General features: G+C 47.1%; 49 protein-coding genes (2 of these 49 only partly in view). 40 read left to right on the top strand and 9 right to left on the bottom strand.

All coding sequences use genetic code 11. From position 1 onward, the window contains the following. Positions 1-806: the 5' portion of a Gfo/Idh/MocA family oxidoreductase gene (locus tag BMW94_RS01680; protein WP_090993832.1), read on the bottom strand. 484 nt of this gene lie to the left of the window's left edge; the window shows 806 of its 1,290 coding nt (coding positions 1-806); the start codon lies at positions 804-806; the stop codon falls past the left edge of the window. Between the two features lie 125 nt (positions 807-931). Here BMW94_RS01680 and BMW94_RS01685 point away from each other — a divergent pair, with 125 nt between their 5' ends. Beyond that, the gene (locus BMW94_RS01685; RefSeq protein WP_090993834.1) at positions 932-1,816 is read left to right on the top strand and encodes an AraC family transcriptional regulator; all 885 of its coding nucleotides are present in this window, start codon (positions 932-934) and stop codon (positions 1,814-1,816) included. 7 nt (positions 1,817-1,823) lie between these two features. On the opposite strand, the gene BMW94_RS01690 is transcribed toward BMW94_RS01685, so the two are convergent. After that, entirely contained in the window at positions 1,824-2,258 is a 435-nt protein-coding gene (locus tag BMW94_RS01690; RefSeq protein WP_090993838.1) for a hypothetical protein, read from the bottom strand. 271 nt (positions 2,259-2,529) lie between these two features. Here BMW94_RS01690 and BMW94_RS01695 point away from each other — a divergent pair, with 271 nt between their 5' ends. The 3 genes from BMW94_RS01695 (at position 2,530) to BMW94_RS01705 (ending at position 4,151) form a co-directional block, all read left to right on the top strand. Then, entirely contained in the window at positions 2,530-2,955 is a 426-nt protein-coding gene (locus BMW94_RS01695; protein WP_254790071.1) for a GNAT family N-acetyltransferase, read from the top strand. Positions 2,956-3,108: 153 nt separating this feature from the next. Continuing rightward, positions 3,109-3,555 (top strand): RidA family protein, encoded by a 447-nt coding sequence (locus tag BMW94_RS01700; protein WP_090993839.1) that lies wholly within the window; start codon positions 3,109-3,111, stop codon positions 3,553-3,555. A 5-nt stretch (positions 3,556-3,560) separates the two neighbouring features. Continuing rightward, positions 3,561-4,151 carry a GNAT family N-acetyltransferase gene (locus BMW94_RS01705; RefSeq protein ID WP_175480545.1) on the top strand — a complete coding sequence of 197 codons (591 nt, stop codon included), beginning with the start codon at positions 3,561-3,563 and terminating at the stop codon, positions 4,149-4,151. A 191-nt stretch (positions 4,152-4,342) separates the two neighbouring features. On the opposite strand, the gene BMW94_RS01710 is transcribed toward BMW94_RS01705, so the two are convergent. Both BMW94_RS01710 and BMW94_RS01715 read right to left on the bottom strand, forming a co-directional pair. Then, entirely contained in the window at positions 4,343-6,187 is a 1,845-nt protein-coding gene (locus tag BMW94_RS01710) for an IucA/IucC family protein (RefSeq protein WP_090993841.1), read from the bottom strand. Between the two features lie 24 nt (positions 6,188-6,211). Further along, a complete protein-coding gene (locus BMW94_RS01715; RefSeq protein WP_090993842.1) occupies positions 6,212-7,513 on the bottom strand; it encodes an MFS transporter in 1,302 nt (433 codons plus the stop codon). A gap of 232 nt (positions 7,514-7,745) precedes the next feature. Here BMW94_RS01715 and sbnA point away from each other — a divergent pair, with 232 nt between their 5' ends. The 17 genes from sbnA (at position 7,746) to BMW94_RS01800 (ending at position 28,833) form a co-directional block, all read left to right on the top strand. Beyond that, positions 7,746-8,753 (top strand): 2,3-diaminopropionate biosynthesis protein SbnA, encoded by a 1,008-nt coding sequence (gene sbnA, locus BMW94_RS01720; protein WP_090993844.1) that lies wholly within the window; start codon positions 7,746-7,748, stop codon positions 8,751-8,753. 27 nt (positions 8,754-8,780) lie between these two features. Continuing rightward, complete coding sequence (gene sbnB, locus BMW94_RS01725; RefSeq protein ID WP_090993846.1) at positions 8,781-9,800, top strand: 2,3-diaminopropionate biosynthesis protein SbnB; 1,020 nt, start codon at positions 8,781-8,783, stop codon at positions 9,798-9,800. Then, on the top strand, positions 9,791-11,014 hold the full coding sequence (locus tag BMW94_RS01730; protein ID WP_175480546.1) for a type III PLP-dependent enzyme: 1,224 nt from the start codon (positions 9,791-9,793) through the stop codon (positions 11,012-11,014). Before sbnB ends, BMW94_RS01730 begins: the two co-directional genes overlap by 10 nt. Positions 11,015-11,056: 42 nt before the next feature. Further along, on the top strand, positions 11,057-12,931 hold the full coding sequence (locus BMW94_RS01735) for an IucA/IucC family protein (protein WP_090993848.1): 1,875 nt from the start codon (positions 11,057-11,059) through the stop codon (positions 12,929-12,931). 24 nt (positions 12,932-12,955) lie between these two features. Continuing rightward, on the top strand, positions 12,956-15,022 hold the full coding sequence (locus BMW94_RS01740) for an IucA/IucC family protein (RefSeq protein WP_175480547.1): 2,067 nt from the start codon (positions 12,956-12,958) through the stop codon (positions 15,020-15,022). Between the two features lie 134 nt (positions 15,023-15,156). Next, positions 15,157-16,128 (top strand): ABC transporter substrate-binding protein, encoded by a 972-nt coding sequence (locus BMW94_RS01745; protein ID WP_175480548.1) that lies wholly within the window; start codon positions 15,157-15,159, stop codon positions 16,126-16,128. Positions 16,129-16,416: 288 nt separating this feature from the next. Next, positions 16,417-17,418, top strand: coding sequence for a FecCD family ABC transporter permease (locus tag BMW94_RS01750; RefSeq protein WP_090993854.1), 1,002 nt, complete (start codon positions 16,417-16,419; stop codon positions 17,416-17,418). Beyond that, on the top strand, positions 17,415-18,422 hold the full coding sequence (locus BMW94_RS01755; RefSeq protein ID WP_090993856.1) for a FecCD family ABC transporter permease: 1,008 nt from the start codon (positions 17,415-17,417) through the stop codon (positions 18,420-18,422). The genes BMW94_RS01750 and BMW94_RS01755 overlap by 4 nt, the downstream gene beginning before the upstream one ends. A gap of 45 nt (positions 18,423-18,467) precedes the next feature. Continuing rightward, positions 18,468-20,066, top strand: a complete 1,599-nt coding sequence (locus tag BMW94_RS01760; RefSeq protein ID WP_175480549.1) for a helix-turn-helix domain-containing protein — start codon at positions 18,468-18,470, stop codon at positions 20,064-20,066. Positions 20,067-20,142: 76 nt separating this feature from the next. Next, positions 20,143-20,955 (top strand): phosphotransferase family protein, encoded by an 813-nt coding sequence (locus BMW94_RS01765; RefSeq protein WP_090993860.1) that lies wholly within the window; start codon positions 20,143-20,145, stop codon positions 20,953-20,955. Between the two features lie 43 nt (positions 20,956-20,998). After that, positions 20,999-23,242 carry a class I SAM-dependent methyltransferase gene (locus BMW94_RS01770; RefSeq protein ID WP_090993862.1) on the top strand — a complete coding sequence of 748 codons (2,244 nt, stop codon included), beginning with the start codon at positions 20,999-21,001 and terminating at the stop codon, positions 23,240-23,242. Next, on the top strand, positions 23,239-23,826 hold the full coding sequence (locus BMW94_RS01775) for a histidine phosphatase family protein (protein WP_090993865.1): 588 nt from the start codon (positions 23,239-23,241) through the stop codon (positions 23,824-23,826). Before BMW94_RS01770 ends, BMW94_RS01775 begins: the two co-directional genes overlap by 4 nt. A gap of 38 nt (positions 23,827-23,864) precedes the next feature. After that, complete coding sequence (locus BMW94_RS01780; RefSeq protein ID WP_090993867.1) at positions 23,865-24,818, top strand: class I SAM-dependent methyltransferase; 954 nt, start codon at positions 23,865-23,867, stop codon at positions 24,816-24,818. 20 nt (positions 24,819-24,838) lie between these two features. Then, positions 24,839-25,531 (top strand): 3'-5' exonuclease, encoded by a 693-nt coding sequence (locus BMW94_RS01785; protein WP_175480550.1) that lies wholly within the window; start codon positions 24,839-24,841, stop codon positions 25,529-25,531. Continuing rightward, positions 25,524-25,895: a hypothetical protein gene (locus tag BMW94_RS01790; RefSeq protein ID WP_090993871.1), complete on the top strand. Its 372-nt coding sequence runs from the start codon at positions 25,524-25,526 to the stop codon at positions 25,893-25,895. The genes BMW94_RS01785 and BMW94_RS01790 overlap by 8 nt, the downstream gene beginning before the upstream one ends. A gap of 180 nt (positions 25,896-26,075) precedes the next feature. Further along, positions 26,076-27,077, top strand: a complete 1,002-nt coding sequence (locus tag BMW94_RS01795; protein ID WP_090993873.1) for an ABC transporter substrate-binding protein — start codon at positions 26,076-26,078, stop codon at positions 27,075-27,077. Between the two features lie 211 nt (positions 27,078-27,288). Continuing rightward, the gene (locus BMW94_RS01800; protein WP_254790072.1) at positions 27,289-28,833 is read left to right on the top strand and encodes an AraC family transcriptional regulator; all 1,545 of its coding nucleotides are present in this window, start codon (positions 27,289-27,291) and stop codon (positions 28,831-28,833) included. A gap of 140 nt (positions 28,834-28,973) precedes the next feature. Here BMW94_RS01800 and BMW94_RS01805 read toward each other — a convergent pair whose 3' ends face one another. Then, positions 28,974-29,639, bottom strand: a complete 666-nt coding sequence (locus BMW94_RS01805) for a type 1 glutamine amidotransferase family protein (RefSeq protein WP_090993875.1) — start codon at positions 29,637-29,639, stop codon at positions 28,974-28,976. Positions 29,640-29,889: 250 nt separating this feature from the next. Further along, a complete protein-coding gene (locus BMW94_RS01810; RefSeq protein ID WP_053779906.1) occupies positions 29,890-30,267 on the bottom strand; it encodes a VOC family protein in 378 nt (125 codons plus the stop codon). Between the two features lie 251 nt (positions 30,268-30,518). Between BMW94_RS01810 and BMW94_RS01815 the strand changes: the two genes are divergently transcribed. The 6 genes from BMW94_RS01815 to infC all read left to right on the top strand — a co-directional run bounded on the left by BMW94_RS01815 (position 30,519) and on the right by infC (position 38,667). Beyond that, positions 30,519-32,723, top strand: coding sequence for a putative PEP-binding protein (locus tag BMW94_RS01815; protein WP_090993877.1), 2,205 nt, complete (start codon positions 30,519-30,521; stop codon positions 32,721-32,723). A 104-nt stretch (positions 32,724-32,827) separates the two neighbouring features. Continuing rightward, positions 32,828-34,765 carry an LTA synthase family protein gene (locus BMW94_RS01820; RefSeq protein ID WP_090993879.1) on the top strand — a complete coding sequence of 646 codons (1,938 nt, stop codon included), beginning with the start codon at positions 32,828-32,830 and terminating at the stop codon, positions 34,763-34,765. A 194-nt stretch (positions 34,766-34,959) separates the two neighbouring features. Then, on the top strand, positions 34,960-35,967 hold the full coding sequence (locus BMW94_RS01825; protein ID WP_090993881.1) for an LLM class flavin-dependent oxidoreductase: 1,008 nt from the start codon (positions 34,960-34,962) through the stop codon (positions 35,965-35,967). 113 nt (positions 35,968-36,080) lie between these two features. Then, the gene (locus tag BMW94_RS01830; protein ID WP_368086889.1) at positions 36,081-36,812 is read left to right on the top strand and encodes a metallophosphoesterase family protein; all 732 of its coding nucleotides are present in this window, start codon (positions 36,081-36,083) and stop codon (positions 36,810-36,812) included. A gap of 305 nt (positions 36,813-37,117) precedes the next feature. Further along, positions 37,118-38,050, top strand: a complete 933-nt coding sequence (locus BMW94_RS01835; RefSeq protein ID WP_076289717.1) for a manganese-dependent inorganic pyrophosphatase — start codon at positions 37,118-37,120, stop codon at positions 38,048-38,050. 125 nt (positions 38,051-38,175) lie between these two features. Then, positions 38,176-38,667, top strand: a complete 492-nt coding sequence (gene infC, locus BMW94_RS01840) for a translation initiation factor IF-3 (protein WP_090993886.1) — start codon at positions 38,176-38,178, stop codon at positions 38,665-38,667. A gap of 186 nt (positions 38,668-38,853) precedes the next feature. Here infC and BMW94_RS01845 read toward each other — a convergent pair whose 3' ends face one another. After that, on the bottom strand, positions 38,854-39,681 hold the full coding sequence (locus BMW94_RS01845; RefSeq protein ID WP_090993888.1) for a protein-glutamine gamma-glutamyltransferase: 828 nt from the start codon (positions 39,679-39,681) through the stop codon (positions 38,854-38,856). Positions 39,682-39,950: 269 nt separating this feature from the next. Between BMW94_RS01845 and BMW94_RS01850 the strand changes: the two genes are divergently transcribed. Beyond that, positions 39,951-42,698 carry a PAS domain S-box protein gene (locus tag BMW94_RS01850; protein WP_139209283.1) on the top strand — a complete coding sequence of 916 codons (2,748 nt, stop codon included), beginning with the start codon at positions 39,951-39,953 and terminating at the stop codon, positions 42,696-42,698. 99 nt (positions 42,699-42,797) lie between these two features. Here BMW94_RS01850 and BMW94_RS01855 read toward each other — a convergent pair whose 3' ends face one another. Continuing rightward, positions 42,798-43,010: a cation:proton antiporter regulatory subunit gene (locus BMW94_RS01855; RefSeq protein ID WP_053779896.1), complete on the bottom strand. Its 213-nt coding sequence runs from the start codon at positions 43,008-43,010 to the stop codon at positions 42,798-42,800. Positions 43,011-43,152: 142 nt separating this feature from the next. Continuing rightward, positions 43,153-43,893 (bottom strand): hypothetical protein, encoded by a 741-nt coding sequence (locus BMW94_RS01860; RefSeq protein WP_090993892.1) that lies wholly within the window; start codon positions 43,891-43,893, stop codon positions 43,153-43,155. 679 nt (positions 43,894-44,572) lie between these two features. Between BMW94_RS01860 and BMW94_RS01865 the strand changes: the two genes are divergently transcribed. From BMW94_RS01865 to BMW94_RS01920, 12 genes are all read left to right on the top strand, one after another. Further along, on the top strand, positions 44,573-45,379 hold the full coding sequence (locus BMW94_RS01865) for a glycoside hydrolase family 12 protein (RefSeq protein ID WP_254790073.1): 807 nt from the start codon (positions 44,573-44,575) through the stop codon (positions 45,377-45,379). 261 nt (positions 45,380-45,640) lie between these two features. Next, positions 45,641-47,335 carry a M3 family oligoendopeptidase gene (locus BMW94_RS01870; RefSeq protein WP_090993894.1) on the top strand — a complete coding sequence of 565 codons (1,695 nt, stop codon included), beginning with the start codon at positions 45,641-45,643 and terminating at the stop codon, positions 47,333-47,335. Between the two features lie 132 nt (positions 47,336-47,467). Beyond that, on the top strand, positions 47,468-48,325 hold the full coding sequence (locus BMW94_RS01875) for a GNAT family N-acetyltransferase (protein ID WP_175480551.1): 858 nt from the start codon (positions 47,468-47,470) through the stop codon (positions 48,323-48,325). Between the two features lie 285 nt (positions 48,326-48,610). Further along, positions 48,611-49,762, top strand: coding sequence for an iron-containing alcohol dehydrogenase (locus tag BMW94_RS01880; RefSeq protein ID WP_090993898.1), 1,152 nt, complete (start codon positions 48,611-48,613; stop codon positions 49,760-49,762). Positions 49,763-49,977: 215 nt separating this feature from the next. Continuing rightward, positions 49,978-51,597: an ABC transporter substrate-binding protein gene (locus BMW94_RS01885; protein ID WP_090993900.1), complete on the top strand. Its 1,620-nt coding sequence runs from the start codon at positions 49,978-49,980 to the stop codon at positions 51,595-51,597. After that, the gene (locus tag BMW94_RS01890) at positions 51,594-52,538 is read left to right on the top strand and encodes an ABC transporter permease (protein WP_302847974.1); all 945 of its coding nucleotides are present in this window, start codon (positions 51,594-51,596) and stop codon (positions 52,536-52,538) included. Before BMW94_RS01885 ends, BMW94_RS01890 begins: the two co-directional genes overlap by 4 nt. Continuing rightward, on the top strand, positions 52,535-53,401 hold the full coding sequence (locus BMW94_RS01895) for an ABC transporter permease (protein ID WP_090993904.1): 867 nt from the start codon (positions 52,535-52,537) through the stop codon (positions 53,399-53,401). The genes BMW94_RS01890 and BMW94_RS01895 overlap by 4 nt, the downstream gene beginning before the upstream one ends. After that, entirely contained in the window at positions 53,401-54,153 is a 753-nt protein-coding gene (locus tag BMW94_RS01900; protein ID WP_090993906.1) for an ABC transporter ATP-binding protein, read from the top strand. The genes BMW94_RS01895 and BMW94_RS01900 overlap by 1 nt, the downstream gene beginning before the upstream one ends. Positions 54,154-54,155: 2 nt before the next feature. Further along, positions 54,156-54,941, top strand: a complete 786-nt coding sequence (locus tag BMW94_RS01905) for an ABC transporter ATP-binding protein (protein WP_090993908.1) — start codon at positions 54,156-54,158, stop codon at positions 54,939-54,941. Then, positions 54,925-55,983: a pyridoxal-phosphate-dependent aminotransferase family protein gene (locus BMW94_RS01910; protein ID WP_090993909.1), complete on the top strand. Its 1,059-nt coding sequence runs from the start codon at positions 54,925-54,927 to the stop codon at positions 55,981-55,983. The genes BMW94_RS01905 and BMW94_RS01910 overlap by 17 nt, the downstream gene beginning before the upstream one ends. Positions 55,984-55,985: 2 nt before the next feature. Further along, positions 55,986-57,128 (top strand): amidohydrolase family protein, encoded by a 1,143-nt coding sequence (locus tag BMW94_RS01915; protein WP_090993911.1) that lies wholly within the window; start codon positions 55,986-55,988, stop codon positions 57,126-57,128. A 142-nt stretch (positions 57,129-57,270) separates the two neighbouring features. Further along, a protein-coding gene (locus BMW94_RS01920) for a tyrosine-type recombinase/integrase (RefSeq protein WP_090993913.1) crosses the window boundary here: on the top strand, positions 57,271-57,671 show its beginning. The gene runs 538 nt beyond the window's last position; 401 of the gene's 939 nt are visible here — the first part of the coding sequence; it begins with the start codon at positions 57,271-57,273; its stop codon lies beyond the right edge, outside the window.

Raw genomic sequence — 57,671 nt, forward strand, 5'->3', positions numbered from 1 at the left:
TCTTCCGGCTCAGCATCCAGATACATGGCTTTGAGATGTGCATCCGAATCCAGGTGCAGGGCAAAAGGATCTTCTTGCGCAAGCGGGTTGCCTGTTGCACGAGTGTAAAACTGGGTCACGCCTCGTTCCTCTGCGTTCTCTCTACCATAATACATGAGATCGCCGAATGCGAAGACGGTCTCAGGCTGCGAACCGATCCAAAAATTGACCAAGTCGAAGTGATGCGTGGATTTGTGTACGAGCAGTCCGCCACTATTACGCTTGTCCCGGTGCCAGCGGCGGAAGTAATCTGCGCCATGGCGCGTATTCAACAGCCATTCGAAGTGGACCGAAGTCACTTTTCCGATCGTGTCATTCTGAATCAATTCCCTTATTTTGGTATGGTGCGGCGCATAGCGGTAGTTAAAGGTGACGCGTATATTTTGTCCAGTCCGCTTGACGGCATCAAGAATATCCTGACATTTGTGCTCATCGATGGTCATGGGCTTCTCCGTCACAACATCACAGCCAAGCTCCATTGCGCGAATGATGTATTTGTGGTGGGTGCGGTCGATACTGGTTACAATGACGAAGTCCGGCTTCTCGTTCTCAATCATCTGATCGAACTGATCTGCAGGATAGGTTGGCACCTCATTGTATTTATATTTTTCCCTCAGCAGCTGATTGGCGTAATTCATGCGTGTCTGGTTAATATCGCAAAAAGCTGCAAGTTCGGATGTTTTCCTGAAATTTTGGGCTAATGCTCCATAGAAAAATTCAGCACGGCCGCCTGTTCCGACCAATACATAGCGTTTTTTGTTACTCATGTCTATCGCCTCCTTGAATATAGCTCTAGACTATAACAAGGAAGCACTTCTTTCGCCGCTTTTTATGCGTAATCGCTTTCAAATGCCGCTTATTTTGCTATAATTCAACTAAAGGGGGCAGCTGCATGATACAGACATTTGGAGCGGAGTACCATGATCCCACCGGATATTTGAATATCGAATATGATCGCCGCGTTGGATATTTTTCTATGACCGATGACCATCTGCATGACCATTATGAGCTGTACTACCTGCTATCGGGTGAGCGCATATACTTCATCAAGGATCGAACGTACCGGGTCCAAGCCGGAGATTTCGTATTCATTAACCGGAATACCGTTCATAAAACGATGGAGAGTGGAAGGCCAGATCATGATCGAATTGTTCTGTATATCAAGCCAGAACTGTTCACCGAATTGGCCATTTTACCCGAGCTGGCAGAGGGACTGAAGGAGCCATTCGGCTGGAATATTCCCATTCTGAGGCTTCCTTCACAGGTAAGTGAAACAGCGGACCGAATGGTCAGTGAAATGATTGATGAGATGGTCCATACCAGAGCTGGAAGCAGCCTGCTGCTGCGTCACCGATCCGTTGAACTGCTGTTGTTTGCTTACCGTAACAAACATTTGAGCACCGTGCACTCGGCCGACAGTGAGCCGGTTCTGCATCCCAAGGCACAAGCAGTGGTGCGTTATCTCAACGATAACTATCATCAGGATTTAGCGCTGCCGGAGGTTGCTGAATTATTTCGAATTAGTCCCCATTACCTCAGCCGTCTGTTCAAACAGACTACAGGTTTCACGTTCAGCGATTATCTCAATCTGCTTCGCGTGAAGGAGGCGCAGCGTTTGCTGCGTGAAAGCGAGGATTCCATAACGGAGATCGCTCTGCGAGCGGGATTCAGCAATTTTTCACATTTCGGGAAGATGTTCAAGCGCACGGTTCAGGTGTCACCGAGGACATATCGTCAGGAGTTTAGAGAAGTAGGTTCGACGAGAGTGCTGAAATAGGGTGGGTTTATTTCAAACGTTGGAGTCCCTTAATAATGATGTTTGTTTTATCACTTACCTTTTGTAATTCTTTCAATGAAAGCTTCACATAGTCTGGGGGAAACAAGTGCCAGTACTGATTATAAAGATCACTTCGCTCGATATATAATCTTTGAGTCGTTCCGTCGACCATATTAGTAATGAGCCCATAATAATCGAAAGCGTTCTTAATATTGTTCGTATAGATGCTCAGGTTTATTTCATCTGTTGTTTTGTTGCTTTTGATGTATCGATCCAGCTCTTTTTTATAATGTATACTTTCCAGAATAACACTGCGGTAAGCTGAGTCGGCAGAAGACTCGATACGATGTTTGAGTTCACGATACTTATGAAAAAAGATGGATGCAATAATCAGAATGATAGTGAATAAAATCAGAATAATATGTCGTGTTTTTGTACTCATAAATACGTCCTTGTTTATGTATTTAGTATTTTCCCATTTTGAAAATGGAGTTCTACATAATAACATGTAACGACACTTAAACCTATAGGTAAATACAGGAAGGGAATTCTTGACGACACGCGATCCGAAGTCGAACATGTAAAAAAAGAACCTGAGCTATCCTGCGTGCGCAGATAAAGCATGGGTGAATTTCTCCTTTTAGTGTAACGGAAATATGATAGAATGTGGAAAAATACTGCAAGTAATTCCTGATAAGATGGGAGTCGGAACGATGTATACATATAATGAAATGACAATTGATCATTATGATCAGGCCATTAAGTTGTGGGAACGAACGCCAGGAATGGGACTTAGTGAAGAAGTTGATTCAAGGAAAGCTATTTCGGCATATTTGCAGCGCAACCCGGGGCTAAGTTATGTATGTCTTGATGAGAATAAGAATCTTATTGGTACTGTATTATGTGGAAATGACGGCAGAAGAGGATTTATGTACCATGTAGCCGTAGATCCTGCTCATAGGGGGCGCTCCATTGCCAAAACGCTCATTCGGTTTAGTCTGGAGCAATTGAGACATGCCGGCATTATGAAATGTCATTTGATGGTGCTAGATGATAATGAAATCGGTAATCGTTTTTGGGCAAGCCAGGGGTGGCAGCGGAGAGACCATATTTTGTTGTACTCTTCGAGCACGCTGTAATTAATGACTTATATAGAAGGAAAATATTCCTTCAACCCATTTTACATCTTGCGATTCAAGAGCAACCGGCGTATATTGAGATTTAACTAAATTAGGAATAATTTGAAAGATTGATAGCTTGTAAAGACATTTTTGTACATAAAGGAGAAGCCGATGATACAGACCAGATTGGACGAATTGGGCATTGTATTGCCCCAAGCAAGTACGCCGGCAGCAAAGTATACCAATGCGGTGATTGTAAATGGAATCATGTATGTGTCCGGTAAAGGTCCGGATACGCGAGAGCGTGGTAAACTCGGGGAGCAGTTTACGACGGAGCAGGGATATGAATTTGCCCGAAATGCTGCCATCGAGCTGTTGGCTGTCGTGCAGGAAGTGCTTGGTTCGCTGGATCGGGTGAAACGGGTGGTTAAAGTGCAGGGGTTCATCAATGCCACTGCCTCGTATGAGGAGCACCATAAAGTGTTAAACGGGTTCTCGGATCTGATGCTGGATGTGTTCGGAGAACAGGGCGTGCACGCCCGTTCCGTATTTGGTGCTGTATCCGTAAGGGATAACTTGCCGCTGATCATTGACTCGATATTCCAGGTGGAGGAGTAGAGTTCATGACCAATCCCGCTTCGATTAATCCGTTAATGCTGTCTTTTCCCGAAAGTTTCGAAACACCACGTTTGACTATTCGTGCCCCGAGGTGGGGAGATGGAGCGGCAGTGAATGAGGCAATTCGTGAAAGTGCGGAGCAATTACGTTTGTGGCTACCTTTTGCCGAGAACATACCTTCACTGGAGGAATCGGAAGCAAATGCCCGCAAAGCCAGGCTGCAATTTCTGGAGCGTACCGACATGATGCTTCATTTACGTGACCGATTTACGGATGAATTCGTGGGCAGCAGCGGACTGCATCGAATCGACTGGAATGCACGTTGTTTCGAGATCGGTTACTGGATTAGAACTTCGCGTGCCGGTGAGGGTCTCATGACGGAAGCAGTCAGAGGCATTGAGCAGTTCGCAATATCTTATCTGGAGGCGAATCGGCTGGAAATCCGCTGTGATGCCCGCAATGTGCGAAGTGCCAAAGTGGCTGAACGCGCAGGCTATACGCTTGAAGGTGTACTGCGCAAGATGCGGCGTGACAGTACAGGTGTGCTAGTAGATATGATGGTGTATGCCAAAGTAAGAGGCGATGAGTTCGAATAGAATGTTTGAATTGAGATAAGAAATGAATCGGAAAATGATTTGAAAAAAAGAAAGAAAAAAAGAAAGAAACGGCTCCTGGAAGAACACGTTGTGTTGTTCTCCAGGGCCGTTTTTTGGTATGCAAATATTGGAGGTTGGGTGTAATACTTAATGGACTGCTGAATGAATTGGAGCAGATAAAAGAAATCGCCTTACCTCATTGGATTGGGAATGTTGACGTATAGCGGCGTCTCACCACGCTGATGGAACCGGCTGAGCAGATTGGCTTTGGCTGGTAAGGTCTCGGTGGTCAACAGATCACGAATGACCTCGTTGATGTGCGAGGACTCGGCTGTCTTTTTCCGAAGCTCCTCCAACGTATTTCTCACCACCCTCCAGTATGGCTGCTCCTGTTGACCAGTATAGTATGCCAGACGCTGCACCACATGACTGAGGTGATTGACAAAGAAATAATATTTCAATCGATGCCGTGATTCTTCCTCCGTATACAGGACAGGACTGTTGGCGTTGACTACCTGATCGATCCAACCTTGCTGTTCCGCTAAGGCTCGATTGACACTGATGCCCTCCAGATCCCTAACCACAAATGTAGCAGGCATGCCATTTTCAAGACGCAGCATGGAATTCTGTACATGAGCTTCCAGACTAATGCCTGTCTCGGCATACAGTTCCACAAGTGGAACCATGGACAACTCCAGATATTGACGAAGCCATTCATACCAGTCTGTCTGCACCCTCGCATCATGTACACGATCTGGCGACGAAGTTGATTGGAGACTTTCCCGGACAGCCCGGAACAACAGCGGTTCAGTTTCTCCGGGAAGCACCTCCATGAGAGAGGCCACAACATAAGGCGCCCCTGAAGCAGAGCGGCAAGACTCTGGTGCTTCACGCAGGATCATGGAGAATCCCGAGATGAGCGCATCCTGAGTAGACGAAGGTATCTCTGGAACCTTCAAGCTACGGTAGCCTTTTTCCAGCAAAATTTGAAATTTCTCTGACGTCCAGCGATCCTGAATCTGCTGTACTATTCTGGATGCATCAAGTGTGCGCAGCAACTGCTCTTCATTGTTCTCGCGAATAAAGTTTGTAATTCGAATATGAAGAGACAGCTTGTAGAAACAACCTTCCTTCGGATTCCAGACCGTGCGCACCGATGAGGTAGGATACACGGAAGGCCCGGTAGTGCCCAGATCAATCAAAGTACCTTGTTGTAATAAGGATTTTACAGGTTCAAGTGTCCGCAAATAGGCAGCCTGCCAAGGATGACAAGGGAGCAGGACATAACGTTTGCTTTCCAGAGAGAGGTGCTTCCAAGCGGCCTCGGCCATTTCTGCAGGAACCCATGGTGCTTCACTGCCATAGTCCACGGTATCCAGCCAATCCTCCAACACAAGTTCAGGTGCGACCGCAAAACAGCTGAGAGGAAAGCTAACTCCAAATTCAGGCGAATAGGCACGTGAATCCGAAGAACTGAAGCCCTCCAGACTTTTCGGCGTTGGATGAAATGGATGACCACATAGCAGCGCCTGTTCCAGATAGCGAAAGTCCAATGTTACAGGAGACCCTGCATTCAGGGCATGCTCCAGATAAGAGGTCATATGCTCCAAACTGTTGTAAACCATCTGCTCCAGCTCTCCCCGTTTCAACATTCGGGCTTCAGGATTGGGTTCTACAGATGATATTTCATCAAGCAACAGCGTCGTTATTTGTTCAAAAGAAACCTCTCTCCAACCATCGGGCTGTGCCTCGTCTGATTCTGCAATGTGAAACGTGTCGCCATAGACATGATGTCCGGCGGCGGAACGATGAAGCAGATTTCCATATATCCGCTGACCCGTACGTGGAAGCTCAATAACAAGCGAAAGGTCTGGCCGCGTGGCAATTCGAACATAAGGATCATGCTGCTCGGTTTCTCGAAGATAGGCGTTCATTATACGGCTTAGCATCTCCTGATGGGCAATTCCGCTCGGCGATACTAAAGAGGGATGAACAGTCTGCTGGAATGGATCGATGGTGACGTTATCCTTGGTCATGATTGATTATCATCCTTTCACAAATTATTGGAGTGGCAATTGTACGGGAGCTTTTGGCTCATGAACCGCTGGGCGGCGTACAGCAAGCGAAGCGGCAAGCATGACTGTCCCCATGACGAGAAATACAGCTGGAATTCCCCAGATACCTCCGATTAGAACCCCAATGGACGGACCGGCAATCTGACCAGCCATTAACATACTGTTGGTAGCTCCGATGCGCACGCCCCGATCCTGATCGGTGGAGGATTTCAGCACGTTGAGCATGACCGTCTGCAATAGGGCGCTGTAGAAGAATCCTTGCAGAAAACGTACAACCAGCAGCCAGGCCACCCCGAGTGGAAGCGTATGTGCAAGCAGGCACAAGCCGCATAACAAACCAGCCAGCCGGAGATTGCGTTCGGGTAAGTAACGATCGTTTCGCTTACCCCACCACGATGCGCCAACCAGTTCGCCAACCGATGACATCGCGAGCAGAACTCCGACCGTAAGCGCAGCTGCACCCGAGGAAGGGACGATTTCACGAATAAACGGGGTAAACATCGTAAACGTTGCGAAATCTGCAAGCTTGAAAATGATGCCTGCGATAACGAGTCTTCGGGCAATCGGATGTGTAATTAGAGAAACAAAGGCATGGTAAATTCCGCTCTTGTTTCTGTTTTTGCCATGATTGTTCAACATAGCGACCGAAGGCTGCTGCTGTTCCACAGGAGATACATGAGTATTGTTCTTGTTCGTATGCGTTCGATGCGTTGTTGCCCCCGTTAATACGATTGCGGCAAGCACAGCAAAGCTCAATGTCAACGAGGCCGTAATGAACAATAGCGGACGACTTCCCCATGTGTTTACACATATGCTTCCAAGCAGTGGTCCCACGAGCAGGCCTGCTGCCGATGCCCGCTCCAACTGTCCGAGCGCAGAACCCTGCTTTTGGTCAGGGGCATGGGTCCCCACGAACGCACTGCTCGCATCAGATATGCCACCGAAAGCCCCCTGGCAGAGACGGAACAAAAAGAATTGAAAGGGCGTCTGGGCAATGCCCATCAGAAACATGCTAAGGGCCAGTCCGACCAGCGCTCTGACAACCATCCATTTTCGACTCCAACGATCTCCGATCTTACCCCAAAAAGGGGTTAGCAGTGCGTAGGATAGAGCAGGTGCAGATACGGACAGACCTGTCCACATCAGCACTTCTTCCGGCGTTCCCGCGTTCAGATGCTCCATGTAGTACGGTATAAAAGGGCTGATTCCAGTCAGCCCGGCACTGGAAAGAAAGCGTCCACCCCACAAAATGCGGACGCTCTGTTTCCATGCCATTTGCGACATCATATGTCAACTTCACCACCTTGATTTTGGCAATTTGAAACCAATTGCTGATCAGATTATCAAGAATGATTCTCAATGTCAATCTTTAATTTTTCAAAAACTTTCCAAAAATTTTAGTGTTGACAGGAAAAAAAAGGATATGCATAATAGGCCCTGTGTCCAATTTTGAAAATGATAATCATTATCAATAAAGAGGTTTTGGACAACAATATGCCCAGAAAGCTGGTGTAAACACATGGAACAAAGTACCCTGCAAATCAAGGATCGCTCGCTTAAAGTTGCGGATTCCATTATCGATTGTATCGGTCAAACACCACTGGTTCGCTTGAATTCCCTGTTCGGATCTTCAGGAGCATCGGTGTATGCCAAGCTGGAAATGATGAACCCCGGAGGCAGCATGAAAGACCGACCTGCACGATACATTATCGAGCAGGGTCTGCGAGACGGAACGATCAAACCGGATACACATCTCATCGAGAGCACTTCAGGAAATCTGGGAATCGGTCTCGCATTAACCGCCAAACGATATGGCCTGAAATTCACCTGTGTGGTTGATCCAAAAATCACATCGACCAATCTGAGAATGATAACCTACCTCGGGGCACAGGTTGACATGGTGACTGAACCAGACGAACACGGAAGTTATTTGCAATCTCGTATTCGCAGGGTCAAGGAGTTAGCCAGTCAGGACCCGGCAGGTTACTGGATCAACCAGTATGCCAACCCTTTGAACTGGCAAGCTCACTATCATGGTGCAGGTCAGGAGATTGTGGAGCAAATGGATGGACAGATAGACGTACTAGTGTGTGCAGTGAGTACGACTGGAAGCATTCTGGGCATATCCCGCCGTGTGAAAGAGGCAAATCCGCATGCGCGGATCGTAGCCGTTGATGCAGTTGGTTCGATTATCTTTGGTACACCATCCCGTCAGCGTGAATTGCCGGGTATCGGCGCCAACCGTGTCCCTGAGTTATTCAGCCCGAACGAGATTGACCAAGTTATTCATGTGGATGATCGGGAATCCGTGCAGGGCTGCCAGAAGCTGCTGGAACGGGAAGGTATTTTTGCAGGGGGTTCGTCCGGATCACTGGTTGCTGCATTGGAAAAACTGGTTCCAACCCTGCGGCCTTCTGCCAAGGTGGTTACTGTCTTCGCAGATCGTGGAGAACGTTATCTGGACAGTGTGTATGACGAGCAATGGGTTAATCAATTACCGCCAAGCCAAACGATCAAGAGTATATAAAAAATTATCTCGGAGGAGAGATCAGATATGAGTACCGTTCAGGATCATAGCCTTTTGTATATGAGTAAACAGGATATTATAGATCTGGGAGGGCTGTATTCAGGGCCATATGTCAAAGCAGTAACCCGTGCACTGGAGCTTCATGCCAAGCGGGATATCGTGCAACCGTTGAAGCCTTATCTGCGGGTTAACGAGGAGAGCGGTCATATTGCCGATCGCATTATTGCGATGCCTGCGTATGTGGGTGGCGATGTAGCGATCAGTGGTCTCAAGTGGATTGGGAGCAAACATGATAATCCGGCCAAGCGTCATAAGGAACGTGCGAGCGCTCTTATTATCCTCAATGATCCGGAAAGCAACTATCCGGTGGCGGTGATGGAAGGCAGCGTGATCAGCGGGATGCGTACGGCGGCAGTTACAGCTATAGGGGCAAGGTATTTAGCCAGAGAAGGTTTCCGCACAGTGAGCGTGATTGGCTGCGGGGTGATCGCCAGAATGCAGATCACCTCGCTGCTTGAACAATTTGACTCCATTCGGACCATCCATTTGTATGACCTGAATGCCGATACGGCCCGCAAGCTTGCCGATGAAATTGGTTCGCGTTTTGATCAGGTTGAAGTACGGGTGGAAGATTCGTCAGAACAAGCGGTACGACAAGCGGAAGTACTCATAACGGCTACGGTAGCGTCATCGCCGCATATTCCGTATGAATGGATTGCCAAAGGTACCTTTGTCAGCAACATCTCGATTATGGATTTGCACAAGGATGTATTTACGCAGGCAGACAAAGTGGTCGTGGACGACTGGGATCAGTCCAACCGGGAGAAAAAGATTATTAATCAGCTGGTGCTGGAAGGAAAATTTTCCCGTGAGCAGCTTCACGCTGAACTCGGTGAGATCCTGATAGGGGCAAAGTCAGGACGAGAACATGAGGATGAGATTATTGTGCTGAACCCGATGGGGATGGCGATTGAGGATATTTCCAGTGCGGCAGAGATGTATGCAAGAGCCGTTGAACAAGGAAAGGGAACACGTTTATGGCTATAGAGCTGAAGACAGGACGTATGCCTCAGGTTGAAAGAGTTCGTGAGCACCTATTGGCACTGAAAGAACAGCAGACCGAACCGGTATGTGCCTACATCCGGGATGTAACAGCACTCGTCGCTCATGTGCATCAACGTGTACAATCCATGCCGGAATCTAGTCAGCTCTTCTATGCCATTAAAGCCAACTCGGAAGAAGAGGTGCTTCGAGCGCTGGCCCCTGTAGTTCATGGCTTTGAAGTGGCATCTTTGGGCGAGATCGTGAAGGTGAGACAAGTCTCAGCGGATATTCCGATTCTGTTTGGTGGACCAGGCAAGACAGAAGCAGAGCTTCGGGGAGCGATAGAGCATAAAGTGCAGCTTATTCATGTGGAAAGTATGCATGAGATAAACAAGCTGAACGAGATTGCGAGTCAAAATGACATTCGGGTATCCGTTTTGCTGCGGATTAACCTAAAAGGTCCAATGCCGCAGGCGACACTGGCGATGGGCGGTCGTCCGACCCAGTTCGGAATCGACGAGGTCATGCTGCCACAAGTCATGAACCAGCTCCGGCACTTGCCACATATTCAGGTGGAAGGGTTTCATTTTCACTCCCTTTCGAACAATCTAGATGCGGAGCAGCATGTGAAACTGATTGAGTATTACTGCACCATCGCGCGGGATTGGGCGAGGCAATATGGTTTCACGCTTCGGTATTTGAATGCCGGGGGTGGAATTGGTGTGAACTATGCGCATCTGGAGCAACAGTTCGACTGGAACACATTTGTGAATGGTATTGCACCGGTATTGCAAAAGGAACTGCCTTCGGAAACGACTTTGTTGTTCGAATGTGGGCGTTACCTTACGGCATCGAGCGGGTATTATGCAACCGAGGTGCTGGACGTTAAAGTCAACCACGGCAAAACATATGTCATCGTGCGTGGCGGTACACATCATTTTCGCCTACCCGTTTCTTGGCAGCACAGTCATCCGTTCGAGGTGATTGCGGTGGAGAACTGGACGCATCCGTATGACAGACCCGAGGTGAAGGAAACCGCTTTTACAGTGGCAGGCCAGCTATGTACTCCGAAAGATATTTTGGCAAGTGATATTACGTCAAGCAGGGTTCGGGCAGGAGACATTTTGCTGTTCCAATATGCGGGTGCTTATGGCTGGGCGATCTCGCATCATGACTTTTTGAGTCATCCACACCCGCAGCACATTTATTTGCATTAACACGTAAACGGTTTGAGGCAGTGCAATCATGGGAGGTGTCATATGAACGGTCTAACAGCAGCATTGGTAAGGTCCGATGAGTGGATCATGGTGCGGCGACGTATTTTCAGGCAATTGGTGGAGTCGTTTCTGTATGAGCAAATCTTGAATGAACCGGTGATCGGGCCTTATGCGGAGGCAGAGTATACACTGCGAGGGGAGACGGAGACAGGAGAGAAGGTGGAATACACCTTTTGGGCTGTACGAAAAGAGAGCTTTGACCGCATTCGGTTGTCAGATAAACCAATTATGCGGGTAACATCGAAAGATCGAGCGGAAGCGGATTCCATTCCTCGTTTTTTACTGGAGATGGCTGCGCATATTCCCACATCCGAAGCTCAGCTGGGGCAATTCATGGATGAGCTTCAGCAAACCCATCTGAAGGACACGCTGTCTGTGCGATGGCGTGTTGGTCAGCCCGAACCTCGGGTATCGGAATATGACGAGTGGGAATCTGCCCTGATTGAAGGGCATCCGTATCATCCTTGTTACAAATCCAGAGTTGGATTCACGCTCTCTGACAATGAAGCCTATGGACCGGAGTTCGGACCGGAATTCAAGCTGGTCTGGATTGCGATTAAACAGGATGCAGCCCAAATATCTATTTCGTCTTCACTGGACATGTATGCTGAGTTTATCCATAACGAGCTGGGGCAGGAGCTACAGACATTCAAGTTGATTTTGCAGGAAGTTATATCATCTGCGAACTTGAAATTGAACTCGGCTGCTGATGCCGAGGTGAAGTTGAATACGGATGGGGCTGCACGTGTGGATAAATATGTATTTGTTCCTGTGCATCCCTGGCAGTGGGAGCGAATCATATCGGTGGCGTGTGCGGAGCAACTCCGAACAGGGGAGTTTATATATCTGGGCCAAGCAGGTGACACGTACCGTCCCCAACAATCCATTCGAACATTGACGAATGTGAGTCATCGCGATAAACCGTATGTCAAACTGCCGCTGAATATGGTGAATACGTCATCCGGCCGAATTCTCGCACAGCACACGATCATGAATGCGGCTCGCATCTCGGACTGGCTTGGTCGTGTGGTGGCAGAGGATTCGTTTTTAAAGGATGAGCTTGGTCTGATTGTGCTGAAGGAGATTGCGGGGGTATCGTACCATCACCAGAAACTGCCCAATATGCTGGAGCAAAAAATATACGGATCACTCGGGGCTATCTGGCGGGAAAGTCTGCATCCGCGCTTAATGGCAGGAGAAGAGGCTTTGCCATTCAATGCGCTGTGTCATCTCGATCAGCAGGGCACTCCGGTCATTAAACCGTGGATAAACGAATATGGGCTGGATCGCTGGGCCCGGCAATTGCTGAATGTTGCGGTGGTACCGCTGATACATCTGCTGTACGTGCACGGAGCTGCGCTGGAATCACATGCGCAAAATATGATCATCGTGCTGAAAGAAGGATGGCCCAGCCGGATTGCGCTTAAGGATTTTCATGACGGTATCCGTTACTGCCCATCCATTTCTCACCCGTTTGGATACCCGGAAATTGAATATCCGCCTGCCAACCATCAGCGGGTGAATCGCAATTCGTTTGTGGAGAAGGAAGATCCTTCCGAGGTGAAAGACTTTATGTTGGACGCGTTACTTTTTATTAATCTGACCGAAGTGGCATTTTTCCTGGAGAAGCACTTTGACCTGAGCGAAAAGCAATGGTGGCGCATGGCGGCCGAAGTAATTTTGAATTACCAGGAGCGGTTCCCGGAGTTACAGGCGCGATTTGAACAGTTTGACGTTTTTGCACCCGAGATCGAAGTGGAACAGCTGACCAGACGGCGAATTCATGAAGGGCCGGGGGATTGTGTGCATCGGGTAAGTAATCCACTGCAAGTCTACAGGCCAGTTCGGCAGAATTAATCAGGAGGGGAGGAGAGCATGCGCATGGAAAGTACGAGAATATCTGAATATCAGAGCCATGATGAGGATCGGGAGAGGCAACCGTTTTGCAAAGAGGACTCCTTTAGCCATCCAGAAAATGTTGTTGCAAGTTCTAGACTTGGAGTGGAGAAGGAGCATTGGCAAAATCAACAAAGAAAACTGTACACCGCAGCGCTGTCTTCATACCACTATACCGATGCACGCAGACGCATATTCAGACAGTTGGTTGAATCCTTGATGTACGAAGGTGTTATGGAATATACCTCAAGGGAGGAGCAGGGGTTTAACGTTTGGGAAATGGAGGGTACAGGGCTGAATGGTGAACGGGTCATCTACGCATGCAAGGGAACAGGGCATCTTACCTTTGGTCGTTTGCGGTTGAACCATGAACCGATTACAAGACGTGTCTATGTGGATGAGACTTCGGCTTCGGAAAGTAACAGCATTCAAAAGGGAGAACCTATTCAGCCTGGAACTACAGTCGGCCAAGAAGCAGAGTCGATTTCTCTATTTTTGCTGGAAGTTGGACCAGCGATAGGCGCCGATGAAGGGAAGCTGCTACATTTTGTTAAAGAACTGGAGCAGACGCTGATCAATGATACACTGGCGCGATATGTACGGGCTGAGCGACAGACTGATCTACATGCTCTTCCCGATGAAGACTGGGAAAGTGGAATTATCGAGGGTCACCCATACCATCCAAGTTATAAATCCCGTATCGGCTTCCGAATTGAAGATCAGCTTGAATATGGCCCCGAGTTCGGCGGATGTATTAAACCGATATGGGTCGGAATTCATAAGCAAAACGCACGGATAAGTCATGGCACGAATGAACATGGACCGGCTACAAGGGAATGGCTTCAGGATCAACTTAGCGAACAAGTGTTGGAACGCTTCCTCACGGCACTACAGGAAATGGGTGCTGATCCGGCAGAGTATGTGATGATGCCAGTCCATCCGTGGCAATGGCGAACAACGATCAGTTCTGTTCTTGCAGAAGACATTCGTAACGGGAGCATCGTAACGCTTGGCAGCAGCGAAGACCGATATACTGCTCAACAGTCGATCCGCACGCTAGCTAACCGATCACGTCCCAATTCACCGTACTTGAAGCTGTCGCTGAGTATGATCAATACATCAACTGGCAGGGTGATCGCCCCACATACGGTTGAGAATGGACCTCGCATTACCGACTGGCTGCAGGGAATTAGCAAGCAAGATCCCTACTTGAGAGATGAGCTGCGAGTCATTCTTTTGGGAGAGATTGCTGGCGTTGCATACGACAATCATCAGATACCGGATGTTTTGAAGCCACTCTCGTATGGTGTGTTGTCCTGCATTTGGAGGGAAAGTGTATATTCCCGGCTGGAACTAGGTGAATCAGCGATTCCGTTTAATGCATTGTCTACACTGGACTATGCGGGGCGCCCGGTAATTGATCCTTGGGTGAAAAAGCTGGGTGCTGATGAATGGCTGTCCGAGCTGTTGCTGACTGCGGTACGACCGCTCATTCACTGGTTATTCGCTCATGGGATTGCGCTAGAGTCTCATGCACAGAATATGCTGCTCATTCACCGGGAAGGCAGACCCTCACGCGTTGCGCTGAAGGATTTTCACGATGGAATTCGATTTACAAGAGAGGCACTTGCCGATCCAAAGCTCTGTCCAGCGTTAGTGGAGGTGCCGGAATATCATCGTCGTGTGAACCGTAATTCATTCCTGGAGACGGAAGAACCGACAGAAGTTCGGGATTTCATACATGATGCCTTTTTCTTTATCAATCTTGGGGAACTGGCTTTGTTTATGCAGGAGCATTACCAGCTCAGAGAGCAGACCTTCTGGAACAGTGTTCGTAAGATCATTACCGACTATCAACAGCGTTTCCCTGAATTTCATGAACGGTACGAATTGTATTCCTTGTTTGATCCTGAGATCGGAGTAGAGCAATTGACGAAGCGGCGCTTGTTTCCAGATCATGAATTGCGTATTCATCAAGTTCCGAATCCACTGGAGCACACGATTGTGGATAAATATGGGTCTAATGAGGATGAATTAAAAAATAGTATATGAGATCAAAAGAATATTGCATGGACAGAAACTGGAATTGTGGGATATTGTTTTAATAATGATAATCATTATTGATTAGGTTTTTAAATAGGATCAGGGGGTTGGATGGGATGCAAGTAGAGAGAAAGAGGATTGGAATGAAATCATGGGTACATTTTGCTATGCTGGCGGTACTGATGCTGGTGCTAGCGGGTTGTGGAAATTCGGGATCGGGTGCAGCCAATGGTACTGCAGCGGAAACCGCTCCAACCGAACCAAAGCAAGAAGAAACCGTAGACAATACCGGAGATACACGTACCGTCAAAGATGCTTATGGTGAGGTTCAGGTTCCGGCAAATGCAAGTCGAATTGTGGTACTGGACATTGGGGCCTTGGATAATTTGCTCGAGTTGGGCATTAAACCTATAGGCGCACCTTCCATCCTGGCAGCAGGCGATCCGTATCCGGCTTATCTAAAAGGCACAGAAGGCATTGAGAATATCGGATCGGTGAATGAACCAAGCCTGGAGGCTATCGATGCACTGAAGCCGGACTTGATCATTGGTAATAAAGATACACATGATGCTATCCATGATCAGTTAAAACAAATCGCGCCTACGGTGTTTGTAGAAACACTCGGGGTTACCTGGAAAGAAAATCTGCAGCTTCATGCCGATGCTGTAAACAAGCTGGAAGATGGCAAGAAGCTGTTGGATACATATCAGCAGCGCATTGAGGAATTGAAATCTACGCTTGCAGGCAAAGATGCCAAGGAAGTATCGCTGTTCCGTCCCCGTGAAGACAAAATTCAGGTCTATCTGAAAGAAACATTTGCAGGTACGATTATGGAAGATTCCGGAATTATTCGTCCTGCAGCACAGCAGGATGCAGGCTTCTCCAAGGATATTACGGAAGAACAGATTGCTGATCTCGATGGTGACGTAGTCTTCTGGTTTAACCGTGAGCCGGATGCATTCGCCAAACTGGAGAAAAGTAAATTGTGGGCAACGTTGAAAGGAGTCCAAAACGAAGCTGTGCACCCGGTTGACTGGGAGTACTGGATGAGTGGCCTGGGCATTCAGGCTGTAAACAAGGTCGTGGATGACCTGAACACCTATGTAGCCAACTAAACGCAAAACATGCTGGACCTTTTCTAGCGGCAATGGATTGGGATTCAGCACTATCATTCGCAATTATGCTTCCAAGTGGTCATAGCTTAACTGTAAAATTGGGTCGTCGAATGTGACGATCCAATTTTTCTGATTTTTCTGCATATGTCTCGTGCCATGTTATATTCGTGCTCTATATTTGTTCTATATAATAGAAGGGAAAATTTTGACAGTTCGTTTTTTCAAGTGACTTATACAATATATTGAAGTACATAAATCACGCAGCATGCAGGTTGGAGGCGTAAAAAAATGAACACAAACACCAGGTTTAAAATCACTGGTTTAGCAACCATCATCGTGTTGACACTTCTTGCATTTCTATTCAGCATCATGTATGGCATCGTACAGATTCCATTGCGTTCCGTTGTGGCTGCGTTCTATGCCTTTGACGGATCGCGTGAACACCTGATCATTCAAACTGTGAGACTGCCAAGAGCGGTTATTGCCGCAGTGGTTGGCAGCTCACTGGCTGTGGCCGGGTGCCTGATGCAGGCGATTAGCCGCAATGCTCTGGCAGGCCCTGAACTGTTCGGTATTAATTATGGCGCGGCACTTACCGCGGTGCTTGCTTCCTTTTGGCTGGGAACGACGTCTCTGCAATTATTTGCATGGTCTGCGCTGTTGGGGGCGGCGGTTGCAGGTGTGCTGGTTTTCCTTCTTAGTTCCACGGGCAGACAACCCTTATCTTCCGTCAAGCTAGTTCTGGCAGGGGCTACATTAAATTTGTTATTTGCTTCATTGACACAAGGCATTCTTATCCTGAATGAGCAGTCCCTGGATACGATGCGTTTCTGGTTGGCGGGTTCATTAACAGGCAGAGATCTCGATCTGTTTATTCAAATTCTGCCTTATCTGATCATTGGCATCATCTGTGCGTTTGCATTAAGCAGTCAATTGAACATTTTTGGCTTAGGAGATGAAGTGGCTCAAGGATTAGGACAGCGAATGAAGATGATTAGGATCATCTGTATTATCTCGATTGTTCTGCTGGCTGGCAGTGCCGTGGCACTTGCCGGACCCATCGGGTTTATCGGGTTGGCCGTTCCGCATATTGCAAGATCAATAACAGGCAGTGATTATCGCTGGGTAGTTCCGTACTCTGCTGTTCTGGGGGCACTACTGCTGCTCACAGCAGATATTGGAGCGAGATTTGTGTTGCCTGGGCAGGAAATTCCTGTTGGGGTGGTTACAGCCTTCTTCGGTGCTCCTTTTCTCATCTATCTGGCCCAAAGAAAGGAGAGATCGATATGATTTCTTCTATTATAAAGAGACGTGCAATCACCCTTATTCTGATCCTGTTGTTATTGAATGTGGGGGTGCTTGTGCTTAATGTGATGTTGGGAGATCGCTCCATCCCTCCGGGAGAAGTATTGCGCAGCTTGATGGGCAGGGGAGATCAGGAATATCACTTCACCATTCATCAGTTAAGGCTGCCCCGGGTACTGACCGGTTTTCTGGTTGGATGCGGTCTGGCATTGGCGGGTACAATCCTACAGGTCATTACGAGGAATCCTCTGGCATCACCTGGCGTGATTGGGCTGAATTCGGGTGCGGCTGCGGCGGTGGTTGCCGTCATGGTGCTGGTTCCTACTTTTCCAATGCGGCATATGCCGTGGATTGCATTCATTGGAGCCTTTCTCGCGGCCGCGGTAATCTATGGATTGTCATGGAGAAAAGGAGAGGCGAGTTCCACGGTTCGCATGCTGCTGATTGGTGTGGGCATTTCTGCAATGGCAGGTGCGTTAATCACGTATTTGCTAACGGTGGGCAAAATATTCCGGGTCTCCCAGGCTTCCGTGTGGATGGCAGGTAGTCTATACGGACGAACGTGGGAACACTTTTGGCCTTTAATGCCGTGGCTGCTGATCCTGTTTCTTCTATTAATATGGATGTCCAGATGGCTGGATATGTTTCTGCTGGATGTCCAGTCGGCTGCTGGACTCGGTCTGCGGGTGGAGACGATGCGGGTGTTGCTTCTTCTGATGAGCGTAGGGCTCGCCGGGTCTGCGGTGTCGATGGCAGGAACGATTGGATTTGTCGGCTTAATGGCCCCTCACATGGCAAAACATCTGGCAGGCAGCCGGAGTCTGGTTCGCTTGCCGATTGCGGCGTTGCTTGGAGGACTGATCGTCATGCTCGCAGATCTCGCCGGACGGACATGGTTCGCTCCGTATGAGATTCCAGCCGGATTAATTACGGCGATGATCGGGGCTCCGTATATGATGTATTTGCTGTTACGACGCAGAGGGATATAATGAAGAAAAGGATTCAGAATGCAAGAAAGGCTGGTGCATTTTTTCATGCCATCATATGTGAACGAAGCCAATCTAATCTATCTTTTATCTTCAGTACGTAAACGAAAGTTTCCCATGACCCGACAAGCCAAACATGTTCGGGTTCCTGTATACATATTATGCTTTATTACAGAGGGCGAAGGGGTTGTTGTACTGGATGGTGCGTTACAGAAGGTTCGTCCTCTCCAGTTATATTTGCTTGTACCCGGCATGATTGTGGAATTCCCGGAACAAGGTAGTACGTTCGAATATTATGGTGTATGGTTTGAACCGATTCGGCTAACCAAGACCAGAGGTAGATATGAAGCATTGCCTTCCCTATCCTTATCCGGTGCACTCTCACCAGGGCATATTCCCGTGCATCATCCACAACAGATCCTCCAACAGATCGTGCAGTTATATCATCACAGTCGGCAAGAACGAAATCGGGATTCATTGAATTTGAGAATTCAGTTAGAGCAATTGATCCAGAATATTATGAAGAATGAACCGGAACAGCCGGATACCGTAATGGATGAACGGGTTGAACGGAGCATCCTTTATATGGAGCAGCACTATACGGACAAAGTAAGCATTGAACAGCTGGCTGAAGCAGCAGGTGGCATGCCGCCGGTTGCTTTTTCACGGTTGTTCCGAAGTGAAACAGGTCTGCCACCAGTCGAGTACCTGAGCAATGTGCGCATGACCCATGCGAAACAGATGCTGAATACAAAGAACAGTCGAGTGAAGGAAGTGGCAGCTGCAGTCGGGTTTCGAAGTGAATTTTACTTTAGTCGCATGTTTCAGCGCATGGTGGGTGTATCCCCTACATTATATATGAAGCGAGGCAAGTTAAAGGTGGCTGTAGCATCCTCACTCGGATTCGAAGACCATCTGAAATCAGTTGGAATCGAGCCGGTCTGTGTGGTGGATTTATTCCAGTATCCAGGTCAGAGCAATGAGCAGTATGCGGAACAATTGCACAGCCAACTGCTGGAATTGGAGCAGTCCAATCCGGATATGATCATCGCCGATCATTATCATACAGAGTTCAGAGAGCAGTTTAAACAAACGGCTGCGCCTGTATTTCTGGATTTCTCTGTGTGGGACTGGAAAGGAAACTTTGAGAAAATTGCCGAGTTGGTGAACCGGGAACGTGAGGCTGCGGAGATGCTGACTCGTCTGGATGTGCAAACTGAGACAACAGGCCAGACATTGCGCCGTATACTGGGGCAGGAACGGATGACCATCATGCAAGTGAGCCACCGGACGATTGGCATTCAGGGCAGGGTGAATCATCCGCTCAATGAATTGGTATACGGCGAGCTTGGTCTGCGCCCGGGTAATCAGGCTCCAGCAGAACTGTGGCGTATGGAGCTGCAACCGGAGGCCATGCCTGTATTGGAGACGGAACATTTGTTAATTCATCATCATCATATTCTCGCCGGTAGTGACAAAATGTATGACCAGTTGACCAGAACGGCAGCATGGCCCCAGATTCCGGCGGTGAAGGATGGAAAAGTTAAGCGCATTCCCAATTGGTTTGTGATGAGCTGGACTCCACTGGGGAGACAACGAATCATGAATGAATTGATGGCAGCCGTGGGTGAACATCAACAGCGATAAACAGTACTGAACGGGTAGCGTTACAACAGGGATCGTACTGCAATAGGTAGTCTACTCATGTTAGGGAGAGTGAAGAATGAGACGTATTGGGCAAGGACGAACGGCTGAGATTTATGAGTACCCATCAAATCAGATTATGAAATTATACCATGCGGATTTTCCAGCCGAAGCCGTCCAGAATGAGTTTCGAATTACCCAGGCAGTATTCCAAAAGGGCTTACCTGTTCCACAAGCAATGTTGTATATGGATGATGTAATGCGTAAAGGGATTATATTTGAACGGATTGAAGGCAACACGATGTTATCCCTTATGATTCAGGAACCCTCGCTGATCGAAGAACTATCGCGTCAAATGGCAGACTCTCATCATAGCCTTCACGCCCAGCAGGATGATGAAGGAGCACTCCCCACACAAAAGCAGATTCTTACTGGGGCCATTCAAAATACCTCTCTATTGTCGGAAGAAGATAAGGTGCAGGTTATCAATTATATGTCGTCTCTTCCAGAGCGAAAGCAAATTTGTCATGGCGACTTTCATCCCGATAATGTCATGTTAAATGAAACGAGAGATCAATATTGGGTTATAGACTGGATGACAGGCATGTCTGGTGATCCAGCGGGTGATGTGGCACGAAGCTGGGTAATATTAATGAGCGGCACGTTGCCGGAGGATACAGACCTGGCTGTTCATAAGGGATTTGAATTGGCTCGCAATGTAATGCTGGATCATTATATCGGACATTACATCCAGATTTCCGGGATATCTCGCCAGGAGCTGGATGCCTGGATTTTGCCTGTCGCGGCTGCACGTCTAGACGAGAGGTTACCTGCAGTGGAAGCGGAACAGTTAATCAAGCTTGTGCAGGATCGTATTCGTCTGCTGAAATGACATATCTAGCTTAACTAACAAGGATAACGAGGTGAAGAAAGCCATGCTGAACGCATTCAAGGTCATACAATCTTACAAATCAGGCCATCTCCCGGAGGTAGAGCAGCCTCTTTGGTTGCAGCTGCTGGCAGCGGCAGAGCAGCCGAATATTAACCTGGAACGCATTCATTCCATAGCTGAGCTGGAAGGCACGAATCCGGTGCTGGATTACGTAGAACGCACACTCCAGGTGCTGGAGCAGCTTCAGGTTTCTTTTTGGATGCGAGAAATTCTGGAGGATGTGCTGGTCTGGTCGGAAACAGCAAAGGCAGGATCACCGAAACAGCGGCGCAAATGGCAGAAACAGGGGGTTAACCTGTTCGTGCACAATGTGGGTTCAGCACAGGTATATGACATGTACGGAAGTATTGGACATTTGCATGGCGAGCAAGGACATCGTGAGGAGAAACATTCATCTCGATTGGAATCCCCGAGTGATTTATCAAATGATGATCGAAGTGGTAGTACACAAATTGTGCAAACAGCATATGGTTCACTCCCACCTCGGTATGAGATCATTCGTACCCTTATTGCCACACACGGACTTATTGGTCAGTACATAAGAGGAGAAATCCCCTTTGAAGAAAATGCCCCACTGCACTCGTTCATAACGCAAGGGTGGCTGACCGCAGATGAATTGCAGGCCATCCTGATCGCATTAAATGAATGCATCATTGCTGGCGTTGACCCATCGCTTTGGAATCAAGTTCAGGCTGAAGTGCAGTGTATCGTAGGCTGGATCATTACAGAGCCGGATCATACGGACTGGAATGTGAAGGAGCGGCTGTCACGCTTACGGAGCTCATCTATACGTCAGGGAGAAGCGATGGATGAAGCGTATGCGAAACTTCAAGCTCAGCTTGAGATAGAGAAACTTCTCGCTCCTCTGGCTCATCGGACCTTATGGTATGTGGAGTCAGCGATGCACGATTTTTCGTTGCAGGAGATGGTTAAGATTTTCCTTTTGACGCTGCGCAGTGAAGCTAGAGTGGGCTCGAATTCGACTTCGCAGGAGCAACAATGTGATGTGGTAAGGCATATCAGCTTCGAACCTTTAATGAACACGATGTATTACGATTACAAAGGTGTCAAGAAACTGAATATTTACAAGAAACGAATGATTGAAAAGTATTTGGAGCAATATTCGTGGGAGCAGATTGAAGCAGGTGAGACGATTACTTACCCCCATCTGACACATCGGATTGAGCGGCACCCGGATTTGCGGGATACGGTATTTGTGACATTTGAATTTTCCCCGGCGGCCGAGAAGCTAATTGCATTTTGTATTGAAGCAGAAAAGTCTCCGTTATACGAAAAGGCTGTGCTGTTGTTATTTGACCTGTTTGGATTGCGTCGGGATGCGTATGATCGGTTCCATAATGAAGAGACGTATCTGGCCGACATGAACAGCTCAGGTGATTACAAAAAAGTACTGCTGGATTATATGGTTGGCAAACGTGTGCTCGATATCGGTCCAGGCGGCGGAATATTGCTCGATCTGATTGAACAGGAACGACCTGAGATGGAACCAATCGGCATTGATATTTCAGCGAATGTCATTGAGGCGTTGGAGCGCAAAAAGCAGCGGGAGGCACATCGCTGGCAAGTATTGAAGGGGGATGCTCTCCAACTGGATCAATACGTGCAGTCAGGCACGGTGGATACGGTTATTTTTTCATCCATTCTGCATGAACTGTATTCGTATATTGAACGTGACGGACGAAGCTTTAACAGCGATACGGTCGTTGCTGCGCTGAGAAGTTCATTTAACGTGTTGTCACCTGGGGGGCGGATTCTGATTAGGGATGGTATCATGACTGAACCCGAAGCGCAGAAGCGTCGAATTCGTTTCCTCGAACCGGATGGGATGCGATGGCTGGAGCGGTATGCGCAGGATTTCCAGGGACGCAGCATTGAATTTGAGCAGATCTCTGAGGACGAGGCGGTGCTGGATATTAACGATGCTATGGAATTTCTGTACACCTATACATGGGGCGAAGAAGCATATGTCCATGAGATTCAGGAGCAATTTGGCATATTTACCCCATCGGCATATGAACACTGTATTCGCGAAGCGCTGGGTGAGCAAGCCGAGATTATTACATTCAGGCACTTTCTTCAGGAAGGATATACGGAGGCGCTTGGAGAACGAATACTATTTATGGATGAACAGGGTCAACCTGCACCTTTGCCAGACAGCACTTGCCTAATTGTGATTGAGAAGAAGAAAGGAATGGCGGACAGATGACGAATGAAGCCAACACGGCTTTATATTTTGTAAGGCACGCGGAATCTGAATATATGGAAGGGCAGGAACGTGAGCGAGGTCTGACGGAACAAGGAAAAAGGGATGCGGCGACCGTCGCGGGTTTGCTCCACCGGGAGCAGATACAATCGTTTTATTCCAGCCCGTATAGACGGGCCGTGGATACGATTCAGGGGTTGGCCGAAGTGTCAGGTGGCATTGTGGTCACCGAAGAGGATTTGCGTGAGCGTAAGCTGTCAGATCCTGAAGTGAAGCATGAACATTTTCGGGAAGCCAAACAAAGGCTCTATGATGATCCTGCGTTTGCTTATTCAGGTGGAGAATCCGGCGAAGTCGCTGGGGCGCGGGCAATCGCTGTTATACAGCGTATCCTGGATAGGCATCCGGGACAAAAAATAGTGATTGGCACCCATGGGGACATCATGACCCTGATTTTCAATTATTATGATCCGTCCTATGGTTATGACTTCTGGGCAAACACAACGATGCCGGACATCTACAAACTGGAGTTTGATCGTGATGGTAGGTTGGTTCAGGTAACACGATTGTGGGAAGAGCAGGTGTAGTTTCTCTAGGTAACACGTTCTAACGACGTTAGGAGGCGATGATACTGAACCTCAAGTTGGTAGAGTCCTTTATGGAGCAACAAATCCGTTTTAATGACAATAAAAGTTTATTTTATAATGGAGGCAAGTCTGCATTAGGGCCATCTCCGCGAACGTTGTGCTGGCTATTGGAATATCGCGCTCAAGTGTCAAAAGCATTAGAACGTATTTTTACAGATGGATTATTGAATCATTTTACAATTAAACTAGCAGAGCAAGGAGTCCGCCATTTTATCCAGGTGAACCAGTTTATGCAGTTTACGAGCAATGACAAGTTGCAATTGGCAGAATTATATAAAGATCAATTTATGCGGATCTGGTCTCTTTTGCAGAATGAGAGGGCAGAGGAAGAGGTATTACACCAATTTTTCCAGAAGCATTATCAACAGTTAAGAACATTTCTAATACAGACCAATGGCGAGGAATTGTTTAAAAAATATACAATTGATCCACTTCTGTTCTGGGTGCCTTGTGAGGAGTATTCGGCGGATCTGCAGGTATCCTGGCTCGGCTTGGATATAGAGCACCTGCATCCGCCGGTGCTTGATCTTGGCTGCGGCCCGCAGGCCAATTTGGTCCAATTTTTACGTGGAAAAAAGATAGAAGCTTATGGGATGGACAGACAGGTGGAGGAATCGGAAGAGCGGCTGTTTTTGCGACGCATGGGCTGGATGGAAGCTTCATTTGAACAAGAACAGTGGGGGACAATAATATCCCATTTGGCATTTTCCAACCATTTTACACATCATCATCTCAAGGCAGATGGCGAACCAGAAGCATACGCTCAGAAATATATGGAGCTGTTAAGAGCGCTAAAACCAGGTGGTTCCTTCTTCTATGCGCCGAGTGTTCCTTTCATAGAGTCATTCGTAGATCAACTTCCCCAGTACTTTGTATGTCGAACCTGGATCACACCAACACAGCAAATGACGCGAATTACGCGGCTGGATTAGATGAAGAAGGGGAGAGTCGAATGAAAATCACGTTTATGCCTAATACGTACACTGTTGAAGAGCTGAAAGTCCCTGAATTGCACGATCGAACGTACTGCATATTTGATCTAGAGGGCACAGGGATTAATCCGGCTGAGGAGAGTGTGACTCAATTTGGTGCGATGTATTACAAAAAAGGAGAATCATTAGATTCATCGTTCACTTCACTTGTACTTGCGTCTAAACCGATTCCAGAAGCGGTCGCGAAGTTAACGGGCATTTCAAATGAGGATATGATCCAGGCTCCCTCGTTCGCAGAAGCATACCACGCTTTCCTGGCATTCATCGGGGATAAGGTATTAGTCACGCAAGCGGGGTATGAGTATGATTTACCCATTTTGAAACGACATTGTGATATGAATGGGCTGCCGATGTTTACCAATCCGGTGTTGGATACAAAAGCGATGTTTACATATATTCATCCTGAAATCTCCGAGGTCATCTCGACCGATTTCCTGATCCAGTATTATGACCTGAATACAGACGGAATTCACAGGCACAATGCCTTGGCCGATTGTGGTGTGATTGCTCGTATATTTGAACATGTCCTGAATGAATATCAGGCTCTTGCATTGGAACATTTTACTGCGGATAGGGAACGTGAGATGAAGCGTTTTGTGATTCCTGCGATGTATTTAACAGCACCGATCGGAGAAGGGAAGCCAGATGAGTAGAGTGGAGGCGGATAAATTGCTGGCTGATATGAATGAAGGGCGGATTCTTAGTCAGCAGACGTTCGAAGGACTGGATGTGGAAGCCTATCTGGATCAACGGGATGCTTCCGAATTTGCCGATGAGTGGATGCAGGCATTTGAACGGTTTGCTCAGTCTGACGTCGTGGAAGAAGAGGTGCTTCGTGCATGCAGGGAACTGGCTTTCAAACGAACGATTGCTCTTGCGGGCGATCCTGAACTGGCCGGATATGTCAGTGATGATATTGGATTGATCGGCGCTGCTCTGTTACAGGACGAAATGCAGGATTCCTTTGTTATTCAATTACTTGAACGTTATCAGCAAGGTACATTGCCCCTGCGTTAAGCAGGGGTGGCGGTTGTACATTCTTTTCGTTTGTATAAAAAAATAGCTTCGAATGTGTATTGTGAGTTTTGCACAGCATAAGGTACAATTCATCTAAGCATTGAGTGAGAATGATAATCATTATTTATAAAACATGTTCTCACCGATACAACAACAGATTACATAGGGGTGAAGGGTATCATGGTAAGGTTCAGTAAAGGCTTCAAAGGGTTGACGATCATACTGCTACTCATGGTTGTAGTTATATCGGGCTGTAGTGCAAATTCTGAGTCAAAAGCAGAACAGGCTCCTGCATCTGGGACCGCAGTATCGGATGGCAGTACATCTGAAACAACAGAAAAAGAAGCTGAGACACGTGTCGTTCAGGATGAATTCGGTGATGTGACGATCCCGGTGCATCCGCAGCGGATTGCTGGTATCTATGTGGAAGATTATCTCAAGGCTCTCGATATCACACCTGTAGTACAGTGGTATAATCCGATGTGGGGAGTGCAGGAATATCTGGATCTGGATGTGCCTCAATTTGATACTACAGGAAGCATTGAGGCTTTGTTGCAATATGATCCGGATCTCATCATTGTGGATGGCGGAGTGGACATGGAGAAATATGAGATGTATTCCAAGGTGGCACCGACGTATCGCCTGCCTGAAGATATTCTACAGGATTCCAATAAAATTTTAACGACCATTGCGGATGTTGTCGGTAAACCGGACAAGGGTAAAGAAGTTGTTGCGGCATTTGAAGCCAAGATTGCAGACGCTAAGGCGAAGCTTCAGGAAACCGTTGGGGATGAGACCGTAGCGGTTGTCCGACTGAATATCAGCAATAATACATTGGCATTGTTCGGTGTGAAAAATCGATTTACCGGATTTATTTATTCGGAGCTTGGTCTAACACCTCATCCTCTGGTCGCCAAGATGGAAGAATATCAGGAAATTCTGTCCGAAGAGGCTTTTCCAGAGCTTGATGCGGATCATATTATTGTATTTCCATCCAATGGAGAGTGGTCATCTCCAGAGAACAAGGAAGCATTGAAGGTGCTGGATAGCAAGTTGTGGAAATCTCTCCCGGCAGTCAAAAACAACCATGTGTACATGATGGAAAGATCGTATTGGCAATCAGGTGCGATTACGGCAAACACAATGAAGATTGATGATCTCTTGCAAAAAATGACGCCATAAGCCTTTTCCATAAGAAAGTTCTTCCCTCAGGGTTGAAGAGCTTTCTTTTTTCGTTTACACTGTTGTAAATGATAACAATTCTCAATTAAGGAAGATGAATATGTGTCCCACGATAACACAACTGATTCCCAAGCCCTGGCTGTGCATACTTCAGCATATGAAATACATGGATTATAGCCAACTCGACATTTCCAACCGGCAGAGATATAACATGACATCATCACACGCTCTTTTCGTAGTGACGGGAGGGCATGGCTCAATAGACTCTTTGGACAATAGGGACACTCGCCTGGAAAAAGGGATGATTATGTTTGTTCCGGCTGGACGTACCATTGTGATAGAAGGCTCTAGTGAGTTGCAATATTACAGACTTGAACTGATGGTAGCTGAGGTGAAAGAAGATACGGCCAGTAGGTTGAGTATAAAAGACGAAACGGCGCAGCAAGGGCTTCCAGTCTTGATTTCAGATCCAGATCGGTTGCCTCTTATTGAGCTGAATTATAGTCCATGGAGTTCCTGTCTGAAATCGTTAGAACAGATATCGCGTGGGCAGACTGCTCATGATTGGCTGGATCAATGGGAGATGCAACTGCGTTTCCAGGAGTGGTTCCGAGGGCTGCTTCGGCAAAATGATCCCGAGATTGAATCGCCGGATGACCGTGCCCGGCTTCAAAGCTCGATTCGTTATATTCGCGAACACTACGATCAGCCCATAACAGTTGACGATCTGGCAGCAGAGATCCGGCTTACCAGATCCAGTTATACCCGACAATTCAAGGAGATCACAGGCAAGCTTCCGCTTGATTATGTAAATGCTGTACGATTGGAGCATTCCAAACTGCTGTTGCAGATGACCGATGATCGCTTGCATGATATTGCACAGAATGTGGGATTTAATAACGAGTATTATTTCGGCCGCCGATTCAAGCAATATGCAGGTGTTTCACCAGGGGTATATCGGCGCCATTACCGTCAAGAAGTACGTGTGTTTGCACCGTATCTAGAGGATTTTGTACTGGCTCTTGGAATAAAACCCGTGTTGCAGTGCTCCCATCGCTCATGGGGCAGGCAGCATTATTTGGGAATGGAAGATATCCCTGAATTCGATGTTACTCGGATGGATGCAGGTTTTAATGAAACGAATGTGCCTGAATTTATTATGTTGAACGACGGGTATAAACGCTGGAATCTGGATCGGTTTGAGCAAGTAGCCCCGACGTTTTATATGGAGCACGAGGGTGAGGACTGGCGTTCCATTTTGAAATCCACAGCGGATGTGCTGGGGAAGGTAAGTCGGGTGCAGGATGTAATAGGTGATTATGAGGAAAAGGCGCAGGAAGCCAAGAAACGTTTGACACGTCATATGCGTGGCCAAACCGTCGCTTTTTTGCGTATTTCTGCATCGGAAATTACACTCTATGGAAATCAATACGGTTATGTAGGACCTGTGCTGTATCAGGATCTCGGATTAACCCCGCATGTTCGTGTTCAGCAATGGGCGAGTCAAAGTAGAAGAATCGGTATTGGACTTGAGCAGCTATGTCAGCTTGAGGCAGATCATCTCTTTATCACATTTGATAATATGGATTCTGCCTACCCCGGAGAGGAACGGAAGCTCCTGGATAGAGAGGAGTGGAAACTACTTCCTGCCGTGAAAAGTGGTCACGTATATGAGGTGGATTTTATGACCTGGATGAATTATGGTGTTATATCCCATGGCAAGAAGATCGATGATATATTGCGATTTATGGCCTGAATGAGACAACACGTGAGGACTAAATCCTGCCGACTCTTCCGGTTGGACCAAACAAGCCGGGAGTCCCGGCTTGTGCATCTGTTTACAAACAGTATTCCAATCATAGAGGGGAGACCTGAGATGATTCGCTGTAAGCCTAATTAGAGCGTTTCAACCAATTTCTGAATCTTTGATTGGGAAATTAAATATAAAGGACCCATTATTTCTATTTTGCCGTTCTTTACACGTATAGCGCTCTCCTGTTCTGCTGCGTAAACATCAATCTCTTCAGACAAGGGGAACAGGTAGCCTTGAACAAACGTGGCGTAGTCGCGTTGAGAATGAGATTCATAGGCAAAATGATCAAAGCCAATACCATCATAAATAGTACTTGTTTCAACTTCATCAGTGTTATTCAAGCTTAACCATTTTGCAGCCATGTTTAACGCACCGGCGCTGGCACCCATTATAACGGCATTGCTGTTCTTAATAACATCCGATAATTCATAATCCGCCAAAAAATCGTTCTGCAAAACAGGATATCCACCGCATAAAAAAATGACAGAAGCGTTTTGAATTAATCGCCGCGCATCTTCCTTCTGCATGCGGTAATCAATGAAATGATTTTCATCAAAAACAATATTAGCCTGATTCAACCATGTCCATTCAGAAACATCATCAAAGTTAACTTGCTCACCTGTATAACCAGACGGATCAGCACTAATCATAACAAGCGATTTTCTGTCTTGTATATCCTCATGCAAACAATGGACTAGCTTCTCTGGCAAAAAATGATTAAACCAACTGAGATAGTAGTGAGTTTTCAAACTTAATTACCTCCATATGTACTATTTACATTCATCCAATCTTAACGACAAAACGTATTTATCCAAATCAGTCTGACTCATTTTACGACTCATTAAGGTTATCAAGGTTGAACCAATGCGCAACAAGTTGTGAAACCAGCCACGTATGTAGGCAAAATTTGCATATGAGCAAAATAATATATAGGGGAAAAGCCTGTTCACTACTGAACGGGCTTTTTGGTGTGGTACTACCTCAGGTGATCCAGGAGATTTAGTTTTTCTCCATAACAGCAAAGTAATTGTTTTCATCATCTGCAAAGTTGAATACTCTTCCACCAGGCATCGTTACAATCTCGCCAACCGTAACTTGTTTATTGGATAAGTGAGTGTAAAGTTGATCCAGGTTATCTGTGAAAAGCATAAGAGATGGTGTGCCAAGGTTTAATTCAGGGGACATTTTGGCAACGAATTCTTTGTCGTGCAGGATAATGGTGGTTTGAGCATCCTTCACAGGAGCAATCTCGATCCAGCGCATTCCATTCCCATTGACTTCGTTAACGATATGGAAACCTGCTTTTTCTGTCCAAAATTGAAGAGCCTTATCCTGATCATTTACATACAACATAATTTGTCCGACTTGAGTAAACATTGATTTACACTCCTTATATACGTAGTTGATCATGGTTGAAGCAGGTATGCCTTTGGATGTAGCTTTTTAGTTTGAGTCAAGCTTTATATTACCATATATGAGCACCTGTCATACAACTTCAATTCAAGCACAAAAAGAGGAAGCATATGTCCTTGACTGCCGCATTGCGACATACCATTAGATAAAGGACAATTCGAGCGACCGAATTGCCTTTTAAGCACAGCCATGTAATGGCAGATGGGAGCGCTGTAATGACGAAACGGGTAGTTCTATTGGAAGAAGGTACGGCAGAGATGAAAGGGCTAATGGGTATTAAAGGGGCTGAACTTGCGGCGTTGCTCCAGGCAGGTTGGCCCGTTCCGGCCGGATTCATTGTAACAAAGGAAGGCTGTCGCGCATTCTGTACCCGTCTTGCACATCTTTCAGCTGAAGGAACCCAAGAGATTGGCAGCGCAATTCAGCATCTTGAGCAGCAATCCGGCAAATTCTTCGGCGATTCCTTAACACCGCTGCTGCTTGCCGTCCGGTCAAGTGAATCGAGTTCCCGTAATACGGCATCCCATGCTTTGCTTCATGTAGGACTGAATGATGTGACGGTGGAGGGGCTCGCTAAGCAAACGAATGATCGTCAGTATGCCCTTAATTGTTATCGAATTTTATTACAAGATTATGGTCAACTGGTGTACGACATTCCGTATGACCTATTTGAAGAAAAATGGGAAGACATCTCGATACTCGATGAAGCGAAGCTAGAATTCGCCATCGCGGAATATAAACGTTTAATAGAAGAGAGAGGACGTCATCCGTTCCCTCAGGATGTGCATTTGCAGTTAAAAGAAGCGATGCGTGCAGTTTTTAATGAAACTCAAGGAGCAGCTGTTCTTATACAGGTGATGGTCAATGGCGAGCGTGGTGACCGCAGCGGGTTCGGAACGGTATATTCTCGTCATCCAGGTACCGGGGAACGAGGTATGACAGGGGATTACATTTCAACTGATGCTTCTCGGCGTTCGAATGAAGGACTGGATCAACTGCGGAATGAAGAGTCTGAACTGTATGGTCTTTTGCAGGATGCTTGCGGTTATCTGGAGTCCCACACGAGAGAAGTACAGGAGATTCAATTTGTTGTGGATTCTGGGACCTTGTATCTTGTGGAAATTAGTGAAGCAAGGTTAACCTCACAGGCGACGCTGAGGAGTACTGTAGATCTTGTGGATGAAGAGGTAATCACCAAAGAGGATGCCATATTACGTATCCAGCCTTGGCATGTGACGGAATTGCTGAAAGCATCTTCAACTTTATCATCCGAGTTACAGCTCCTACTTGAATGGGCAGATGAAATGAAGGGGCTTACAATACTTTCGAATGTGGATCATCCAAAGGACGCCGTGAAAGCCCGCGCATTAGGGGCTGAGGGCATTGGATTGTGTCGGACAGAACAACTGTTGTTGTCTGCTTCGAGATTTCCTTTTGTACAGAAAATGATTCTGGCAGATAGTGAAGCTGAGCGCAAACGCGGACTGGAACGTCTGCTGCCGATGCAGCAGGCTGATTTTGAACAACTCTTTGAAGCGATGGATGGTTATCCGGTAACCATTCGATTGCTTGATCCGCCGCTGCATGAGCTGCTGCCTGATATTGAAAGGTTAAACGAACGACGTGAGCAGTTGGCTCTCAGGAAATTAGAGGAAAATAACACCGAAGTGCAGGAGCTTGAGCATGTTATTCACAGGGTGCTGGAATTGCATGAACAATATCCGTTGCTAGGACAGCAGGACTGTCGACTGGGAACCGTGTTCCCGGAAATCTACGATATGCAGCTGGAAGCCATTTTTCGTGCAGCGGTGAAGGGCATTCGCCAAGGACTGTGGGTGAGGCCTGAGATTATGATTCCTTTGGTGGGTCATGCCAATGAACTTCAGGTCATGAGAGATCTGGTGGATCATGTAGCGGACCAGGTGCTTGGAGAGGAGAAGCGTCACTGTCTTTACAGAGTGGGCGCACGAATTGAAGTTCCTCGAGCGGCATTGACTGCAGCTCCTATCGCCCGTCATGCGGACTTCTTCTCGTTTGGCACCGATGAGCTGACACAGATGACGTTTGGTTACAGTCGTCACCATACGGAGAAGCCATTCCTTCATTTTATTGAGTCACAACGCTCACTGCCCAGCAATCCATTTCAGGTACTGGATATCGACGGAGTGGGGCAGCTGGTGGAGATGGCTCTCCTACAGGGCCGAATTCGGAAACCTCATCTAAAAGCAGGCATCTGTGGTGAGAATGCAGCTGATCCGGCTTCCATTGCTTTTTGCCACCGGATTGGTCTGGATTATGTAAGCTGTCTGCCAGAACAGGTACCGCTTGCTCGTATTGCTGCCGCTCAGGCGGCACTCCTTGCTCAGAAGCAGTACCCAAACGAAAACAGGCAGGATGGCGATATATCGACGATTGCGTAATGTTTCCATATCCCCTCATGGAATACCAACCCCAAAACTGTTATACTGAAATATGCGTTTTGTAAAAGGAACGTAAAAATTTCAGATAAGGGTTGAAAGCGACCATGTTTAATTCCAAAAATGAGCGGACCTCATCACGGACCTTATTTGCCGTGTTATTTATTCTTATGCTGCTGAAGCTGTCGCTTTTGCGGTATTTCTTTTTCCAGGGTCTGTCCGGCATCGGTTTCGTTACTGACGCATTGGGGGCCCTGACAGTGGTATGCATCCTCGATCTGATCGTGCCAAAAGGCTGGAAGCGTCCAGTGTACGCAGGTTTTAATGTGTTGTTCTCGCTGGTATTGTTCGCGGCGACACTCTATAACGTACATTTCAGTTCGGTTCCCACATATACGGCACTCAGCGAAATTGGCCAAGTCGCCCAAGTAAGGGGCAGCATTGGACCTTTGGTGCGACCTGAGCACTTCCTGTTTTTTGTGGATATCGTACTGGCTCTGCCGGTATGGTTTATCTTGCGCAGTCGTCGTGCCTCAGCTCGTAACAGCAGCTATCGTGACAGTGGGCTCCATTTCGGCAGAAGCCGGAGACGGTATTGGGGCAAGTTGGGTGTAGCCCTCACGGCTGCATTTTGCATCGTGCTGTCCGGCAGCTTCATTGTCAAAGGGGAAACCATTGATAATGAACTGGTTCGTGCCGAAAATCTCGGCTTTCTGAATTACCAGGTGTCATCGGCGATTCTGACGAGCAAAGAAAATGAAGCCATTGCGAATGGCAACATTAACGAAACCATCGACAAGATTAATCAACTGGTTAGCAAGTATCCGTATCAGGATAAGTCGAGTCAGGGCACTGCTATCAAAACCAAATATTTTGGTCAGGCCAAAGGAAGCAACCTGATTGTCCTCCAACTGGAGTCATTTCAAAACTTCCCGATTAATGCTTCTCTCGACGGTCAAGTACTAACCCCGGTTCTGAATGATCTGGCCAAAGAAAGCTATTATTTCTCTCATTTTTTCCAACAGATCGGACAGGGAAATACATCGGATGCTGAGTTCATGTCGAACACATCCATCTATCCAACCGGAGTTGTACCTATGTCAGCAGGGTATAGTGACCGTGATCTGCCAAGTCTTCCGAAACTGCTTGGGAAAGAAGGATATGAATCTGAAACGTTCCACGTTAATGACGTCACCTTCTGGAATCGGAACAAAATGTATCCGGCGCTTGGATTCAATCGGTACTTCGACAAGCCCAGCTTTAAGAATGATAAGTTTAATGATTTTGGACCATCGGATGAGGAACTATATCGTGTAGGTGTGGAAAAAATGGCTGCGCATCAGGCTGCTAATCAGCCGTTCTATGCTCAGTTCATTACAGCATCCAGCCACTCACCGTTTACGGTTCCTGCGGACCGGGCGAGAATTACCATTCCGGCCACAATCACCAATACGTTACTGCGTGATTACCTGCAAGCGATCAATTATACGGATTATGCGGTAGGTCAGCTGATCGATGAACTCAAGGCAAACGGGTTATGGGACAACACAACACTCGTTATATATGGCGACCATTTCGGTCTGCCGGCAAACGATGAGATTACTCAGCAGATCCAGACCAATCTGGGCGTGCCCTATGACGGTAAAGTTAGTCGTTTCAACATCCCGCTCTTGATCCACACGCCGAAACAGGCGAAAGGTCAAGTCGTAGAACAGCCTGGTGGTCAATTGGATATATTGCCAACGGTGATGAACCTGATGGGTGTCTCTTTGAAGGAAGAGAAATTCACAGCCTTTGGACACGATCTGCTTAACATGGACCACAATGCGTTCGGTATCCGGTATTACTTGCCGACAGGTTCATTTGTGAATAATGACATTATGTTTATTCCGGGTGCGGGCTTTGATGATGGAACAGCCTACTCGTTAAAAACGTATGAACCCGTCACGGATCTTGAGCCGTACCGTTCTGACTATGAGCACGTGCTCAGCTTGATGAAGCTGTCTGACGAGTATGTGAAGCTGTTGCCCAAACGTGCACCGTAATTGAATTCCTATATGTATGAAATACTATAACGTCACTGGCTCACGAGCTGGTGGCGTTATTTGTTTATTCAACGTAAATCAAAACGTGTAATGAACGTGTAACTGAGAAGCAGATATCCTTTGAAACTGTAATTAATAATGTTACAATGGGTGGAGCAACCACTAACGCAGGATGACGAAAGGAATGAATATAGATGAAACTTAGTGTACTTGAACATGGACATATTAATGAAGGACGGACGGTACAGGATACCCTTCAGGAGACAGTAACTCTTGCTAAACATGCAGATGAACTGGGCTTCTCCCGCTTCTGGATGTCGGAGCATCACGGCAGCGGGGCACTTTCATTTTCCAGTCCGGAAGTTATGATTGCACACGTTGCAGCACATACCGATCGAATTCGCGTAGGTTCAGGCGGCGTTATGCTGCCCCATTACAGTGCATATAAAGTTGCCGAGAACTTCCGTTTGCTGGAAGCGCTACACCCCGGTCGAATCGATCTGGGTATTGGCAGAGCACCGGGCGGCATGCCGATTGCCAGCAGGGCTCTAAATGAAGGAAAGTCATCGAATGTGCAATTCTTCCCGCAGCAGATTGCCGATCTGGGTGGATACTTTCATGAACAGCTGCCGGAGGATCACCGTTTTGCTTCCCTAGTAGCGGGACCATCGGTTCCAACGGTACCAGAAGTGTGGTTACTGGGTTCCAGTTCTGAAGGTGCGCGAATTGCTGCGGCACAAGGGACGGCTTACGCGTTTGCCCAATTTTTCGGAACGCCGGGTGGGGAGGAAGCGATGAAGCATTATCGCAGACATTTCAAGCCTTCTATCCTGAATGACAAACCACATTCCATGATTGCGGTGTCGGCATTCTGTGCAGAGACCGAAGAAGCGGCCGCTGAACTGGCTCGCAGCAATGAGTTATTCTTCCTGCGGCTTGGCCGGGGTCTGGAGCAGAACTCATTCCCATCCCTGGAAACGGTGAACAACTATCCATTTACGGCCATGGAGATGGAACAGATCCGTCAACGCCGTTCTTTTTCCATTGTAGGTACACCGGATCAGGTAAAAGACAAAATTACGGCAATGGCTGAACGCTATGAAGCGGATGAAGTGATTATTGCATCAGCGATTCACTCATTCGAGGATCGTTTGCGTTCATTCAGCCTGATAGCGGAAGCCTTTAATTTAAAGCAGGATTAATCGGTACTGAACGGGAATTAGTATTCTGAAATGGCTGGAGCCTTGTCTTGCAAGGTTCCGGTTATACTCTTGCGTGATCAGGGAGAGGAGAGATTCACATTCGCAGATGTGTCATTAGTGATATTCATGGCTGTTACGACGAATTCAATGCTCTGCTTGAGCAGGCAGCATACGATCCGAAGCAGGATGAGCTGATTTTGTTAGGTGATTATGTCGACCGCGGACCGAAGAGCAAAGAGGTCGTGGAACAGATTATGCAGATGCACGAGCAGTACAACATTATTGTGATTAAAGGAAATCATGATGCGATGATGGTCAAGGCGCTGAACCATGATGTCGAAGACTATGACAAACACTGGATTCGCAATGGAGGTTTACAGACCCTGGCCAGCTATGTCGAGGTTTCTTTGGATGATGAGCAGTTGGACTGGAATGTTTATACTGAAGCCAAACAGTGGCTCCGTACACACTATGAGCATCATCTTCGTTTTTTGGAAAAGCTTCCCCTTGTATACGAAATTCCTGGTTATATCTTTGTGCATGCCGGGATTAATCCGGATGTGGAGGATTGGCGGACTCAGTCAGAGCGTGACTTCATCTGGATTCGGGAGCCGTTCTATTCCAGACCAACCTCGCTCAAGGAGACGGTGGTATTCGGTCACACGCCAGTCAAAAATTTGCATAACGAGCCAGGTGTCTGGTTTGATCCGAGTGGGGACAAGATTGGCATTGATGGCGGATGTGCTTATGGTGCTCGATTGAACTTGCTGGAGATCAGTGAAGACGGGAGTCTACAGACTCTTTTTGTGAAAAGAGGAGAGACCCGTCAGGGTCCCGAGGTTTAATCCACGCGGCGAATTTCAAATAAATCTCTTTAAACATAAGTATAAATTAAATCCCGTTGAAGCTCTAACCTTTTACTTTCTTGAGAATGTGGATTGGTATACATACCGACAATGGATCGAAGCTGGCGGAACGGCAGAGTTGTGCATTCGTTTACGGAGTATAAAGGCAAGACCTGACATGATTTTGTAATGAATTCGCTGTAAAGGGATTGGAATTAAGCCTTATTAACGCTATAATCAGTAAGGGTATGATTGAAATATTACATTTTATTCATCTAAATCAGAATTGACGGAGGGCTATTAATATGGAAAAAGCATTAATCTTCGGTCACAAAAATCCCGATACGGATACGATCTGCTCGGCCATTGCCTATGCAGACTTGAAAACAAAATTGGGTCAGGACGTTGAAGCTGTTCGTCTCGGCGAAGTAAACGGCGAAACTCAATTTGCATTGGATCAATTCAAAGTGGCAGCACCACGTCTGATCAAAACAGCAGCTAACGAAGTGAACAAGGTCATCCTGGTTGACCACAATGAGCGTCAGCAAAGTGTCAGCGATATTGAGGACGTGACGGTTGTCGAAGTTATCGACCATCACCGGATCGCGAACTTTGAGACAAGCCAGCCTCTGTATTTCCGTGCAGAACCTGTAGGTTGTACAGCAACCATTTTGAATAAATTGTACAAAGAAAACGGTGTGGAAATCAGCGCACCGATTGCTGGTCTGATGCTGTCCGCAATCATTTCCGACTCCCTGTTGTTCAAATCCCCAACATGCACAGAGCAAGATGTAGCAGCAGCCCGTGAACTGGCTGCCATTGCTGGCGTGGATGCAGACAGCTATGGTCTGGATATGCTGAAAGCGGGCGCGGATCTGAGCCAGAAAACGATTGCTGAACTGATCTCCCTGGACGCGAAAGAATTCGCCATGGGCCAAGCAAAAGTGGAGATTGCACAAGTGAACGCGGTTGACGTGAATGATGTGCTTGTGAAGCAGCCTGAGCTTGAAGCAGCGATTGAAGCGATTATTTCCAGCAAAGGTCTTGACCTGTTCGTATTTGTCGTAACCGACATCCTGAACAACGATTCCGTTGCATTGGCGTATGGTGCTTCCACCAAAGCTGTAGAAAAAGCGTACAATGTAACATTGTCGGATAGCAGAGCGCTGCTCAAAGGCGTCGTATCCCGCAAATCGCAAATTGTTCCCGTTCTGACCGAAGCGTTCAACTCGTTGTAAGATGCACAAAACCGACGTATAACCATTACGTCCAGATATAGAATGAATATTCAGTTACAACATCCAAGCCTGCTCTTGATCTGTCATAGGTCAGGACAGGCTTTTGTTGTAGAGGAGGATGTACCATGATCAAAAATGAAAAGATTAAAGCGACTGAAGTGCAGCTGACCGGCCTGGACGGTGAGGATCTGGGCATTATGTCTACTCGTGACGCCCTTGCACTTGCGAAGCAGCACAAGGTGGACCTGATCTGTATGTCTCTAATGACCAGCCCGCCACCATGCAAACTGATGGGCGCTGGAGCAGCGAGACAGGAAAAGCAGCAAGAGAAGAAGAAAGCTGCAAAATCACTGGATAAACGCAAACTGAAGGAGATTCGACTAAACCTGCAAATGGAAGACCACGACCGGGAGACCAAGCAATCTCAGGCAGAGCGCATCCTGACGAAGGGGGACTCGGTGAAGCTCGTCATCCAGGTGCATGGAGCCAAGGAAGGAACAGCAGGCAAGGTATGGGCAGAACAGCTATGCAAATCTCTGGCCGAGTATGGCAGTAAGACGACGGGTATTCAGGTGAGCGGCAAGCAGGTCGTAGTACAGTTAGATCCCATTGGATAATAACGATGAACAAAATAAGCTGAATAACATTGAACTATGGGACTATTCGGTCGTTATTGGAAGGCTGTCCCAAATGCTACCAAAAACCCCGTAAGCAACAGTTGACCTGCCGCTCTACGGGGTTTTTAGCATGGAATATTGTTATAGTTCTTCCGAACTCCTAATGAAAATCACGCTTCAAGCTGTTTAAATTCGCAAGTAACGGCTGCCGCCGATGCGTACATACAACTGTCCCGGCAAGACCGGAGTAGACGAGGCAGTCTGTGTATTCGCGTTACTGTTCTTGGCGTAGCGGGATAGATATAGAAAGTCCGGATAAATAACCGTATCCATTAGATAGGCTGACACTGTACTTCCGGGAATGCGGTTTTGATTGAGTGAACGGATGATTTCTTCCCCGCTTGCAATTCCGATTCCATGACCATAATATAGATCTTCACGCAGCTTAATGGTATTCTCTCCCTGCCACTCTGGTGTTTCAGGGGAAACGTCCGGATTTTTGAAGTACAATACATCCCCAGGAAGCGCAGAGTCGCTGCCGTTCTTCTCCGTTAATCTCAAATCGCTGTCATAGTGCCAGTCGTAGAGCAGCAGGTTGCGGAACAGTGAATTGAAATCATCTTCCCGAATGCTGTTCAATACTCCGCCATACAGGACAATCACAGTCGCTGTTGCACATTCAAAGGCATACAAATGACCATTCTTCCAAATATCGCGGATTCCCTCCGCAGGTGTTACCTCAGCCCTTAGCTCAAAGCCTCCTTGATCATTTCGATTCCAATATGCCGCGTTACACCTGGACTTCTCGAATGAGGCAAAGCTTACCCCGCTTCGATCAAGTGCTTCCGCTGCATCCACCAGAGACTCCCGCAGTGTCCATTCAAAGTGAAGATGATCCATGGATTGATATGTGTATACGGTTGAACTGTTCTGTAGTTGCTGTAACCACTGCCATGCAAAAGCAGACCAATCCGAACGGACCAGCTCAATCGGTTGATTCGCAACAATGATCATAATCATAACCTCCTGTATCCATTTTCAGCCTTGTACAAACGGGTATGCACGCGTATTCTGTAGTATATGACGACACTTATGCGGTTTTGTATGTCTACAATGTATAGACAGCATGAAACCCCAATAATAATGTCGATTATTGCCTCGACTTTAGTTGATCTCGTTTATAAAACATTACATTTGGGGTACTACTCTTATAGATGAAGTTATGTTCAGGTCGATCTGTTCATACGGAATATATTTAGATTCCCAATAAAGGAGGATATGTGGTGTCGAATCCAATTGCAGAGAATCGCTCTCTGTTCGAACAGTTATACACACATGCACCGATCGGCATTGCTGTTGCCTCGCATGTGAACGGACGTTGGCTCCAGCTTAATCCGGCATTTTGCGAGATGCTGGGATGCAGTGAAGATGAATTGATTGACTCCCCGATTGTACATATGATTTATGAGGAAGACCTGGAAATGGAGGAGTTTAGATCCAATTTCTGGGATATGACGAATGGATTAAGTCTGATGTATGAGATCGAGTTACGGTTTAAGCGCAAGGATTCTTCTCTTCTGTGGGCCACAGTACGAGCCTGCATCGTCAGGGATGAAGTGAGTGGCGAGCCGCTTTATTTGCTTGTGCAGGCAGCGGATATTTCGAAACAGAAGGACGCGGAGAGTCGACTAATTGTACAGCGTAAGCAGTTGGAAGAGAGCAGTCGAATCTCAAGATTGCTGGCCGAATCCTCGCTTGATCTAATTGCCATACACCAAGCCGACCCAGAGCGGACGTTCAAGTACGTATCTCCAGCCAGCAAAAGCATGTTGGGATATGATCCTGAAGAAGTTGTCGGTCAATCTGGCCTGTTCTGCATTCACCCTGACGATGTGGCTCTAGTCGAAGCTTACGTAGCTGGTCAAATCCAGGGCCTTGCGCCTGATCGAATTAGCTATCGGCTCATGCATAAGGATGGTTCTGTTATATGGGCGGATACCATTACCCATTATGTATATGACAAACAGGGAAACCTGCAGGAAATGATCGGAGTGACCCGTGATATCTCAGCGAGCATGCAGCAGCAATTAAGTCTTCAGGAATACCAATCCTTGTTTGACTGTAATCCGCTGGGGGTGGCTTCACTGGATCTGGAAGGAAACCTGTTGAAGGCCAATGCAGGTCAGGAGCAGTTGACAGGCCACACCAAGGAGGAACTGCTTAGCCGGCCGTTTGATCATCTTATTGATCCGGTGGACCTGGATAAGACAAGGTATCATTTTGAACAGACCGTAAAAGGAACTGCACAGAGCTATGAGGTAGGGCTGATTCACAAGAACGGACAGCGTATTGAGACGAGTGTAATTAATGTTCCGATTTTGCTTGAGGATCGCGTCGTTGGCGTTTATGGAATAACCAGTGATATTACGGAGTCCAAAAGGTATGTAGAGGAAATTGAAAATCTCAGTTACGAGAGGGCATTAATTCTCAATGCCATTTCAGAGGGAGTTATTGGACTGGACTCGGCGGGCAACCTGATATTTGCTAATCCTGTTGCAACGGAGATGATGGATTTCTGCCCGTCTGAGATGAATGGCAAACCGCTCGAAGAGATTATGTTACAAATGCAAAGTGAAGGTATCCCTTATCCTTCCAATGGCAATCCGATTCTTCAGGCAGTACGCGAGGGGCGAAGCCTGCCACGATCGGAGTCTGTATTTTGGAGACAGGATGGTTCCAGCTTTTTGGCGGAGTATCAACTGAAACCGATTATGGATCAGGGAGACAACCGTGGGGCTGTCCTCGTTTTCCGCGATATGACATCGGTGAAGGATATCATTCGTGCCAAGGAAGCGGCAGAGCAGGCGGACCGGGCCAAGTCCGAGTTTCTCGCGATCATGAGTCATGAGCTTCGTACACCTCTGAATGGAATTATGGGCATGGCCCACCTGTTAAAAGAAACAGAGTTGGACGAGGAGCAGTACGGCTTCGTTGATATCATGATTGACAGTGGTGAATCACTGCTGCATATTCTGAATGAGATCTTGGATTTCAGCAAGATTGAAGCAGGTAAAATGGATCTCGAACGCCAACCAGTGGACATTAAAGCTGTGCTTGGCGGGGTCATGGAACTATTCGCGCTCAGAGCTTCGGAAAAAAATATTGAATTATACTGTGAAATGTCAGATCAGATTCCCGAACGTGTAAGAGGGGATGAAACACGGATTCGTCAGATTTTGATTAATCTGGTGGGTAATGCCGTCAAATTCACGGAGCAGGGAAGCATCCAGATTCACGTGGACGTCAAAACCGCGGAGTTTTACGATGACAATCATCTCATCTTGTCATTTTCGGTCAAAGATACGGGGATTGGCATTCCGTTTAACAAGCAGCATCAACTGTTCCAATCCTTCTCACAGCTCGATCCGGCTATCAATCGTAAATACGGAGGCACAGGCCTGGGACTGGCCATCAGCAAGAAGCTAGTAGAACTGATGGGCGGCGCCATTGGTGTACAGAGTGAGGCAGGTGAGGGAGCGGATTTCCACTTCACCCTGTTACTTGAACGATGGCAAGACGAATCCAATGATCGGATGGATCCGGCGTCGGATCACGAGCTGAAGCTGGACCGAACACGTCTGGCAGCGGGAATCAAAATTCTTGTAGCCGAGGATCAGTATCTGAACAGTCATTTGTTGGAGGAAATGCTTCGTAAGCTCGGCGGTGTATGTGATATCGTGGAGAATGGTGCAGAAGCGGTGAAATCATTGGAAAGGGAAACCTACGACCTTCTCTTCATGGACATCCAAATGCCGGTTATGGATGGGATTGAAGCGACCTGCCGAATTAGGAAAACCCACCCTGAAATTCCAGTCATTGCTGCCATCACGGCATTTGCAGGAGCGAACGACCGTGAAGCCTGTCTGAAATGCGGCATGCAAGACTTTATCAGCAAACCGTTCAGCTCTGCGGAAATAAGTCGTGTGCTAAACACATGGGTTCCTTACATTCGGTCCCGGCATGAACGCTGAAGGGCGTCTGCACTGTGTATAAAGGAATAAAAAAATAACCTGCCCCCCCATTGAGGGAGCAGGTTATTTTACATACTGTCAGTATAACCCTGACAGATGTCAGGACCATCCTCCAATTAACCCGGAAAGGGTTACACACTCGTCATCTTCCAGTTCTGCAATTAGGGTAAGTTCTTCGTTGTCATTGGGGTCCACCGAGAACAATTCACGGCGTCCGTCTTCGTGGACAATAATGACTAACTTATTACCGCTTTTTGTATCAAACTGGTACTTCACTCCGATACCAGGCAATGGGCATTCCCGGATATTCATGAAACCTGTCACCTCTTTAGCTTTTCCATAGTTAAGTTAACCGTTCACACAGTACGGATGTATTCTACTATCCATAACACCGTTTGGCAAGTCGGAAATGAAATAGTAATCATTTCCTACAAGCTTCCTGAGCTGTGGTTAGTTATGCATTCCGACTCTGTCGGGTTCTTCTGCGACGGACCATAAACCAGATAAGTAATGCAATGATCAGCACCAAGGCAATGCCCCCCGTAATTATGATATTCCGAATATTCGGGACCTGTATGGTCAAATCCAGCTTATTCGTATTCAGTGGGGAGACGTGCCAAACTAGGGTTTTTCCATGATCTTCGACCAGATCTGCATTGGAATCCTGTGCCTTGATCGGCAGCGTTAGCTTGAAATCAAAATTGACATCTTTCAGCAGCAGGTTTTTGAGGAATCCGGGAACCTTGTTAATTTGGTCTTTGACCTCACCATCGGGTATGGTCTGCATCAGGTCTGCTTCCGCAGCAATATGCAATTTGGAAGTAAAAAATCCAGGTGTAGTGGATTGCTCCACCTTTATTCCATCAGGCAGATCCGACGTGCTGAACGTAGAGACGGTATTACTTTTCTCATAATGGGTCGTCGCTTTGAGTTGTGTCCGATCTCCCTGGTCCGAAACTTCGGCCTGGAAATTATTCTGCTTCAACGTATTTGCGAGCATTGTCATGAGATTGTCTTGTCCCATCATTCCCAGGGCTGAGTCGGTTACGCTCAGATTTAGGGCCAGATCCGATGAACCGTCCATATTAACCGTGACATGAGCTTCACCATCAGCACAGGCGGATAGTATAAACAGCATAAGAGTTAGTAAAAAAGCGAGTAATAGCTGACGATAATAGGGTATGCGAGTCGACATTCAGTTCAAACCTTTCTTCGTATAATCCAATTCCAATTCGTAGAAGTATAGTATACACCGTAAGGATGGCGTATGAAAATTTGTTCACTACAAGAGCGAGGTAAATCGTCCGCTATGATATAATATATCTTTAAAATTAAAGTGAAAAAGTAGGCTGCGAAGCAATAAAGCAGAGATTCAATAAAGACAATCAGTCAGACGAGTTGTTTATTGTGCTTGAGGGTGAACTGCTGATTGATTTCAAGGATTACAAAGAAAAACGACACAACATGTTGAGTGAAAATGAAGATTTCGTATTTTTGTCAATGTTCAGTCAATTCAAAGTGGGTTTGACCGTGTAAACTGATAGTAGTGTGAAGAAATACGGAGCAGGGGGGTTACATTCATGACATATATCATTATTATGGCTATCATTATGGTTGTGGGAATGGTCGGGATGGGCTGGTTCTACAAGATTATGGACAACGATCAACACTAGGGTGTATTGAAAAGAAACTTGAAAAGACAAGCCTATAAGCTGGCTTCGCAATGGTGCGAGGCGGGCTTATTTGTATATAATGCCAAAAAGTCTAAATATAGCATGAAATAATATCTGATTTAAGTGGTATGCTTGTACATGGAAATGTTTTACACTTACATCTGTAAGCGTTTACATTAAAATTTACGGGAGGCTAACATTATGGGTTTGAAGATGAAAAAAAGATCAGGCAAGAAAGCATGGATGCTGCTGGTCATGTCATTACTGATTGCGGCCGTTCCAATTACAGCCAGCGCAGCATCGGACTCCACAGCATATGCCAAACTCAATTTCAGCAACAACAAGTATTATATATTCAATAATAGCTGGGGGAGCTCGAGTGTCAGTGGCTGGTCCCAGTCCGTGTATGTGAACAGTAATACAGATCTGGGTTACGTTTGGAACTGGCCAACGACTGCGGGTGGAGTCAAAGCTTATCCTTCCCTGGTCAGCGGCTGGCACTGGACAGAGGGCTACACACCAGGCAGTGGGCTGCCAACGCGATTATCTGCGAACAAAAGTATCAATACTGGAGTAAGTTATTCTAAGGCGTCCAACACTACAGGGGAATATAATAATGCGTATGATATCTGGCTGCATGACATCGGCAATGCGACCTGGTCAAGCACACCCACCGAGGAGATTATGATCTGGAACGATTGGACTTCCGGTGTAGGTCCTATTGGTTCCAAAGTGTTCTCGGATGTGTCCATTGGTGGACAAACCTATGATCTGTATCGGGGTGAGATTACCGACAACGGAGTGCATCAATGGTGGGTATACTCCTTCCTGAAGAAGTCGAAATCCCCTAACAACTTTAGCATCAACGTCAAAAACTTCACCGATTATCTGATCTCCAAAAGTTACTTTACCAACAGCAAATATGTCAGCAGTGTTGAATATGGAACCGAAATTACGAAAGGCAGCGGCCAGATCAATTACTCTAACTGGTATGTGAACGTTCAGTAACGGCTCCGTTTATCACTATATTCCTGATTCAATCAGATGCTGCTCAGAGGAAAACCCATTTCCTTCTGATGCGGCATCTTTTAATTTTGTATTCTACCTAACATTCTTACGTAACATATGTAACGAGTGACGTAGCTGCATTTGACCGATGGACAAATATTTTTCGTAAAGTTGGGATTTTTAGGCTGCTCTTTTGTATAATAGGGTTTAGTTCAACTCGGGGAATCCCGAAATATGCCTAACAGGAAAGGGTGTACATAAATGAAATTTAGTGAGTATACGTATACACGTCCCGATCTCGAACATATCAAAACAACATTTCGTGAGCTTCTGAGTGGTTTTGAAGCTTCGACTTCGGTTGAAGAGCAGAGTGGATATATGGACAAGATTAACGCTTTGCGCAGTGACTTTGAGACGCAGGCACAATTAGTCTACATCCGTCATTCCATCGACACCAACGATGAATTTTACAAGGCGGAGAACGAGTTCCTGGATGAAGGTCAGCCCATCATTCAAGAATACATCACCGATTATTATCGGGCACTGGTTAACTCCAAATTTCGTGCTGAACTGGAACAAAAATGGGGTTCACAGCTTTTCCAGCTGGCAGATTTGTCCCTGAAAACATTCAGCCCGGAAATTATCGAGGACCTTCAGAAAGAGAACAAACTTTCCACGGAATACAACCGGCTGATTGCTTCGGCCAAAATTCCGTTTGAAGGTGAAGAACGCACATTGCCGCAGCTGCATCCGTTTGAGCTATCCACAGATCGCTCCATGCGGGAACGCGCATCGGAAGCAAGATACACGTTCATGGCTGAACATGAGGCTGAATTCGATCGCATTTACGACGAATTGGTGAAAGTGCGTACACAGATCGCGAAGAAGCTGGGTTATCCATCGTATGTGGAACTCGGTTATGACCGGATGAACCGTACGGATTACAACGCGGAGATGGTGTCCAATTTCAGAGCACAAGTCCGTGATTATATCGTGCCTGTAGCGACGAAGCTCAGAGAGCGTCAGCGCAGCCGGATTGATGTGGATACCCTCTATTTTTACGATCAGGGCTTCAGCTTTAAGACAGGGAACCCGACACCTAAAGGCGATGCCGACTGGATCATTGACAATGGTAAGAAAATGTACGCTGAATTGTCACCGGAAACGGATACGTTTTTCCAGATGATGACCGACAATGAATTGATGGATTTGGTGAGCAAAAAAGGCAAGCAGGGCGGGGGCTATTGCACCTTCCTGAATGATTACAAAGTGCCGTTTATTTTCTCCAACTTTAACGGTACATCAGGAGATATCGACGTATTGACACACGAAGCAGGTCACGCGTTCCAGGTATATGAGAGTCGTCACTTCGAAGTACCTGAGTACAACTGGCCGACGTATGAATCCGCAGAGATCCATTCCATGAGCATGGAATTCTTCACCTGGCCGTGGATGGAATTGTTCTTCAAGGAAGATACGGACAAATACAAATTTGATCACCTGTCTTCCGGACTGCTCTTTATCCCTTACGGCGTAGCAGTCGATGAATTCCAGCATTTTGTTTATGCAAATCCGGATGCAACACCAGCGGAGCGCAAGCAGGCTTGGCGCAATATTGAGAAGACCTATCTGCCGCACATCAATTACAAAGATAACGCCTATTTGGAACAAGGCGGATTCTGGCACAAACAGGGTCATATCTTCTCGTCGCCGTTCTATTACATTGACTACACACTGGCACAAATCTGTGCATTCCAGTTCTGGAAACGCAGCAACCAGGATATGAAGTCCGCATGGGCTGACTATCTGACATTATGTAAAGCCGGAGGAAGCCTGTCCTTCACAGGATTGGTAGAGCTGGCAGGTTTGAATTCTCCGTTTGAAGACGGCTGCGTATCCTCCGTCATCGGCGATATCGAAGCCTGGTTGGATGCAGTAGACGATAAAGCGTTGTAAGCGAAAAATAAAAATAAAGGTCGAAGAGGTGAAAGGGAACGAGGAAAAAACCTGACGTTACAGCATTCTGAGGCAGGGCAGATTTGAATGTATTTATTCACCTACCCTATACAAAGAATGCGAGGTTATACCATGTTGGTTTTACTGGATCAACCGTCCCAAAGGAAGCAATTGGAGCCCTTCATCTCGGGTACGAACGGGCATGTGGTCATGGGTGGAGTGCTTGCAGGACTTCAACGCGGCCGTGTCTATGCAGACCAGCTTCTTGCTCCGAAAAGTGCACTAATTTGGGCCAAAAACGAAATGTTTTATCTGATCGGAAGATCGGATAATGCACACTTCAATAGCCTTGTTAGGGAGCTGCTCGTTCAGGAGCTATTGCCCGAAGCATTAGATGCTGGCGAAGACATGCTGAATCTTGAAGTTTACCCCGAGCCCGGCTCGAATTGGTCATCAGTCCTGGATCACATGTTCAAGGGGCGTTTGCGAGAAGGATTGCGAGTTCCTTTTCAGTTCAATCTTGCGAAGTATGAACAGTGGCTGCAACGCAGTTCCAGCTCCTTGTTAATTCCTCCCGGATATGTGGTTCAAGTTATCGATCGAGCGGTAATGCTGGAGGACAAAAGCCGTATCATTGAGCAGGAGATTTTGAAATTCTGGCATTCGGTGAAGGACTTTTTCCAATACGGAGCAGGTACATGCACGGTATATCAAGGGAAAGTTGTAGGTACATGTATCTCAGTGTTTGTCAGTGGCATTCACCATGAAACAGGCATCAACACCTACGATCCGATACACCGTGGCAAGGGTCTGGCTACGGCCATGGCAAGGGCTTATGTGCAATCCGTTCTGGAACGGAATTGTGTTCCACACTGGACGACAGAGGATTTCCGTCATGATTCCATCGCGATAGCGGGTAAGCTTGGTTTCGATCAAGGCAGAGCCTATCCCGTCTATTACATGCCGATTCAGGAATTTCTGGATTGCTGAGCATCATCTGCAGGAGCTGTACCGAAGTCATGAAAATGACCAGGGGCGGCCCCTGTTTTTTGTTTCGAGTGGTGACACCTGTGAATCCAAGATCAACTTGCCCTTTTTAATTCACGCACAGATAAGCCAGTTACTGAAGAGCAGTCACAATCATTGAATAAAAATTGGATAAATTCGTCCAAATGAAACATTTATCAACTTGTTTGTGATTTAATTCACTATATCTGAAAACGGATTCAGTTACAATAAAGACAGTAAATCAGGGGTAACAGGAGGCTGGTTCAGATGGCAACACACGCTTATTATGTTCCGCCCGTGAACTTGATGGGCAGAGGATGTTTACACGAAGCAGGCAAGATGATTGAGAATATGGGTATTCGCAAAGCGCTTGTCGTAACTGATCGTCGATTGATCTCTTCCGGCGTTGCTGAACAAGTGCTGTCTATACTAAGAAAATCAGGGTTAGACTATGTGGTATATGATGAGGTTCAGCCCAATCCCACCTGTCAGAATGTACATGACGGACTTCAGGTATTTCAGGATCATGGCTGTGACGCCATTATATCGATAGGCGGAGGTTCACCTCAGGATGCTGCCAAAGCCATTGGCATAGTAGCAACCAACGGTGGACATATCCGTGCTTATGAAGGTTTGCATCAATCGAAACACAAGTCCGTGCCGCTGGTTGCCATTAACACAACGGCTGGCACGTCGAGTGAGGTGACCATGAACTACGTGATTACAGATGAGGAACGCAAGGTGAAGATGGTGATGGTGGATCGAAACAGTCTCGTTGACCTGTCAGTGAATGACCCGGAGCTAATGCTGAGCAAGCCAGCCAGTCTTACTGCGGCCACGGGCATGGATGCATTGACCCATGCGGTGGAAGCCATGGTGACGCCTGGAGGGTTCACCGTGACGAGTGCTACAGCGGCGGCGGCCGTGGAGCTGATCTTTGAATATTTGCCCAGAGCCGTCAGGGACGGCAGTGATCTGGAAGCAAGAGAGCATATGACGTATGCGTGTTTTCTTGGCGGGATTGCTTTTAATAATGCAGGCTTGGGTTATGTTCATGCGATGGCCCATCAACTGGGTGGAGTCTATGATCTGCCGCATGGGGTATGTAACGCGATGTTGCTCCCTTATGTAGAAGAATTGAATGCAAAGCATGTGCCAGGTAAATTCCGTCATATTGCCAAAGCGATCGGTATGGATGTGAAGGGGAAACGGGATGAGGAGTGTTCTGAGTACGTGATCGAAGCCATTCGTCAGCTTTCCAAGGAGGTGGGCATTCCTGAGAAACTGTCTGAATTGGGTGTGAAAGACCCTGATGTTGAGTTGCTGGCGGATAATGCCATGAAAGATGCCTGTGCACCGGGCAATCCGTATCAACCTTCCAGGGATGAAGTCATGGAGCTGTTCCGCAAAATCATATAAAGTTAAGACCAAAGAGATCCAGAGCCAGAATATATTCTGGCTTTTTTGGTGTTGTACGTGCTTCTGAGCCTTATAAATACGGATTCATTTCCTTCATTGGATAAAATAGTTTTATCTCGCAATAGTCATTATTTTTTGTTTGACAGAGGGGGTGCTTTAATCCATAATCAATCCATACTAAACACATAAGCTTTATTGGAAGGGGAGAGTCAGTCATGTCACAGTTTAAATCATCAACGAGAAAGTCATTATGGGTAGGCGCGTTAGCCGTTCTATTATTGGTAATCGTTAGCGGTTGCTCCGGATCGACCAATGATCCTGCTCCCAATGCAGCAGCCCAGCCAGGCACGAGCCAAGGTACGGATGAAAATTCAAAGACGGACGAGACTGTAACGGGGGGGACTTTTGTATATGGTCGGCCGGCTTCCGTAACCTCGTTTGATTTGCATAATCAGATTACATCGAACAATGCTTTTGCCATTGATAAAGTATTTGAACCTTTGGTTGCTTTTGATAGCAAAGGCGAGATTGTGGATTGGCTTGCCAAATCGCATAACATAAGTGATGACGGCTTGACGTATACGTTCGAGTTGCGTGATGGCTTGAAGTTCTCCAACGGCACAGATGTGACGGCAGAGGATGCCGTATTCTCGCTGGAGCGGCATTTGAAGGTGGGTGGCCCATTGGCAATATCGGCCAAGGTAGACACTGTCAAAGCAACGGATAGCCATACATTGGTGATTACGCTTAAAGAGCCGTATACGCCATTTATCTCTGAGCTTTCCAACTTCTCGAACGGTATTATTCCGAACAATTTTGGCGGAGTTACCGAGGAAGAATTTTTCAAGAAGCCGGTAGGTACAGGACCGTTCGTGGTTGAACAGTGGGACCCTGCAGGCGATGTGACCTTTACGAAGAACACTCACTACTGGCAAGAAGGAAAGCCATCGGTTGATAAGCTGGTTTACAAGCTGATAGAAGATGACAGCCAAGCAATCAACCAGTTGAAGGCGGGAGAAGTAGATGCGATTGAGTCGCTGGCTCTGCAAAATGCTGATGAAATCAAAAATGGCGCGGATACAACCGTTGTAACCAACGGCAGCTGGGTGACAGAGCAATTGTTCTTTAATACGTTGGATAAGCATTTTTCCGATGTGCATGTTCGCCGGGCATTGGCTCTGGCACTTGATCGTGACGGTCTGACTAAGGCGCTTACCTTTGGTTACGCACAGACTGCTAATTCATTGCTGCCTACAACGATTCCTTACAATTCGAATGATACGCTCAAAGCATTAAATTTTGATGTAAATGCAGCCAAAGCGGAACTGGCCAAATCGGCCTTCCCTGATGGATTCACTACAAAACTGCTTGTAGCTTCAGGCAACAGCACCAGAGCGCAAGAAGCGCAAATCATTCAGGCAGCGGGAAAACAAATTGGCATTAATATCGAGATTGAATCGATTGAACTGGCTACCTTCCGTGAACGATTCTTTGCTTATGATTTCGCAGCGATGCTGAACAGTGGGCAAGCCGATTCTCCAGAAGCGAACTCAATCGTTGCGTTCCAGACTGACCCTGATGGCTTCAGCAAATCTTACTGGACGCATTACACCAATGATGAAGTAACCAAGCTTCTGTATAAAGGTCAACAAACACCGGACGGCGATGGCCGTGCCGAAATATACTCCAAATTGCTTCAAACGCTTGCCGATGAAGTGCCTTACATTCCGCTTTATTATCCGGATATTCTGATTGGCGTTCGTTCTTCAGTAGATGGCATTGTTGTTTTGCCTAATGGCAGTGTGCGTTTTGAAGACGTTCGTATTCAGAAATGAATAAGTTCTGGTTGATCAGTACGGTGGGAAGAGCGTTGGCAGTGATCCTTTGTGTGATGACAGCAGTCTTTTTTCTCATCAGAATGGTACCAGGAGATCCTGCCAAAATGATTCTTGGCGAGTACAGCACCCCCGAGGCCGTGGAGAGCATGCACCATGCTCTCGGGTTGGATCTGCCGCTGGGGGAACAATTTATACGGTTTGTGAAGACACTGTTCACTCAGGGGGATACCGGCAATTCCATAATTAACGGAACCTCGACTAGAGAGTTGATTGCTGATCGTGCACCCGTTACCTTGCTGCTCATTGGCATGGCATGTGCCTTGGCAATTGTTATTGCACTCGTGCTTGCTACACTGGCCGCTACACACAAGGATAAGCTGCTGGATCATTTGATACGTATTTTTCCTACGGTAACGCTAGGTATGCCAATCTTCTGGGTTGGCATCCTTTTGATTCTGCTGCTGAGTGTTCATCTTCACTGGTTTCCGGTTGGTGGAGTTGGGGAAGGGTGGTGGGGCACCTTATACAGTTTGACACTTCCCGCCATCACCGTGGCTTTTTCACAGATTCCGACATTGGTTCGTTCATTGAGAGCCCAGATGCTTGAAGTACTGGAATCTGATTTTGTAGTTACATTGAAGGCTGCGAAATTACCGAGCCGGGTCATTCTATTCAAACATGTCCTGCGCAATGCGGCGCTTCCGACGCTGATCCTTCTTGGCGTTAATATCTCTTATCTCATTGGCGGCACATTGGTCGTGGAACAGGTATTTGGTATCAAGGGAATTGGCAGTCTTTTGTTTAGTTCCATTTCCAAACGGGATTTCCCGGTCATTCAAGGCATAGCCCTTTACTGTGCTGTATCTGTCGTGATCATCAGTCTCCTGATCGAGCTTCTTTCCAGGTGGCTTGATCCCAGAACGAAAGGAAAACCATGAAAACGATACAAATAGAACCTCAGTTATATGAAGACAGCCAAAACACCAGTCTCATGAATCGTATATTGAAAACTCCTTCCCTGCTTGTGGGAAGTGTGATGTTTGCCGTGCTGATCATCTTGGCTGTGCTCATACCGTGGATTAGTCCTTATGACCCTTCGGAGCAAAATTTGAGTGCCTTTTTGCAGCCTCCGTCTGCTGAACATTGGTTGGGCACAGACCAACTGGGACGTGATTTGTTCACTAGACTGATTTATGCTGCGCGAAACGATTTGAGCATTATGGTGCTGGCGGAAATTGTACCTTTTTGCATGGGCGTATTTCTAGGGATGCTCGCAGGGTATTACGGAAAATGGATGGATAAGATCATATCGTTGGTCACCGATACCTTTATCGCTTTCCCTTTTTATCTCATCGTCATTGTTGTGGCTTTTGCCAGTGGAGCAGGTGAGCGGGGGATTTATATTACGTTTATGCTCGTTGGCTGGATTGTCTTTGCCCGTGTCGTCAGGGGGCTGAGTGCATCGTACCGCAAGCAGGAATGGATCGCATCCGCACAGACGTTGGGCTTGCCGGGAATACGGATTATCCTTCGTCATCTCCTGCCCAATGTATTACCTCAGGCGATCGTTGTCCTCATGACGGATATGGTGGGGCTGCTGGTGGCGATTGTTACGCTTGGATACCTGGGCATTGGCATCGCACCACCGACCCCGGATTGGGGCACGATGATCTCGGATGGACAATCCTTTATCACGACAGCCTGGTGGCTCTCGGCAGTTCCGGGATTTGCAGTCGTTTACACGGGAATTGCTTTGTCGCTTGTCGGTGATGGATTGGCCGATGTATGGAGGAAAAAATAATGTCCACTGAACCGATTCTTGAAGTCAAGGCACTATCTCTGTCAACCAAGTCAAATCAAAAATTAGTTCAAGATGTACATTTCTCGCTCGGCAGAGGGGAAAGCCTGGGATTAGTAGGTGAATCCGGCTCCGGTAAATCACTAACTCTTCGTTCCATTCTGGGACTGTTACCAAGCGGTGTGGAGCAGACGGGTGGAACCATTCGCAGTGATGTGAACAGCGCCATGGTGTTTCAAGACCCAAGAGGTGCGCTCGATCCGCTCTGTCCCGTTGTTAAACAGCTGGCGGAAGTTGTCTATTACAGGCAAAAGTTAAGCAGGAAGGCCTCCAGGGTAGCAGCGCTGGAATTACTTGAACTGTTGGGGCTTCCCGACTCATTGAAGCGTGAGGATCGATACCCTAGCCAGCTGTCTGGTGGGCAGTGTCAGCGGGTAGTCATTGCATTGGCTCTGGCGTGCAAGCCAGGCATTCTGCTCTGTGATGAACCAACAACGGCGCTGGACGTTACTGTGCAGCGTCAAATTATGGAGACGATCCAACGTTTGCAGCGAGAACTGGGATTCGCCATGGTCTTTGTAACACATAATCTGGCGATTGCAGCGACGCTGTGCTCGAAGCTGTGCGTGATGAAGCAGGGGCAGATTGTGGAGTACGGGGATTCACTTGACCTTTTGCAAAACCCGCAAGATTCTTACACCCAGATGCTTATTAACTCGGTGCTTCCTTTACCGACGCTTGAAGGGAGCGAATAACGATGGAACTTTCTTTGCAAGTCCAGAATGTAACGGTTCAATATGGTGACTTTACTGCGCTGGATAACATCACACTAAATCTTCAGAAGCATACCACGCTTGGTCTTGTCGGTGAGTCCGGTTCGGGCAAGTCTACCCTTGCAAGGGTTATTGCCGGGTTAATTACGCCGGATGAGGGGCAGGTTTTGCTGGGGGATCAGCAATTAAAGAAGAAGAGAAGTCGTGAGCAGTATAAAAGCATACAGATGATCTTCCAAAATCCGGATGCTTCACTGAATCCCAAACATTCCATTCGGCAGATTCTTGCTGAAGCGCTGTTGTTTCATCGCATTGTAGACCGTTCACAGGTGGAGAAAAGATCGAGAGATCTCCTGGCCCGTGTCCAGCTGGAAAGCAGGGCACTGGACAAGTATCCGCATGAATTTTCCGGCGGTCAGCGCCAACGGATCGCCATTGCACGTGCATTAAGCGTAGAGCCGAGTCTGCTGATTGCGGATGAGCCGACGAGTGCACTGGATGTTTCCGTGCAGCGGAGTGTGCTCGATTTGTTCAATTCACTTAAGAGGGAACTTAATCTTACGTTTCTGTTCATTTCTCATGATCTTGGAGTTATCCATGCCATTAGCGATACGGTAGCAGTCATGCGGCAGGGTCAGCTGGTGGAGATTAGTCCCAAAGATCAATTCTTCACACGACCAGAAACGGCCTACAGCCGAGAGCTGCTGTCTGCAGTTCCAAAGATGCCGAAATCAAGTTCTTTAGGAGGTTTATATGAGCCAACAATATAAAGGGAACATACCCCTTACCCTGTCGGAGTACAATACACTTACACAATTACTCTCCAGGCTTTTGAAAACAAAGTATCCTCCGGTGATCATCCCGGGAGAGGCCATCTTGGGTATAGAGGCCGTGGCAGCTGGAATATCTGCACCGGGTCGTACGATAGTTAATGTCGTAACAGGGCCTTATGGCAGTTTGTTTGGTCAGTGGCTTGAACGCGGAGGGGCAACGGTTATCGAAGTCAAAGTTCCTTTTGATGAAGTTGTACCTGTGGAGAAGGTTACTGCTGCGATTGAAAAGTATCAACCGTCCGCTTTATCCTTTGTTCAAGCAGAGGTGGTTACAGGCGGGTCGAATCCCGCAGAAGAAATTATAAAGATTGCGCGTGCCCATAACCTGATTACAGTGAGCGACTCTGTCTCAGCGATTGGGGGAGAGCCTCTGCTGGTCGATGAATGGGGTGTTGATTTTGTAGCAGTGGGTGCACAAAAAGCCCTAGCCGGGCCTAACGGCATCAGCGCAGTAAGCATTTCGCCGCGTGGATGGGAATTTCTCGAATCCAATGCACATGCACCGCGCAACTCCATCCTGTCTTTGCTTGATCTGAAGCCACCCGGCGATGGGGCTTCATTCGTCCGCGTTCCTCCCAACATTCCAACGCTGGAAGCCAGAGCACTGATTTTGGCTTTGACAGCTGTTGAGTCTGAAGGCTTGGAGCAGGTGATCAAGCGTCATGAACAGGCTGCGTTGTCTGCTATAGCGGGAATTCAGGCCCTGGGTCTGGACCCTTGGCAAAAAGATAACAGAACATATTCGACTCTCACAACCACGGTTCGAATTTCCGGGGAGGAGAAGTTGCATATCGATCAGCCGATCGGCATCGTTGCTCCGGGGGATGGAGAACTTTTTGGTCAGCTTCTGCGAATTAATCATTTTGGAGTTAATGCTTCCTTAGCAGGTGTGGAGGAAGCTGTTGCGACCATTGCGGCATTATTGAATCAGGACCATGAGCAAGCAGTCCAGGCTGTTCGCCTCGTTTGGGGGAAATGAATATGACCCTTGTAAAATCGGAGGAGCAAAGCTTCAAACATATCTTTATAGCAGGCATTGAAGGCAAACGGTTCGATATCTCGATCCAGAATGGCCGGTTTGCATCTGTTACAGAATCCGTGCCGCAGAATGATGACGCATCGCTTCCGGTTACAGATTTATGGATAAGTCCCGGAGTTATTGATCTTCATACACATCTGGCCTGGACAGACTTTGACCATGCGGATCAATTGAAACGTGACAGCCACGAGGTTGAGGTGATGCAGGCGCAAGCTTTTGCAGCTACCCTTCGGACGGGAGTAACTACGGCGCGAGATGCAGGCGGATTGTTGCCAAGCACCGCTCGACATCTCTCTCAGCACTATCAACACCCCTTAAGAGTTGAAACCAGCAGTGAAATGTTGGGAGCGGCAGATGCCCGTGGTGTGAAGCATCTGGAACAACGGTTGAACGGAATTTTTGATACAGGCGCAGGATGGGTTAAAATCATGGCGACAGGTGGGCTGGGAGCCCCTACGGAACAAGTGCTCGATCCTGTTTTTTCGGAGGAAGAATTCGCGTTCATCGTTCGCCATGCCCATGCTCACCATAAAAAGGTGCTGGTTCATACCTGGGGTGGAGTGACGATAGACTGGTCTATTCAGGCCGGGGTGGAATCCGTGGAACATGGCATGTTCTTATCGGAGGATCAGGCCGGCAGACTTGCGCAGTCCCGAACAGCCTTTGTGCCCACCACATCGATATATCGTATTGCCGCAGATCCAAAAGGCGTGCTGGCGTTGCCTACTGTTATCAGTGATCGTGCTGCGCGCGCTGCAGAAGCTCATTCTACAGCCATCGGATATGCCAAAAGAGCAGGAGTTCGTTTCGGTTTCGGTACCGATTACGCCACACCTTCACTGCATGGCTATAATCTGCAAGAGCTGGATACGCTGATCGATTATGGCCTGACCCGGGCAGAGGCGTGGCAATCTGCGACGTCAAACGCTGCTGATATTCTGGGTCAGGGCAACGAATTGGGACAGATTGCAGAAGGTTATATTGCGGATGCTATTATTTTCAATGCCGATCCGTATCAAACGAAAAAGGCAGATCAGCTGCGGGAGAGCATTGTGTCCGTAACTATCGGGGCGCAGAAACCATAAATTGGTTTTTGCGTTTTTTCTTTTTGCAAGAAAATCAGGATTAACCAGTCTATAGCACTTTGGACATCTTCACAAATAAGCTCGCATGCGTAATAATGTAGGTCGAGCCATGCGACATATTATATCAACATCAGGAGGCACTATGAAACTCGGCAATCATGATTTGAATACATACATCAAGCAATATGAAATCTATTTAAGTGTAGAACGAAACCTGTCCCAAAAATCGATAAAAGCTTATCTGTCTGACCTCAACAGACTCGTTGAATGGTTTAATGACAATCAAATGTATGATGTAAACAGAGATAATTTAAAAAAGTATCTAGAACAATTAACAAGTGAGCAAACGCTTAAAGACTCTACCATTAAAAGAAAGTACATATGCTTTAAAGCATTTTTTAATTATTTGGTACAGGAAGGGGATATTGCTGAATCTCCTATTTTTGGTTTCGGAAGAAATTTCAAAACAGCAAAACGTATTCCGAAGACTCTCTCTGTGAATGAGGTTGAAAGGTTGTTAAACGCTCCACAAGAACATATGAA

The sequence above is a fragment of the Paenibacillus sp. OK003 genome (assembly GCF_900109515.1).
GTDB lineage: Bacteria > Bacillota > Bacilli > Paenibacillales > Paenibacillaceae > Paenibacillus > Paenibacillus marchantiae.

What these genes read in the sequence shown, in the direction of transcription:
- BMW94_RS01685 (WP_090993834.1), top strand. Translation starts at nt 932, where the DNA reads ATGATACAGACATTTGGAGCGGAGTACCATGATCCCACCGGATATTTG.
- BMW94_RS01690 (WP_090993838.1), bottom strand. Translation starts at nt 2,258, where the DNA reads ATGAGTACAAAAACACGACATATTATTCTGATTTTATTCACTATCATT.
- BMW94_RS01695 (WP_254790071.1), top strand. Translation starts at nt 2,530, where the DNA reads ATGTATACATATAATGAAATGACAATTGATCATTATGATCAGGCCATT.
- BMW94_RS01700 (WP_090993839.1), top strand. Translation starts at nt 3,109, where the DNA reads ATGATACAGACCAGATTGGACGAATTGGGCATTGTATTGCCCCAAGCA.
- BMW94_RS01705 (WP_175480545.1), top strand. Translation starts at nt 3,561, where the DNA reads ATGACCAATCCCGCTTCGATTAATCCGTTAATGCTGTCTTTTCCCGAA.
- BMW94_RS01710 (WP_090993841.1), bottom strand. Translation starts at nt 6,187, where the DNA reads ATGACCAAGGATAACGTCACCATCGATCCATTCCAGCAGACTGTTCAT.
- BMW94_RS01715 (WP_090993842.1), bottom strand. Translation starts at nt 7,513, where the DNA reads ATGATGTCGCAAATGGCATGGAAACAGAGCGTCCGCATTTTGTGGGGT.
- sbnA (WP_090993844.1), top strand. Translation starts at nt 7,746, where the DNA reads ATGGAACAAAGTACCCTGCAAATCAAGGATCGCTCGCTTAAAGTTGCG.
- sbnB (WP_090993846.1), top strand. Translation starts at nt 8,781, where the DNA reads ATGAGTACCGTTCAGGATCATAGCCTTTTGTATATGAGTAAACAGGAT.
- BMW94_RS01730 (WP_175480546.1), top strand. Translation starts at nt 9,791, where the DNA reads ATGGCTATAGAGCTGAAGACAGGACGTATGCCTCAGGTTGAAAGAGTT.
- BMW94_RS01735 (WP_090993848.1), top strand. Translation starts at nt 11,057, where the DNA reads ATGAACGGTCTAACAGCAGCATTGGTAAGGTCCGATGAGTGGATCATG.
- BMW94_RS01740 (WP_175480547.1), top strand. Translation starts at nt 12,956, where the DNA reads ATGGAAAGTACGAGAATATCTGAATATCAGAGCCATGATGAGGATCGG.
- BMW94_RS01745 (WP_175480548.1), top strand. Translation starts at nt 15,157, where the DNA reads ATGAAATCATGGGTACATTTTGCTATGCTGGCGGTACTGATGCTGGTG.
- BMW94_RS01750 (WP_090993854.1), top strand. Translation starts at nt 16,417, where the DNA reads ATGAACACAAACACCAGGTTTAAAATCACTGGTTTAGCAACCATCATC.
- BMW94_RS01755 (WP_090993856.1), top strand. Translation starts at nt 17,415, where the DNA reads ATGATTTCTTCTATTATAAAGAGACGTGCAATCACCCTTATTCTGATC.
- BMW94_RS01760 (WP_175480549.1), top strand. Translation starts at nt 18,468, where the DNA reads ATGCCATCATATGTGAACGAAGCCAATCTAATCTATCTTTTATCTTCA.
- BMW94_RS01765 (WP_090993860.1), top strand. Translation starts at nt 20,143, where the DNA reads ATGAGACGTATTGGGCAAGGACGAACGGCTGAGATTTATGAGTACCCA.
- BMW94_RS01770 (WP_090993862.1), top strand. Translation starts at nt 20,999, where the DNA reads ATGCTGAACGCATTCAAGGTCATACAATCTTACAAATCAGGCCATCTC.
- BMW94_RS01775 (WP_090993865.1), top strand. Translation starts at nt 23,239, where the DNA reads ATGACGAATGAAGCCAACACGGCTTTATATTTTGTAAGGCACGCGGAA.
- BMW94_RS01780 (WP_090993867.1), top strand. Translation starts at nt 23,865, where the DNA reads ATGATACTGAACCTCAAGTTGGTAGAGTCCTTTATGGAGCAACAAATC.
- BMW94_RS01785 (WP_175480550.1), top strand. Translation starts at nt 24,839, where the DNA reads ATGAAAATCACGTTTATGCCTAATACGTACACTGTTGAAGAGCTGAAA.
- BMW94_RS01790 (WP_090993871.1), top strand. Translation starts at nt 25,524, where the DNA reads ATGAGTAGAGTGGAGGCGGATAAATTGCTGGCTGATATGAATGAAGGG.
- BMW94_RS01795 (WP_090993873.1), top strand. Translation starts at nt 26,076, where the DNA reads ATGGTAAGGTTCAGTAAAGGCTTCAAAGGGTTGACGATCATACTGCTA.
- BMW94_RS01800 (WP_254790072.1), top strand. Translation starts at nt 27,289, where the DNA reads ATGACATCATCACACGCTCTTTTCGTAGTGACGGGAGGGCATGGCTCA.
- BMW94_RS01810 (WP_053779906.1), bottom strand. Translation starts at nt 30,267, where the DNA reads ATGTTTACTCAAGTCGGACAAATTATGTTGTATGTAAATGATCAGGAT.
- BMW94_RS01815 (WP_090993877.1), top strand. Translation starts at nt 30,519, where the DNA reads ATGACGAAACGGGTAGTTCTATTGGAAGAAGGTACGGCAGAGATGAAA.
- BMW94_RS01820 (WP_090993879.1), top strand. Translation starts at nt 32,828, where the DNA reads ATGTTTAATTCCAAAAATGAGCGGACCTCATCACGGACCTTATTTGCC.
- BMW94_RS01825 (WP_090993881.1), top strand. Translation starts at nt 34,960, where the DNA reads ATGAAACTTAGTGTACTTGAACATGGACATATTAATGAAGGACGGACG.
- BMW94_RS01835 (WP_076289717.1), top strand. Translation starts at nt 37,118, where the DNA reads ATGGAAAAAGCATTAATCTTCGGTCACAAAAATCCCGATACGGATACG.
- infC (WP_090993886.1), top strand. Translation starts at nt 38,176, where the DNA reads ATGATCAAAAATGAAAAGATTAAAGCGACTGAAGTGCAGCTGACCGGC.
- BMW94_RS01845 (WP_090993888.1), bottom strand. Translation starts at nt 39,681, where the DNA reads ATGATCATTGTTGCGAATCAACCGATTGAGCTGGTCCGTTCGGATTGG.
- BMW94_RS01855 (WP_053779896.1), bottom strand. Translation starts at nt 43,010, where the DNA reads ATGAATATCCGGGAATGCCCATTGCCTGGTATCGGAGTGAAGTACCAG.
- BMW94_RS01860 (WP_090993892.1), bottom strand. Translation starts at nt 43,893, where the DNA reads ATGTCGACTCGCATACCCTATTATCGTCAGCTATTACTCGCTTTTTTA.
- BMW94_RS01865 (WP_254790073.1), top strand. Translation starts at nt 44,573, where the DNA reads ATGGGTTTGAAGATGAAAAAAAGATCAGGCAAGAAAGCATGGATGCTG.
- BMW94_RS01870 (WP_090993894.1), top strand. Translation starts at nt 45,641, where the DNA reads ATGAAATTTAGTGAGTATACGTATACACGTCCCGATCTCGAACATATC.
- BMW94_RS01875 (WP_175480551.1), top strand. Translation starts at nt 47,468, where the DNA reads ATGTTGGTTTTACTGGATCAACCGTCCCAAAGGAAGCAATTGGAGCCC.
- BMW94_RS01880 (WP_090993898.1), top strand. Translation starts at nt 48,611, where the DNA reads ATGGCAACACACGCTTATTATGTTCCGCCCGTGAACTTGATGGGCAGA.
- BMW94_RS01885 (WP_090993900.1), top strand. Translation starts at nt 49,978, where the DNA reads ATGTCACAGTTTAAATCATCAACGAGAAAGTCATTATGGGTAGGCGCG.
- BMW94_RS01890 (WP_302847974.1), top strand. Translation starts at nt 51,594, where the DNA reads ATGAATAAGTTCTGGTTGATCAGTACGGTGGGAAGAGCGTTGGCAGTG.
- BMW94_RS01895 (WP_090993904.1), top strand. Translation starts at nt 52,535, where the DNA reads ATGAAAACGATACAAATAGAACCTCAGTTATATGAAGACAGCCAAAAC.
- BMW94_RS01900 (WP_090993906.1), top strand. Translation starts at nt 53,401, where the DNA reads ATGTCCACTGAACCGATTCTTGAAGTCAAGGCACTATCTCTGTCAACC.
- BMW94_RS01905 (WP_090993908.1), top strand. Translation starts at nt 54,156, where the DNA reads ATGGAACTTTCTTTGCAAGTCCAGAATGTAACGGTTCAATATGGTGAC.
- BMW94_RS01910 (WP_090993909.1), top strand. Translation starts at nt 54,925, where the DNA reads ATGAGCCAACAATATAAAGGGAACATACCCCTTACCCTGTCGGAGTAC.
- BMW94_RS01915 (WP_090993911.1), top strand. Translation starts at nt 55,986, where the DNA reads ATGACCCTTGTAAAATCGGAGGAGCAAAGCTTCAAACATATCTTTATA.